Raw genomic sequence first — 55,387 nt, forward strand, 5'->3', positions numbered from 1 at the left:
AGGTGCCGGGCGTACTCCAGGCTGGCCTGGAGGGGCTGTGTATCCACGGGCCGCAGCAGGCCGTCTTCGCCCAGTTCGACATTCCCGGCCCGTAACTGCTGAGCCAGTTCGAAACGGGCGTCGTTTTCACCACCGTCAGCGGCGCGGTGCAGATACCTGAAGCGTTGCCGTGGCTCCAGATTGAACTGCCGCTGGAATTCCGGGAACTGCTGGTACACGTGCCAGCTCATTTCTCCGCTGAGCAGGTCGGCCGCCTTGAGGATGTCTGCTCGCCGCTGCTCGACTGGCGCGGAGGTGTGTTCGCTGAGGTAGGCGAGTGTTTCAGCCGCTGCCGTATGACCCTGGTCGCGGGCGATTTCCAGAACGGCGCGGGCACTCTGCGTGCCCCACGCGGGATGGACCAACTGCATGTGGCCAAGCAGGACTGCCGAATCGGCGTCTCCGTCCTGCGCCGCACTGGCCAGCAGGGCCGTGATGCGTGGTAACTCGGGCTTGATCCAGTCTTCAGCATTGAGCACAGCCCAGCCAAAATTACCGGACGGCACGGTGTTCTCCTGCTGCGCGGCTGAAAGGTAACGGTGCAGGGCGTCCAGACGCTCGGACGGGCTGGCGTTCGCTCCCGTCAGGGCGATGAGTAACTGCTCGGACTGGAGCGGGTGCAGTTCGGCGGCGATGCGTGCGCGTTCCACGGCCAGTGCGTGGTCCTGCGCGAAATGCTGCGCGTGGTGCGCCACGTGTCTGTGGAATTCGGCCCAGAGGCGCTGCATGTCGGTCTGGCCGAGTTGTCCGGCGTCCTGCTGCTGGCGGACGAAGGTCAGCATGTGTTCCTCGCTGCCGCCCCACTCGGTGCGCAGGTGCAGCAGCATGATGCGGCGCAGGGCGAGGGTGCCCGGGTTGTCCTGAACGGCGCGCGTGAACCAGTCCGGGTACTGCTGCGTCTGCACGTCGTGCAGGCTCAGCTGGCAGCCGCGCGTGTTGCTGGTCAGTCCGATGACGTTCCAGGCGGCCAGGGGGTTGTCGGTGAGGGTGGCGGCGTGGCGGGCGTAGCCGTCCGTCTGGGTCAGGAAGTGGTCCAGGGAACGCCAGCCCTGGTCACTGACGCGGTTGGAGGTATGGCCGCCGCGCGCTTCCCAGCCGCGTCCCAGGAACCAGTTCGCCAGAGCGACGTGCGGGGCGTAGGCGCCGGGGTGCGTTTCGGTCCATTTCTGGAAGCCGTCGCCCAGGGTCAGGTCGGACGTCTGGAAGGGCTGGAAGGCGCGCAGCAGGTCGCGTTCATGCAGTTTCCCAGCCTCAAACTGCGCCTGCAGGTTGCTCAGGTGGGTGTGCAGGGGGTTGATGTCGCCGCTGCGCAGCAGGTTCAGGAGGTCCGGGCCGTTCATGCAGCGTTCATGTTAGGGCTCGCCCCCTGGTCTGCCAAGCGAATCTGCCCGCACCACCGGCGGGGTGAGCGGGCAGGAACGGCGCCGGGCAGAGGCGCGCAATGGGGCGGGCTACCCGGCGATGAATTTCAGGGTCTGCTCGGGGGTGTCGTCGTCGCGGGTCAGGGTGGGGACGATGGTGCTGGTGCTGAGGCCAGCGGCGTAGCGGACGTCCTCGCCCAGGCCCAGGCGGCTGAGGTGCTGGCCGTGGCCGCTGCTGCCCAGCGCCTCGAGGGGGTTGCCGCCGTTGCGGCGCACGGTCAGGGCGATGCGCGCGCCGTCGTCGATGCTGAATTCACCCATGGCGAGCAGGTACTCGGCGAGCACGCCGGCGGCGTACACGTCTTCCAGACCGACGTGGTTGTCGGTGCCGGCGCAGACGATGGCGATCTCCTCGGTGGCGGCGGCGCGGGCGCGGCGGGCGGCGGCGTGCGCGTTCGTCAGGGACGCCAGGAACACGTGCTTGCCGCTCTGCGCGGCGGTGTGGGCGGCGCCGGTGCCGTTGGTGGTGTTCATGACGACCGTCTTGCCGGTGAAGTTCTGCCCGGCGGCCTCGGCGGGGCTGTTGCCGAAGTCGAAGCCGGGGATGGGCAGGCCGCCGCGTTCCCCGCCGAGCAGGTAGGGGGTGCTTTCTCCTTCGGGGCGCAGGGCGAGGGCCACTTCGGGGGTGGCGGTCAGCAGCAGGGCCTCGGCGCTGCGTTCGAGGTACGCGACGGCGGTGGTGGTGGCGCGCAGCACGTCGATGATGATGACAACATCCGGGTAGTTGCCGTGTGGGAGAAGGTCGACGCGGAGCCGCATGTTATTTCAGGGCCTCGCGCAGGCGTTCCAGTCCGGCCTGGGCGCCGTCCTTGCCGAACACGGCGCTTCCGGCGACGAGGTTGCTGGCCCCGGCGTTCACGACGGCGCGGGCGTTGGTGGGGCCCACGCCGCCGTCGACCTGCAACTCGGCGGCGCTGCCGGTCTCGTCGAGCCAGCGGCGGACGGTGCGGATGCGCTCGAGGCTGTGCGGGATGAATTTCTGGCCGCCGAAGCCGGGGTTGACGCTCATGATCAGGATCAGGTCCACGTCGTGCAGCAGGGGTTGCAGTGTTTCGAGGGGCGTGCCGGGGTTGAGGGTCACGCCGGCTTTCTTGCCGAGTTCTCGGATCTGCTGCACGGCGCGGTGGATGTGAGGGGTGCTTTCCACGTGGACGGTCAGTCCGTCGGCTCCGGCGTCCGCGAAGTCTTTCAGGTAGCGTTCCGGGCGGTCGATCATCAGGTGAACGTCCATGAACAGGCTGCTGGCGGCGCGGGCGGCGGCGAGGATGGGCAGGCCAAAGGAGATGTTCGGCACGAACTGGCCGTCCATGACGTCCACGTGTGCCCAGTCGGCTCCGGCGATGGCGTTCAGTTCCTCGCCGAGGCGGCTGAAGTCGCTGGCGAGGATGCTCGGCGCGAGTTTCACGCGTCTGGAGGAATCGGATTCGGCAGTCACGCCCGGCAGTCTAACATTGCTCACGTTACGCCAGGAACAGATGACCGATTCGCCATTACAGGTGATACGGACTCCGGCTGAATGGTGTGCGACACCCGTTCAACCCGGGCGGAGGCGAGAGGAAGAAAAACGGGTTCCGGGCATGGAGTGAACAGCCGGTGCCCTGTCCGGGTGGTCAACGAAACAGACGGAATGAGATGAACCCCCGGGTGAATCATGGCCCCGGCAAATGTCCACAACAGAGCGCACAGGCAGCGTGCCCGGGCGCTCCGTTCACGCAGAATCAGCGGCCGTAGTAGGCGGTCAGGCTGGTCTTGGCCAACACCTGACCGTTCATCATGAAGCCCAGCACGGCGGGGGTGGTACCGGCCGGGAGATCCAGCTTGCCGCTCAGGGCGTACAGCGTGAACACGTAGCGGTGGGCCTTGTCGCCCACGGGCGGGCAGGCTCCCACGAAGCCGGGCTGGCCGCCCTCGTTGTTCAGTTGCTGCGCGCCGGCAGGCAGGGTGCCGCCGGGGTTCCCGGCGCCCTCGGCCAGTCCGGTGGCCGTGGCCGGGATGTTGAACACGGACCAGTGCCAGAAGCCGCTGCCGGTGGGGGCGTCCGGATCGTACTTGGTCAGGACCAGCGACTGCGTGCCGGTGGGCACGCCGGACCAGTTCAGGGGGGGGCTGACGTTCGGGCCGCTGCAGCCGAACCCATTGGCAACCTGCGCGGCCGGGTACGCGCCGCCGCCAGCGAAGGTGGGACTGGTCAGGCTCAGGCCCATGCTGGTGGCGGTGGGGGCGGGCTGCGCGACGGTCAGGCGCTGGGCGGGGTTCAGGCCCGCATTGCCGGGGTTCGCGCCGCCGATCATGGCGGTGGGGGCGCAGGAGGCGAGGCTGAGGGCGGCGGCGATCACGGCGGCGGTCTTGATGGGCTGGAGCTTGATGGGCTGGGGCATGTGGGTTCCTCCGGAAGGGGGTTGGGCTGTGGCTGATCTCAAGTGGGCGATCTGAAGTGGTGGGCTGCTGACTGGCCGCGCGGGGGGGGGACAGATTGCTTTGAAGTTAAACGAGTTTTCACTGTGGGCAGCCGGCGAAGCACACAATCTGAAGATCCGCTGAGGCTGGAATGCGGGTCTGCCCGGTACGCACCCCTGTCACGCACACGGGAACGCCACGCCCCGCGGACCTAACGTGCGTTTGAGTGCGTGGCATGATGGGCGCATCAAGTTGTCTCACTTCCGGAGTGCGTGGCCCGCGCCCCTCACTCCGCCTCTCCTGACCCGCCGGAGGTCCACCGCATGACCCAACCTATCCCCCCCCAGGCTGCCGACCTGAATGCCTGGAAAACCCTGGCCCGCAAGGACCTGCGCGGCGCGGAACCCGACACGCTGAACCGCGTGACGCCCGAGGGCCTGACCCTGAAGGCCCTCTACACCCGCGCCGACACGGACGGCCTGGACGCCGACACCGTGCCGGGCCTGCCACCGTTCACGCGCGGCCCCAGGGCCACCATGTACGCCGCGCGCCCCTGGACCATCCGGCAGTACGCGGGCTTCAGCACCGCCGAGGCCAGTAACGCCTTCTACCGCCGGAACCTCGCGGCCGGGCAGAAGGGCCTGTCGGTGGCCTTCGATCTCGCCACGCACCGCGGGTACGACAGCGACCACCCGCGCGTCGTGGGGGATGTGGGCAAGGCCGGGGTCGCCATCGACAGTGTCGAGGACATGAAGGTGCTGTTCGACGGCATCCCCCTGTCAGAGATGTCGGTGTCCATGACCATGAACGGCGCGGTCCTGCCGATCCTGGCGGGGTACATCGTGGCCGGGCTGGAGCAGGGCGCCACGCTGGATCAGCTGTCGGGCACCATCCAGAACGACATCCTCAAAGAGTTCATGGTGCGCAACACGTACATCTACCCGCCGGCGCCCAGCATGCGGATCATCGCGGACATCATCGAGTTCACGGCGCAGCAGATGCCGCGCTTCAACTCCATCTCCATCAGCGGGTACCACATTCAGGAGGCCGGAGCGAACGCCGCGCTGGAACTCGCCTACACCCTCGCGGACGGGTTGGAGTACGTGAAGGCCGCGCTGGGCAAGGGCCTGCACATCGACGAGTTCGCGCCGCGCCTGAGTTTCTTCTTCGGGATCGGCATGAACTTCTACACCGAGGTCGCCAAACTCCGCGCCGCCAGGATGCTCTGGAGCGAACTGATGGCTCCTTTTGAGCCGGTCAACCCCATGAGCCGCGCGCTGCGTACCCACTGCCAGACGAGCGGCTGGAGCCTGACCGAGCAGGACCCTTACAACAACGTCATCCGCACGACCGTCGAGGCGATGGCGGCCGTGTTCGGCGGCACGCAGAGCCTCCACACGAACTCGTTCGACGAGGCCATCGGCCTGCCCACCGACTTTTCAGCCCGCATCGCCCGCAACACGCAACTGGTCATTCAGGAGGAGACGGGCATCCCGGACGTGATCGACCCGTGGGGCGGCAGTTACCTGATGGAACGCCTCACGCACGACCTCGCGCAGAAGGCGCGGGAACTGATGCGCGAGGTCGAGGAACTGGGCGGCATGGCGAAGGCCATCGAGAGCGGCGTGCCCAAACTGCGGATCGAGGAGTCGGCCGCGCGCAAGCAGGCCCGCATCGACCGGGGCGAGGACGTGATCGTCGGCGTGAACAAGTACCGCCCGGCGGAGGCGACCAGCGTGGACGTGCTGGACATCGACAACGCCGCCGTGCGCGACTCGCAGATCGCCCGCCTGAATCACGTGCGCGCCAATCGTGACGCGACCGCCGTGAAGGATGCGCTGGACGCCCTGGAACACGCCGCCCGCAGCGGGTCAGGCAACCTGCTGGCCCTGGCCGTGACCGCCATGCAGGCCCGCTGCACGGTCGGCGAGGTCAGCGACGCCCTGGAACGCGCCTGGGGCCGCCACTCCGCCGAGATCCGCACCCTGAGCGGCGTGTACGCCGCCGGCTACGAGGGCGATGAGGGCTTCGCGTCCCTCCAGGGTGAGATCGAGGAATTCGCCGGGGCCGAGGGCCGCCGCCCCCGCATCCTGGTCGTGAAGATGGGCCAGGACGGACACGACCGCGGCGCGAAAGTCATCGCCACCGGATTCGCCGACCTGGGCTTCGACGTGGACGTGGGCCCCCTATTCCAGACGCCCGAGGAGGCCGCGCGGCAGGCCATCGAGAACGACGTGCACGTGGTGGGCGTCAGCAGTCAGGCCGCCGGGCACAAGACGCTGGTACCGCAGCTGATCGCCGCGCTCAGAGCCAAGGGCGCGGGCGACATTCTGGTCGTCGTGGGCGGCGTCATCCCGCAGCAGGACTACGCGGCGCTGCGCGAGGCGGGCGCGGCCGGCATCTTCGGCCCCGGCACGCCCATCCTGAACAGCGCCCGCGAAGTGCTGCGGCTCCTGCGAGACCGCCAGACCGCGTGAGCGATCCCCAGCGCGCCCCGACGTCTGCGCCCCCGCGCGATCACCCGGCCCGGACGTGGCGGGCGGCAGGCTGCGGCGGCATGGCGCTGGGGATGCTGGGGTTCACCGTGGGCGTCCTGCTGGTCCTGCCTTCACTGGGCACGGGGTTCGTGCTGATCCTTGCGGGCGGCGGCCCGGACGCGACCGACACGCTGCCGGACATCCGCTTCGGCAGCGCACTGGCGTACGGGTCGGGCGTGCTGTTCGTGGTCGGTCTGGTGGCCTTTGCCCTGTCCTGCTGGTTCCGACCGGCCGGTCGTCCGTGAGCCGTCCCGTCTGCAACCCGCGCCGCGCTGGCCGCGTACCTGCCGTCATGAAGCCCTGCACACAGTCCCGCATGATGCCCCGAGTGCTGGCCGTCCTGACCCTAGCTGTCCTGAGTACCTGCGGCGCGGCGGGCCTTCCGCCCGTGCCTTACAGGAACTCGGCGTCCTCTGCTCCGGCGTCTGCGGGGGGCCTGCGGGCCTGCGTGATCGGTGAGACGCTCTACCTGCTGGACAGTGCGGGGCGGGTGCGGAGCCTGTCGTACGCGCGCCTGGTTCCGGACAACACGTTACGGGTGCGGCAGAGTTACGACCGCAACGGGAAGTTGACGGGTGCGTCGGTGCTGTGGTCGGGCTTCGCGGGTCCCCTGCTGGACGTGCGCGGCGCGTTCGACGGGCGGGGGCGGCTGGTGAAGGAGACGGGATTCCGGGCGAAGGGGATGGGCACGCCTCTCCGGTCCTACCTGCGGGCCGTGCCGAAGGGCCTGAAGTGCTGAGGCCGGTGCTGGCGGCGCTCCTGCTGGGTGCGCCCATGGTGGTGCCAGGAGCGGGGGCAGTGGTGGGGGATGCCATGCTTGCCGGCGGGACGGTCAGGCCGGTCAGCCTCTCCCCTGCCGCGTCCGCGCGGGCGGTCGTGACTGGAAACGACGCGGCGCTGGGCGGGTGGCGGGCGGTCCAGGGGTCGTCCATGCCGTGCATCATGGACGCCCTCTTCGACGTGCAGACCTGGACGGACGCGCGGGGTACCGTTCGGCGGCTGGTGTTCCGCGCCTCGTCCGCCTGGAATCCGGACCGCACGGAGCAGCGCATCGACTGGGACGAGGCGGGCCGCCCCCGCGCGTACAGCTGGGCGCTGCGCCGCATGTCCGGTCAGGACACGGTGGCTGCGCGGATAGAACTGCTGATCGGCCCGGCCGGGCAGGTCGTGCAGTCCCGCGAGTGGGGGGCCGTGCAACCCGAGCACCGCATTCCGTGGCCCACCCTGGAGCGGGAACTGCGTCCCGCCGAGCTGATAGAGAGGTACACGTGCCCGCCGCTCCGCATCCCCTGACGCTGCCGCTCCTGTCGGGGAACCGGCGGGCGCTGGCGAAGGCGATCACGCTGTCGGAGTCCACGCGGCCCGAGCATGAGGCGCAGGCGCAATCACTGCTGTCGGAGGTGCTGCCCCGCGCCGGGCGGTCCATCCGGGTGGGCCTGACGGGCGTGCCGGGCGTGGGCAAGAGCACGTTCATCGAGGCGCTGGGGGTGCGGCTGGCCGACGCGGGGCACCGGGTGGCGGTGCTGGCGGTGGACCCCAGCAGCGCCCGCACGGGCGGCAGCATCATGGGTGACAAGACCCGCATGCCGCGCCTGACGGTTCACCCGAATGCGTTCATCCGCCCCAGCCCGAGTGGGGGCACGCTGGGCGGCGTGGCGCGCCGCACGCGGGAGGCGGTGACGCTGTGCGAGGCGGCCGGGTACGACGTGATCCTGGTCGAGACGGTGGGCGTGGGGCAGAGTGAGACGCAGGTGGCGGCCATGACGGACCTGTTCGTGCTGCTGACCCTCCCGAACGCGGGGGATGAGTTGCAGGGCATCAAGCGCGGGATCATGGAACTCGCGGATATCTGCGTGGTGAACAAGGCCGATACGAACCCGCAGGCGGCAGTCCGGGCGCAGACGGAACTGCGCACGGCGCTGACGCTCCTGACGCCGCACGACGCGCCGTGGCGTCCAGTGGCACTGCGGGCCTCCGCGCTGACGGGCGAGGGGCTGGGCGCCGTGTGGGAGACGGCCGAGCGGTACGCGCAGGAGGTTGATCTGGGGGTGCGGCGGCAGGCACAGGCGGCGCAGTGGTTCGACGAACTGCTGCGCGAGGCAGCGTGGCGGGCGTTCCGGGCGGGCGTGGACGGCGCGCAGTTGCAGGCGCTGCGGGCGGACGTGGCGGCGGGGCGGTTGACGGCGGTGCAGGGCGTGTCGGCGCTGCTGGGCGGCCACTCCTCTACCCCTCAGCGTTGACGGTCAGGTCCATGCTGGGCGTGGCGGGCGACACCCAGGGGTTCCCGCGAATGGTGAAGCGCCAGGGGAGGTTGCGCCCTTCGCGGATGCCGATGCGGGCCGTGACCTGCACCTGTTCGTCGGGCAGGGGCGCGGCGGGCGGCAGCAGGTGCAGTTCGGGGCTGTTCACGGGCTGCCCGGTGATGCGGGCGGGGTCCAGGCCCAGCGCGTAGACGAGTTTGGCGGGGCCGTTGCTGAGGTCGCGTTCGCGGGTGACGGGCCGGAAGTTCAGCATGTGGCTCAGGCCGTGGGTGGGTTGCAGGGCGCGGATCAGGACGCTGGCGGCCACGCCCTCTTCACGGCACGCCACCTGAAGCAGCGGGTGGCCGTGCGCAGTCCAGAACAGCCACTGCCCCGGCGGGACAGCCATGTCGGCGCTGCGGGCGGCGTGAAAGCGTCCGGCGGTGCAGGCGGGGTCGCGGGGGCAGTCGTAGGCTTCGAGTTCCACGATGATTCCCATGAGGCTCTCATGGCCCGGCAGGCTACGGACCAGGGTGCCGCCCAGCAGGTCCCGGGCGATCCGCACGGGATTCCCGGCGAAATGGGCGGGCGGGAGCGGCGCGGTCATGCGGCGAGCCTACCGCGCCCGCAGCGGCCAGCGCCTTCAGGCAACCGCCTCAGGGCGCTCATGAGGGGCGGTTAAGGTGACGGGCCGCCCCCGGTGACCACCGGTCCACATGGGGTTCACCCGTCCGTCCGTACGGCGCGGCACTTCGCCGGCCCAGCGCACCCGCTGGCCGCGCCGCCCGCCACCTCAGGCGGACTTCCTTTTATCGCGCCGCGCAGCGGCACCCGGACCCTCGGCCCTGCCGTGTTCCCGGCGTCCCGACTGACGCGACCCCCAACCCTGGAGGTTGACCCGTGGTTCTGTACATTTCCATGGCCATCATTGCCATCTGCGTGCTGTGGGGCCTGCTGAATCCCGACGGATTCGGCGCGGCCACCACCGCCGCCATGAACTTCACCACCGAGAGCTTCGGCTGGTACTACCTGCTGGCCGTGCTGGCCTTCCTGATCTTCTGCGTGTACCTGGCGTTCAGCCGGCACGGGAGCGTGAAACTGGGCCGGGACGACGAGGAACCCGAGTTCAGCCGCACCTCCTGGTTCGCCATGCTGTTCAGCGCCGGCATGGGCATCGGGCTGGTGTTCTGGGGCGTGGCCGAGCCCGTCTCGCACTACCTGACCCCGCCCGGCAACGTGGAAGCCCAGACGGCCGACGCGGCCCGCACGGCCCTGAAGTACTCGTTCTTCCACTGGGGTCTGCACCCCTGGGCGATCTACAGCGTGGTCGCCCTGAGCATCGCTTACTTCTCGTTCCGGCGCGGCGAGAAGGCCCTGATCAGCCGCACCTTCCGGCCCCTGCTGGGCGACCGGGTCGAGGGCCCCATCGGGAAACTGATCGACGTGCTGGCGATCATCGCGACCGTGTTCGGTGTGGCGGCCTCGCTGGGTTTCGGGGCAGTGCAGATCAATAGTGGCCTGAACAGCGCGTTCGGTCTCAGCGTGGGCGTTCCCACGCAACTGGCGATCATCGGGGCGGTCACGATCCTGTATCTGATCAGCGCCTCAAGTGGCCTGACCAGAGGCATTCAGATGCTCTCGAACACCAACATGGTGCTGGCCGCGCTGCTGATGCTGGCCGTGTTCGTGCTGGGCCCCACGCGCTTCCTGCTGGAGACCTTCACCACCAGCGTCGGCGGGTACGCGCAGGACCTCATCAGCATGAGTACCCGCCTGACCCCGTTCAGCGGGAACACCTGGGTGGGCGGCTGGACACTGTTCTACTGGGCGTGGTGGATCGCCTGGGCTCCGTTCGTGGGGCTGTTCATCGCGCGCATCTCGCGCGGGCGGACCATCAAGGAATTCGTGACCGGCGTGCTGCTGGTCCCCAGCCTCGTGAGTTTCGCGTGGTTCAGCGTGTTCGGCGGCAGCGCCCTGCAGAAATCCCTGACTGGCGACAGCGCGGTCATGGACGCCACGAAAGCCGACGTGTCCACCGCGCTGTTCGCGCTGCTGGGGCACTTCCCCCTGAGCGGCGTGCTGGTCGTCCTGGCGACGCTGCTGATCGCGTCGTTCTTCATTACCAGCGCCGACTCGGCCACGTACGTGCTGGGCAGCCTGTCCAGCGAGGGCAGCGAGAATCCCAGTGGGCGCATCAAGTTCGGCTGGGGCGTGCTGCAGAGCCTGATCGCGGTGGCCCTGCTGCTCAGCGGCGGCCTGGGCGGCCTGCAGAACGCCAGTATCGTGGCGGCCCTGCCGTTCAGCGTGATCATGCTGGGCATGTGCGTGTCGCTGATGCGCGCCCTGCAGAGCGAGAACCGCACGCCCCGCCCCGCCAAAGCGGTCCCCTCCCCCACCGATCCCGCCCAACCGGTCACCCCACCCACCCCCTGAGCCGGGAACGATCAAGCGGGGTCACCTCCATCCACCGGAGGCGGCCCCGCTTCGTTGCCTGTCCACTCACTACTGCCTACTTCCGGATCATCCGGAAGCGCCGCGACAGGCGGTCCTCGCGGGTGGCGACCTCCTGAAGCTGCGCGGTGGTGACTTCCTCGACCGTGATGAACGCCCTGGGGTACGTGCCCTCGATGACGCGCAGCGCGGCGCGGAGTTTCTTGCGGGCGATCACGCTGAACATCACGCGGACCTCGCCGTCGCGGCCGCTGGCGTTCACGGTGGTCACGAAAAACCCGGCCTGCCGCAGCGCCTCCTGCACGTCCGGGGCACTGACGGGCACGATCACGCGCAGCACGACCTTCCCGACCGCCAGCCAGCGTTCGATGTTCGCGCCCAGCATGGTGCCGGTGGCGTACCCGCCGGCGTACGCGACGAACTGCAGTGGGCTTTCCAGTTTGCCGAGCACCTGCGCGGCCGCCGCGAGCCAGATGATGGACTCGAAGAAACTCAGGACGCCTGCCATGCGGCGTTTCCCGCGGACCAGCATGCCGATCCGCAGGGTGCCCAGCAACACGTCTGCGATTCTGAGAGCGAAGATGAGCAGTGCGCCCATCAGCATGTCCAGGGTCAGGCCTTCCACGCCCGCAGCCTAGGTAAGGCCCGCATGAGAAGGGTCAGCGGCGCGACACCAGCAGGGTCAGCCCGTAGGCGGCCGTGCTCAGCCCCAGCGCACTCCACTGGACAGGAGACAGAGGCTGTCCCAGGACCAGTTGCAGCGTACTGTGCGACACCGACACGGTCCACAGGGTCAGCATGACCGGCCACGCCGGCCACGCGCCGGGAATCGCGCGCGTGCGCCACACGTTCACGGCGGTCCAGATCAGCCCGGCGACCGGCAGCGCCGCGAGGGCCAGCCGCGCGGCCCGGTCGTCCGGGATGATCAGCAGGGACATGGTGTTCGCCGCCACGGCGAAGGTCAAGATCACCAGGAACAGGGCGCCCGTGCTCACGCTGGGGGCCGGGCCGGAGTGTCCGGAATCAGTCATGCGGTCAGCGTACCCCGGCGTGCAGCAGGTCCTGCTCGTAGATGCGGCGGATAGTGGTGTCGATGTCGGGTTCGCGGACGGTGAGGTCGCGGATGGGCGCGTGCGCGGTGATCAGCGCGACGGGCGCGGCGGCCGGGCCGTGGAAGGCGTACACGGCGCGCACGCCGCCTGCGCTCAGCAGGTCCAGGCCCGGAATGCGCGGGTCAGCGGGCGGGATTTCGAAGTCCACCTGCACCTCGCGCGCGCCGCCGTAACGGGCTTGCAGGTCGTTCAGCTGCCCGTCGAACAGCAGTTGCCCGTGGTCGATGATCATGACGCGCCCGGCGAGGCGCTGCACGTCGGTCAGGTCGTGCGTGGTGAGCAGCACGGTCACGCCGCGTTCCCGCGCGATGTGCGCCACGAACTCGCGCACGCGTTCCCGGGCGACCACGTCCAGGCCGACGGTCGGTTCATCCAGGAACAGCAGTTCCGGGTCGTGCAGCAGCGCGGCGGCCAGGTCGGCGCGCATGCGCTGGCCCAGGCTCAGGGAGCGGGCGGGCGTGTTCAGGAATGGGCCGAGGTCCAGCAGGTCCGTGAACAGCGCGAGGTTCTCGCGGAAGCGGCCCTGCGGCACGCGGTACACGTGGCGCAGCAGTTCCAGGCTCTCGCGGACGGGCAGGTCCCACCACAGCGTGGTGCGTTGCCCGAACACCGCGCCCAGCCGCGCGACGTGCTCGCGGCGGTGCTTCCAGGGGGTCAGGCCGCCGACCGTGACCTCGCCGCTGTCGGGGACGAGCAGGCCGGTCAGGACCTTGATGGTGGTGCTTTTGCCCGCGCCGTTCGGGCCGAGGTACCCGACGATCTCGCCGCGCCCGACGCTGAAACTGATGTCCCGGACGGCGGTCATGATGCCGATGCTGGGTGACAGCAGGCCGCCCTGCCGGACCCTGAAGGATTTACTGAGGTGCTGAACTTCGATCATGCTTGAACTCCTGCTCTGAACGCCCGTTCTGAAGGCGCGCCCTGCATTCCTGCTGTGGGGTGCGGGGCGTTCAGGGTAGCGCGGGGTGGGTGGTGAGGAACGCCGGTCACGTGCCCGTGCCCTGGTAGTGGCGCACGCCGAACCGGAAGAAACTCAGTGCGGCGCTCAGGGCCAGCAGGCCCACCGGGAGCGGCAGCAGCGCGGCCCAGTCGGGCAGGCCGTCCGGGAGGGGGCGGCCCAGGACGCGCAGCACCGGGAAGTACGACAGGAACGCCGCCGGAATGATGAACGTGAAGGTGCGGCGCAGCGCGCGGCCGTAGATGTCCATGGGGTAACTGATCAGCGTGCGGCCCCCGTACGTCAGGACGTTCATGGCTTCCACGCTGTCCACCGTCCAGAAGGTCAGGGTGCCGCCCACCACGAACAGCGCGCCGAAGAAGGCGATCATGCCCAGCACGGACGACAGCAGCAGCAGCGCCGTTTCTGCGTTCAGGGACAGGCCGGCGTGAGTCAGACCGTACCCGGCGATGGCGGCGGCCAGGACGACGCGGGCCACGCGGCGCAGCGCGAAGTCCGAGGCAAACACCTGCAGGGGCAGCGGGCCCGGGCGAAGCAGGAAGGTGCTGAAACTGCCGCTGCGAACGTGCCCGGACAGGTTCGGGGCGTCGAAGCCGCCGAAGAGGATGTCCATCAGCACGAACGCGAGTTCCGCCAGGCCGTACAGCAGGCACACCTCACCCAGCGTCCAACCGCTGAGACTGCCGAAGCGGGGCAGGACCAGGGCCAGCGCGGCGAACTCGGCGGCCGTGATCAGCAGGGTGCCCAGCGAATCCAGCAGGAACGACGTGCGGTACGCGCCCTGCGAGCGGACCTGCGCGCCCAGCAGCCGGAAGTACAGGCGGGTGTGGTGGCGCAGGGAGTCCAGTGATCCGCCTGACCGGCGACCTTCCGTGTGGCCGCTAGCCACCGGCGACCTCCAGCCGCCGCAGTCCGCGCCGCAGTGTGAAGGCAGTCAGGGCCAGCAGCGCGGCCGTCCAGGCCAGTTGCGTGCCCAGGGCCACCCAGGCGCCGGGACCACTCCTGAGGCCCAGCCAGAGTTCCACGGTGGTGTTCAGCATGGACGGAAAGGGCGTGCAGGCCAGCGCCGCCTGCGCCCACGCCGGGAAGAACGCCAGCGGCATCAGGAACCCGCAGCCCAGGCCCAGCAGCGCCCACGCGAACCGGCCGAACCCGGCGGCGTCCGGGGACCAGAACGCCGCGCAGTTCACCAGGAAGCGGAACAGGAACCCGCACGCCCAGGCCAGCGCGGCGCTCAGGATCGTCTGAGTCCACGCGAGCGGCCCGGCTGGCCAGTGCAGGCCGCCGCCCGTGAACGCCGCGCCCACTTGAAAGATCAGCAGCATCGGCAGGCCGCGCAGCACGAACTGCGCCGCCGCCCGCCCGGCGTCCTGCGCGGCCCAGAAGCCCAGCAGGTTCATGGGGCGCAGCAGGTCCGTGCCGACCTCGCCCCGGTGAATGGTGCGCATGAAGTCCGTCCAGCCGAACAGGGCCAGCGCCACGATGAACGCCTGCGTCAGCGCGGTGTACGTGACGGCGTCGGTCACGCTGTACCCGGCCACCTGCGGGCGCACCCCGAACAGCGCGGCCAGGACCGACACCCGCAGCAGCCCGAAAAAGGCGTTGGTGACGACTCCCCACAGGGCCGCCTGCGGGTACGCGAAGGGCCGCCGGAAGCCCAGCCGCGCCACGGCGGCGTACAGCGCCGCGCCGGAACCGGCCGCGCCCGCGTGACGCTGCGGAACGGGCGGTAAGTGAATGGTCATGAGTGCTCCCCCTCTCCAGAGACCGGGCCCTGCGCGCAGGCTTCCCGGTTGCCGAACTGGAAGCGGTCAGCCTACCCGAGCGGCCCCGCAGGCGAAATACGCCGCATGGCAGAGGAGGCGTGACAGAGCGAGCCCGCCGGGTGGAAGCGGCTGTGTGGACGTGGATGTGGGGGAGTGGCCGGGTGATACGGATTCCGTCTGTTTCGTTAACAACCCGGAAGAACACCGGGTTGCCAACTCCACGCCCGGAATCCGCTTGTCTCCCACTCGCTCCGCTCGGATTGAACGGTTTTGCAAACCATTCAATCGGAGTCCGTATGAGTGGGCCTCCCGGTACCCCCACCCACTCCCCCACCGGGGAGATCCGCGCGCACCGGGGGCCGGGTGGGCCGCAGGGGGTACGCTGGGGGCTACAGCGGTTCCGTCTGACCGGGGATGCGTGCCTGGGCAGGTCCTGCGGGGCCGCTGGCTTCCCCACCACGCACTGGGAGTACAGTTCCTTCAACCCCCAGTTCCACTGCATTCCCAGCTCCACTGCATTCGCGGTTCCACTCCCTACCGTCCCCTCACCTACCCGCACGGACCACCGGCCACACGCGCCGGAACAGGAGGCACATCATGATGGACATCTTCAACATGCTCGGAGGAATGGGACAGGCCCAGCAGACCGTCGCGCAGAACACCGGCGCGAACGCCGGCCAGTCGCAGGCCGCCATCGAGGCCGCGCTGCCCCTGCTGCTGGGCGCCCTGACCCGCAACGCCACGCAACCCGGCGGCCTGGACGCCCTGAGCGGCGCGCTGAGCCGACACGACGGCAGCGCCCTGGACGCCTTCACGCAGGGGCAGACGCCCGACACGCAGGACGGACAGAAGATCCTGGGGCACGTGTTCGGCGGTCAGCAGCAGCAGGCGGCGCAGGCGGTCAGCAAACGCGCCGGGATCGACCCGCAGATGGCCATGCAGATTCTCAGCATGCTGGCCCCACTGGTCCTCGGCTACCTCAGCCGCCAGAAGCAGGGTCAGGGCGGCCAGGGCGGCGGCGCGGACCTGGGCAGCGTGCTGGGCGGCCTGCTGGGTGGCGGCGCGGCCGGAGGGCTGGGCGGCCTGCTCGGCGGAATGCTGGGCGGCGCACCCGCGCAGCAGAACAGCGGCATGGGCGGCGCGGTGAACAGCGGAGCGGGCGGCACCGACCTGGGCGGCCTGCTCGGCAGCGTCCTGGGCGGCGGCAGCGGTCAGGCGCCGCACGCACCCGCGCAGCAGGGCGGCCTGCTGGGCACCCTGAACAGCGCCCTGGACAGTGACAAGGACGGCAACGCGCTGGACGACCTGATCGGCATGTTCGGTGGCGCGCGCCGCTGAGGCGGGACCGCACACACTCCTGAACAGCAAGGAGGCGAGCCGCGATGCTCGCCTCCTTGCTGGATTACAGACGCCGTCGGGTTGAAAGCTTTTGCAAACCTTTCGACCGAAGTCCGTATCAGTTATCCGTGCGTTCGCGTGAGCGGGGCTGGTAACCGGGCGGGGTGTCGCTGCCGCCCGCGAAGAGGCTGGTGGTCAGGTAGCGGGCGCCGGTATCGCAGGCGATGGTCGCCACGCGCTTTCCGGGGCCGAGGCGGCGGGCGACCTCCAGCGCAGCCCAGGCCATCGCGCCGCTGCTCATGCCCACGAAGATGCCTTCTTCCTGCGCCAGCCGGCGGGCCAGCGGGTAGGCGTCTTCCTCCCAGACCTGCACCACGCCGTCCAGAATGCTGCGGTCCAGGTTCTGCGGGATGAAGCCGGGCCCCATGCCCTGAAAGCCGTGTTCGCCGCGTTCCCCGCCGCTCAGGACGTTGCTGCGTGCGGGTTCGCAGGCGATGATCTGCACGTCCGGGTTCATGCGTTTCAGGTAACGGCCCACGCCGCTGATGGTGCCGCCGGTACCGCTGCCGTACACGAACGCGTCAATGCGGCCCTCCATCTGCTCCCACAGTTCAGGGCCGGTGGTGGCTTCGTGCACGGCGGGGTTGGCGGGGTTGGTGAACTGGCCCATCATGACCGCGCCGGTGCGTTCCGCGATGGCCTCGGCTTCCTCGATGGCGGCCAGCATGCGGCGCTGCGGGTCGGTCAGGATCAGTTCCGCGCCGTAGGCGGCCAGCGTGCGCTTGCGTTCCTCGCTCATCTGGGCTGGCATGCACAGGATCAGACGGTAGCCCTTGGCGGCCGCCACCTGCGCCAGCCCGATGCCCGTGTTGCCGCTGGTGGGTTCCACGATGGTCCCACCGGGTTTCAGCAGGCCGCGCCGTTCGGCGTCCTCGACGAGGCCCAGCGCGGTGCGGTCCTTGATACTCCCGCCGGGATTCTGACCTTCCAGTTTCACGAACACGTCGGCCATGTCGGGGCCGGTCACGCGTTTCAGTTGCAGCAGGGGCGTGTGGCCGATGAGCGACTCGATCATGCCGCCCAGGATAGGCCCTGCGCGGCGCGGGAATCGGGGGGAAGCAGACAGGGGCGCCCCACAACACAGGGAGCCGCGCGCCCATCACGGCGCGCGGCTCCCTGCATATCCTCTGGTGCTTAGCGGGGGGGCTGGCTGTCCGGGGCGTCCTGTTCGGGCAGAGCGGCCTCGCCGGTCGCGTCGGGGCGGCTGGCCAGCGGGTCGATGTGCGGGGTTTCCTTGCTGACGCTGCTGACCAGGATGTCCAGCACGTTGCCGTCGCGGGCGGCCTGCACGGCGCGGTTGGTGACGATCTCACCGATGTTCAGGATGATCGAGTCGTCGGGTGCGAGGATCACGCGGGTCACGGGGCGGCCCAGGGCGTCGCGGACCTTCTGCTCCTCGGCTTCCTGCTGGCGCTGGTCGATAACCTCGCCGGCCTGCTCGCGCTTGTCGCCCAGCCAGTTCTTGGCGCGGTCCAGCAGGTTGCCGGCGCCCTCGCTGACGCTGGCCAGTCCGCCCGCGACGGCGGCCCCGGCAGCGGGTCCGGACGTGTCGGCGGCGCCGCCGGTCGTGGCGTCGATCAGAGCCTGCTGCACGCCCAGGTGGCGGGCGCGGTCGGCGATGGCCTGCGTCACGATCTGGCCCTGCGCGGCCACGAGGCTCCCGCCGGGCGCGCGGACATCGGTGCGGACGCGGCGGCCCACCGTGGCTTCCAGTGTGTTGGGATCAAGTTTGGTGCGTTCGCGCAGGGTCTGCACGCCGCCGCTGATGGCTCCGCCGGTGGCGGCGGCGGTCAGGGCGGCCAGTTTCCCGGTCTGCTCGGCGCGGTCCGCCTGGAAGGTGGTGATGGTCGCGCCGGCGGGCACGATGACCTCGCCGGTGTCGGTGCGGATCTCGCTGCTGGCGGTCTTGCCGGTCACGTAGGCTTTCTGGCGTTCGGCGGTGGCGTCTTTCACGTCGGCGTAGGATTCCTGCACGCGATCACGGGCATTGCCGTACGCTCCGGCGATCACTCCGCCGGTCGCGGCGGCGCTCAGCGCGGCGAGTTTACCGGCCGTTTCGGCCTCGTCGGCGTGCGCGGCGGTGATGGTTTCGCCCTGCGCGACGATCAGGTGGCCGTCGGCGGCGGTGATGTCACTGCCGGCGGTCTTGCCGGTCACGTAGGCTTTCTGGCGTTCGGCGGTGGCGTCCTTCACGTCCTCGTAGGATTCCTGCACGCGGTCGCGGGCGCTGCCGTACGCGTCGGCGATCACTCCGCCGGTGGCGGCGGTGGCCAGCGCGGCGAGTTTCCCGGCGGTTTCGGCCTCGTCGGCCTGGGCGGCGGTGATGGTTTCGCCCCTGGAGACGATCACGCGGCCGTCCTCGGCGGTGATGTCACCTCCGGCGGTCTTGCCGACCACGTACTCTTTCTGGCGTTCACGGGTGGCTTCCGCGATGTTCCCGTACGCACCTTTGACGCTGTCGGCGGCGTCGTAGTACACGCCGGCCACGCTCTGACCGGCGCTCTGCAGCGCACCTTTCAGGCCGCCGTCTTCCTGCTCCTGCATGGCGTTGGCCACCTCGACCGGCACGATGGCGGTGTCCTGGCCGATCTGCACGCTTTCGGGAACGGGCACGAAGGTGCGTCCGCTGCTCATGTCGGCGAACAGGCCGCCGGTCGCCTCGTACCCTTCCACGCGGCCGGTGTGCTCGTCGAAGAACACGTCGGCGATCTTGCCGAGGTTCTGGCCGTCGGTGGTCATCAGGGTCAGGCCGATCAGGCTGCTCTTGCTTTCCAGCGCTTCTTTCAGGCGGCCGTCCTCGCGGGTGGTGGTGACGGCGTCGGCGTCGGCGACCATGATGGCGTCCTCACCGATCGAGCGGATCTGACCGAACGGGACGGCCTTGGCGGCGCTGAACCAGCCACCCTCGTCGACGAGCAGGCCCAGGACCTGATTGGCCTGATGATCGAAGATGACGTCATGCACGCTGTCGATCTTCTCTCCGGTGCTGATGGCGATGATGGAACGGCCCAGAATCTCTTTACCTTTAATCATGCGGGGAACTCCGGTGAACAGCGTCCGCCGGGCCTCATCTGAAGGCAACGCGGGCGGAGCGGAGAAGGGCGGGGCCGTACGGGCAACCGTGAATGTCACGGGGGCCGAAACAGCGCGACAGATCAGGTTTGGCGCTCAGATCTGACGGGCGGCAGGCCTGGCAGTGATCAGGCCTGGCCGCGTTCAGAAGCCGAGATTCAGCAGGCCCTGGGGCTTGAGGTACAGGAAATAAGCCAGCAGGAACAGAACGATCAGAACGATCAGGATAATCAGAATTTTGCCGCCATTACCGCCGGAATTGCCTTTGAGTCGGGTCATGATGCCTCCAGCAGCAAGTGTAGAAATTCCCCGTCATGATCTGACCCGCCGGAGATAATGGCGACTTGACTGAACCTTGACCCTGCCTTTACGAGTGGGGGGCGCTACCCTCGGGGCATGTCGAGTGAGTTGCCGTTCCTGCGTGCCGACGCCGCGCCCACCGCCCCGCACGAGCGGCGGCTTTCCCAGCTGCCGCTGACGGTGCTGGTCGGCGTGACCGGCGTGGGTAAAAGCACGGCCCTGGCCGCCCTGACCGGGGCCGACGCGGGCGTGCGGGTCCTGCCGGACCGGCGGGAGGTGACGGACGCCGTGATGATCCTGCCGCTGGCGGGCGCGCCCGTGCGGGACCGTGAGGAACGCTTCCGGCTGACCGCGCAGTACCGGCAGACCCATCCGGGCGGCATGGCGCAGGCGCTGGGGTCGCTGCTGGCCGACACGGGTCACTGGGGCGTGGCACCGGTGTTCGACGGGCTGCGGGGGCTGGACGAGGTCAGCTACGCGGCGCAGTCGTTCCCGGCGTGGCGCTTCGTGGCACTGGGCGCGCCGGACGCGGTGCGGGTGCGGCGACTGCTGGGCCGCGCGGACGCCTTCGATCAGGTGGGCGGTGGCCAGGGAGGGAGCGAGGCGACGCTGCGGGAGTCGCTGGCCGACCTGAAGGGCGCGGCGGAGGTCTTCGCGCCGGAGGAACTGGACGCCCTGGCTGACCTGCCGGCCCAGGGCTTCGCGCCGGGCGACGTGCTGGCGAAGGTGAAGATCGTGGTGTCCGAGCGGCGCAACTACGACCCGGCGGCGGCCGAGGCGTTCCTGCGGACCCTGCCGCCCGAGCGGGCGCTGGTGCTGGATACCGTGGCGCTGGACCCGGCAGCCGTGGCGCAGGCCGTGCGCGCCTGGGCCGGGGGGTCGGCGTGAGCGCGCCCACCGTCGCGCGGGTCGAGGGGCTGGTGTACCGCCTGCCGCTGACCTCGGCGCTGGCGTGGGGGGCGCACTCGGCCCTGAGTGCTGCCGAGCACGTGCTGGTGCGCGTCACCCTCTCGGACGGCACGGTAGGCGTGGCCGAGGCGACGCCGCGCCCCACCATCTACGGCGAGACGCCCGCCAGCGTGCTGGGCATCCTGGCGCACCTGCAGGGCGCCCTGGTGGGCCTGAGCATCACGGACGAGGCGGGCCTGAACCGCGCGCGTGGCAGCGTGACGAACAACCACACGGCACGCGGCGCGCTGGACATGGCCCTGCACGACGCCCGCGCCCGCGCCACCGGAAGCAGCCTGTTCGGCACGCTGATGGGGCCGAACACGCGCGTCCGCGTGAGCTTCATCCTGGGTATCGCCAGCCCGGACGACATGCTGGACGAGGCGCGGCGCGTGGTGCAGGCCGGGGTGCGCTGCCTGAAGGTGAAAGTGGGCCGCGAGCACGAACGCGACCTGCGCGTGATCCGGGCGCTGCGGGCCGAGTTCGGGGAGGACGTGCTGCTGTACGCCGACAGCAACGAGACGCTGAGCCCCGAATCGGCCCCGGCGGCGCTGGACGCCATGCGGGAGGCGGGCCTGATGTATGTGGAAGAGCCGCTCCCGGCGCGGCAGTTGCGGGCGCGGGCCGCGCTGCACGCGCAGGGGCGACTGCCGATCGTGGCGGACGACTCGTGCTTCACCCCGGCCGATCTGGACCGCGAACTGGATTTCGATACCTTCGACGTACTGAACGTGAAAACAGCCCGCAACGGCTTCACGGACGGCCTGAACATGCTGCGCGCGGCCGCCGCACACGGGAAGCGGGGCATGGTGGGGTCGCAGGCCAGCACGGGCCTGGGCACGCTGCACGCGGCGCTGCTGTCCACGCAGGCAGAGGTGACTGAACCCTGCGAACTGAGTTTCGTCCTGAAATTGCAGGATGACCTGCTGAACGCGCCCATCGAGTTCCGGGACGGCTGGCTGGACGTGGCGGCCCTGAACGGCCACGCGCTTGATCCGGCGAAAGTGGCCCGTTACCGCGTCGGGTAAAAGCGCGCGGCCCTGTTCCGCCGCCGGGAACGCGAATGAAGGCTGGGGTGGGTCAGACAGGACAGATGCCTGTGACAGACCGCGCAGAATAATGAGGTATGGATCAAGAAATGCTTAACGCATTGCTCCTGCCTCTGATGTTCAGCATGGCGGGCGGCACCTACGTCTACCTGCAACTGCCCGACCGGCGTGCCCAGGGCCTGCTGATTCTCACGCTGTTCCAGTTGATCGGCGCGGTCGGCTACGTCATGGAACCCACCGTGAACCTGTTCACGCTGCTGTCCATCCACGCCAGCGTGGTGCTGGTCCTGCTGGTGCGCCACCTTCAGGCCCCCGCAGCGGCCGCCCAGACCGGAGAAGGCAACCAGTAAGACGGCCTCCGATTGAATGGCTTGCAAAGCCGTTCAATCCGAGCGGAGCGAGTAGGAGCCGAAGCGGGTTCCGGACGTGGAGTTAACAGATCGGTGGTATTCCGATCTGTTAACGAAACAAACGGAATCCGTATAAGCCCACAGCATTCCCAGTCCCGAGCAGCGACCCGAAGTGCCCGGCGGAGGAAGGAGCAGGCAGGCCTCTGCTGCTCTGGCCCGCCCCGGCTGCCACTCCCGCCGGGGTTTGAATGGGTTGCGTCAACCGTTCAAGCCGGGTCCGCTTCAGTGGTCGCGCATCAGGGTCTGAATCTGGCGTTGCATGGCGTCCAGGACGGGGCGGCTGCGCAGGCAGTCCACGAGGGCGCGGGTCGCCTGGTGTTCGCTGCCGCGCAGCGCGCCGCGCAGGTGTTCCTGAACGGCGGGGTGCAGGTGCCCGCGCAGGAACAGCAGGTCGCGCAGCAGGTCGTCCACGCCCACGCTGGGGCCAGTCTCGCCGTCTGGACTGGCTGTCTGGATCAGTGGGCGGGCACGCTCGTCGAGGACCAGGGCGGCGTGCAGGGCGTGGCCGGCGCGGCGGGTCACGTGCTCCAGGGTGGGCATGAAGGCGTTGACGAGGTTCAGGGCGAGGCTGCGGCCCAGGAAGGTCAGGCGGGGCTGGTCGTGCAGGGTGGCGTGCAGCGTCTGGGTCAGGTGGCGGGCCAGCCGGTCGCCCTCGTCCATCAGCGCGGCCTGCGGGTCGGTGGGGGGCGGGCCTTCGGCGGGCGGGAGGGTCACGCCGCCCATCCTGACATGTCGGCCCCGGCCACGCCGGGTGCAGGCCCGGCGGGCGGCACCCCCCGGCAGCTGTCTAAACAGGCGGATCTTTTGTGCGTGCTGCACGCCGGGAGGCCTCTTAGGTAGGCGGGAAGCCCTTAGTGTAAGCTCATCTGGTATGAACGTCATTGGGAAGGTCACGGTGCTGCCTCAGCTCCCCGACAGCGTGGCAAGGCTGTCCGAACTCGCTTATAACCTGTACTGGTCGTGGACTCCGCACGCTCAGGCGCTGTATCAGGAACTGGACTACGGTATTTGGGAGCGCTTCCAGCACAACCCGGTGCGGACCCTGCTGGAAGTCCCGCAGTCGCGCCTGAAAGAAGTCGCGGCCGATCCCGCCTACCTGAAACGCTACGCGCAGGTCATGGCTGACTTCGACGCCTACATGGGCAAGAAAGACACCTGGGCCGCCAGAAACGTTCCCGACATGAAACCCGTGGCTTACTTCAGCATGGAATACGCGTACCACGAGTCCCTGCCCATCTACTCGGGCGGCCTGGGCGTACTGGCAGGCGACCACTGCAAGAGCGCCTCGGACCTGGGGATTCCCTTCACGGCGGTCGGCATGCTGTTCCACCAGGGGTACTTCACGCAGCTGTTCGACAAGGACGGCTGGCAGAACGAAACCTACGACGAACTTGACCTGACCACCCTGCCCATTACCCCCGCCCTGACGCAGAGCGGCGAGGAAGCCCGCGTGAGCGTGGTCATCGGGAACCGCACCGTGCACTCGCGCATCTGGAACCTGAACGTGGGCCGCATCAAGGTGCTGCTGCTGGACACCAACGTCCCGCAGAACAGCCCCGAGGACCGCAAACTGACCGCCCGCCTGTACGGCGGCAACCAGGAACTGCGCGTGCAGCAGTACGTGCTGCTGGGCGTGGCCGGCATCCGCGCGCTGAGGCTGCTGGGCATCCCCGGCGACGTGTACCACATGAACGAGGGGCACGCCGCGCTGCTGGGCCTGGAACGCACCCGCGAGTACGTGGAGGCAGGCCTGGATTTCCGGACCGCCGTGGAAACCGTGGCCAGCAGCACGCTGTTCACCACGCACACACCCGTCCCCGCCGGGAACGACGCGTTCGGGTACGACCTGATGGACCGTTACATCGGTTCGTGGCCCGCCCAGCTGGCCGCCAGCCGCGACGACCTGTACGCCCTGGCCGAGCACGAGCAGATGTGGGACGGCCACCCGGTCCCGACGTTCTCCATGACGGTGTTCGCGCTGAACATGAGCCGCGCCGCGAACGGCGTGTCCGAACTGCACGGCGAGGTCAGCCGCGACATGTGGAAGTTCCTGTATCCCGGCGCCGAGACCGAGGAAGTGCCGATCGGGCACGTCACGAACGGCGCGCACAACCTGACCTTCACGTCTCAGGCCATGCGCGACCTGCTGGGCACCGTGCTGCCCGCCGACTGGACCGAACGCCTGGAAGACGAGGCGATGTGGCAGGCCGTCGAGAACCTCACGGACGCGCAGCTCAGCGACGTGCAGCTGGTCATGAAACGCGACATGATCACCTTCGTGCGCGGCCGCATGCGCGAGCAGAAGGTCCGTAACGGCGCCAGCGCCGCCGACGTGGCCGCCACCGACACGCTGCTCAGCGAGAACGCCCTGACCATCGGCTTCGCGCGCCGGTTCGCGACGTACAAGCGCGCCACGCTGCTGTTCCGTGACCGTGAACGCCTCAGCCGCATCGTGAACCACCCGGACCGCCCGGTGCAGTTCGTGTTCGCCGGTAAGGCCCACCCAGCCGACAACCCCGGCAAGGCCTTCATTCAGGAAATCTACAAGGTCTCGCAGGAACCCGAGTTCCGCGGCAAGATCGTCATCCTGGAAAACTACGACATGCACGTCGCCCGTCACCTCGTGCAGGGCGTGGACATCTGGCTGAACAACCCCCGCCGCCCCCTGGAAGCCTCCGGTACCAGCGGCATGAAGGCCAGCTTCAACGGCAGCCCCAACTTCAGCGTGCTGGACGGCTGGTGGCGCGAAGGGTACGACACCACCAACGGCTGGCCCATCGGCGAGGAACGCGAGTACGCCGACCTGAACGTGCAGGACGACGCCGACGCCTACAGCCTGTACCACATCCTGGAAAACGACATCGTGCCCCGCTACTACGGGCAGGCCACCGGGGACGCCTCGTGGGCGCACACCGTTCGCCGCGCCATCGAGACGTGCAGCCCGCGCTTCTCGATGCAGCGTCAGGTGATCGATTACGTGCAGAAGTACTACGTGCCCATCGCCGCGCGCGGCGCGCAACTGGCCGCCAGCGACAGCGCCCGCGCCCGCGAGATCGCCAGCTGGAAAGGCTGGGTGCGCCAGCAGTGGCCGCACACCACCCTCAGCGCCCAGGCAGCCCTGCCCGCCACCAGCCAGCCCGGCCAGACCGTGCCCGTCACGGCCACCGTGAACCCCGCCGGTATCAACCTGACCGAACTGCGCGTGGAAGCCGTCCTGAACCGCGCGGGCCAGCTGACCCACGTGCCCCTGACCAGCCGCGGCGACGGAACCTTCAGCGCCGACGTGCCCCTGAACGAGAGCGGCCTGTACTCGGTCGGCGTGCGCATGCTGCCCGTCGTAGACGGCCTGAGCAACGACCTGGAAGCCCGACTGATCAAGTGGGCCTGATCAAGTAGACCTGATCAGACTGACCTGAGCCTCCGCTGACCCAGCGACACGCAACCCCCCGCCCAGTCCGGCGGGGGGTTGCCGTTGTGTACGCTCCGCCGCTGCTCCTCTCTGCCCTGCACGGGGTGACAGCTCCGCCGCACCCGGAGTGCCATCCCAGCGGGTAGCGTGGGGCATGAGCGACCAGACAGACGGCAGCGAACACCCCACCCCGAGCAACGGCGGCCGGACTCCCGACAGCCCGACTCCCGACAGCGACATGCTGAAGCTCGGCAAGCAGAAGCGGGCGCAGATCATGGGGCAGGGCTTCGTGGACCGGGCCTTCGCGGGCGACCCGGAGGCCTTCGGCGCGGACTACCAGCGGTTCCTGACCGAGTACGCCTGGGGGGCCGTGTGGGGGCGCGGCGGCCTGACGGACCGCGAGCGGCACATGGTCACGCTGGGCATCCTGGCCGCGCTGGGCCGCGACCGCGAACTGGAGGGGCACGTGCGCGCCACCGCCAACAGCGGCGTCAGCGAACGCGACCTGAGCGACGTGCTGCATCAGGTGGCCATCTACGCCGGGGTGCCTGCCGGACTGAACGGATTTAACATCGCCGGGCGCGTCCTGGCCGAACGGCACGCCGCGCAGGAGCAGACGGAGCCGGGGCAGGACTGAGACGGAATCCGACTGACGCGCGTCCTGGCAGCGCATGTGTCCTGACAGCTCATGCGTCCTGGCAACACAGACGCGCCCAGGGCGACTTCTAGCGCCCGCCACCGGACCGCAGCGGGGCAGGTGGTCTAATGCCCGGCATGACTGCCGCCCGCCCCTCTGCCCGCACCCGACCGGGCCTGCCGCCCATTCCGGCCCTGCTGCTGGCCATGGTCAGCATTCAGGGCGGCGCGGCGTTCGCCAAGACGCTGTTCCCCACGCTGGGCGCGGCCGGGACGACCACGCTGCGCGTGACGCTGGCCGCCGCGCTGCTGACGCTGGTGCTGCGGCCCCGGCTGCGGCAGCTGACGCGGGCCGACTGGGCGGCCATCGTGCCGTACGGCGCGGCGCTGGGCCTGATGAACCTCGCGTTCTACGAGGCGCTGCGGACCCTGCCGCTGGGGCTGGCCGTCACGCTGGAATTCATCGGGCCACTGACGCTGGCGCTGATCCTGTCGCGCCGCGCCATCGACGTGGCCTGGGTGCTGCTGGCCGCGCTGGGCATCGCGCTGATCTCACCGCTGGGAGAACTGCTGACCGGCGGCGGGGCGCACACGCCGGTCTCCCCTGCCGGCGTGGGGCTGGCGCTGCTGGCCGGGGCGTTCTGGGCGCTGTACATCCTGGCGGGCGGCGCGGTGGGGCGGCGGGTGCCCGGCACGACCGGCGTGGTGGGCGGCATGATCGTGGCGGCGCTCATCACCCTGCCGTTCGGGGTGGCCGAGGCAGGGCCGCTGCTGCTGGCTCCGGGCACGCTGCTGCTGGGGCTGGGCGTGGCCGTGCTGTCCAGCGCGCTGCCGTACACGCTGGAGATGCGCGCCCTGCGGGCCATTCCCGCCCGCATTTTCGGCGTGATGATGAGCGCCGAGCCGGCCATCGCCGCGCTCAGCGGCCTGCTGTTCCTGGGAGAGCGTCTGAATGCCGCGCAGTGGGCCGCGCTTGTGTGCGTCATTGCTGCCAGCGCCGGCATCAACCTGACCAGCCCCGCCGCTGCCGCCGCGCACACTGAACCGGACCCCGTGAACTGAGGGGGAAAGCAGGAAGTGGGCAGTGGCCCGGCGGCCTGCCTCCGTCCCACTGCCCACTCCCCTCCTACCCTGTTACTCCTGCCAGCTGACCTGGGTGTTGATGGCCTCGCCGCTGCCAGTCATCAGGAGGCCCAGCTGCGTTTCGGTGGCTCCGGCAGCGTCGACTTCGCCCACGATGTTGCCCTCGTACATGACCAGGATGCGGTCACTGAGGTTCATGACCTCGCCCAGGTCGGCGCTGATCAGCAGCACGGCGAGGCCCTGGTCGCGCGCCTCGACGATGCGGGCGTGAATGAATTCGATGGCGCCGATGTCCACGCCGCGCGTGGGCTGGCTGGCGACCAGTATTCTGGGGCCCTTGCGCATCTCGCGGGCCACGATGAGTTTCTGGGCGTTGCCGCCCGAGTAGCGTCCGGCCTGGAGGCTGGTGCTGCGGGGGCGCACGTCGTACTTCTCGCTGAGGTCGCGGGCGTTCTGTTCGATCACGTCGCGGTTCAGGAGGCCGCCGGGGCCGACGAAGGGGGCGCGGTCGTGTTCGCCCAGGATGTAGTTCTCGGCGGTGGTCATGTCGAGCACCAGCCCGCGTTCGTTGCGGTCCTCAGGCACGTGTGACAGGCCCGAGGCTTCGACTTCCCGCACGCCGCGCGCGACCTTCCCGAGGTACGTGATCTGCCCCTGGTACGTCTGGAGGCCGGTGATGGCCTCGACCAGTTCGCTCTGACCGTTACCCTCGACGCCCGCGATGCCCACGATCTCTCCGGCGCGCACCTGGAAGCTCACGCCATTCACGGCGTTGCCGTGCTCGCCTTTCACGGTGACGTTCTGCACATTCAGGGCGACCTCGCCGGGCTGGGCAGGGGCCTTGCTGACTTTCAGGCTCACGTCGCGGCCCACCATCATGCGGGCCAGGATCTCGGTCGTGGCGCCCCTGGCGGGGATGGTGCCGATCATCTTGCCGTCACGGATGACGCTGATGGTGTCACTGATGTGCAGCACCTCGTGCAGCTTGTGGCTGATGAAGATCACGGCGTTGCCGCTGGCGGCGTACTGGTTTTTCAGGAAGTCGAACAGTTCCTCGGTTTCGCTGGGCGTCAGGACGGCGGTGGGTTCGTCCAGGATCAGGATGCGTGCGCCGCGGTACAGGGTCTTGAGAATCTCGACCTTCTGTTGCAGGCCCACGGGCAGCTCACCGACGATGGCGTCGGGGTTCAGGTCGAAGTTGAACTGCCGGATCAGGTCGGCCACGCGCTTGCGTGCGCCGGCGTAGTCGATGGCGCCGCCACGGGTGGGTTCCATGCCCAGGATGACGTTCTCGGTGACGGTCAGCGTCTCGACGAGCATGAAGTGCTGGAAGACCATGCCGATGCCGCGTTTGATGGCCTCGCTGGGGTCAGTCAGGTCGACGCTCTCGCCGTCCACGACGATCTGCCCGCTGGTGGGGGGCTGGATGCCGTACACGATCTTCATCAGGGTGCTCTTGCCGGCGCCGTTCTCGCCGCACAGGGCGTGAACGCTGCCCCAGCGGACTTCCATGGAGATGTTGTCGTTGGCGAGAACCAGCGGGAATCGTTTGGTGACGCCGCGCAACTCCAGCGCGTTCGGGGAGTTGTGCTGCACCTCGCGCAGCACGTCGGCAGTGGGAACGGTCATACCCCTCAGTTTACTGTCCAGACAGGCCCGCGCGCATCCTCTGGCCCCCGACCCGCCCGGCCGGGTGTACCCGCGCGCGCGGGTTGGGTCAGAATACCGGCATCATGGAACCTTTCTGGCTGGCCGTCACGAACCTGGGACGCGACGAGATTTTCATCGTGGCACTCGCGCTGTACACCTGGCTGGTCAGTCCGCGCGGCGGCCGGAACCTGGGCACGGCGTTCGCGCTGAGTTACCTGGTGAACGCCGCGCTGAAGTACGGGCTGAACCTGCCGCGCCCGTTCACGAACGACCCGGCGGCGGCCTCGGAGGCGGCGCGGGCCACGGCGGGCGGGCCGGGCCTGCCGAGCGGGCACTCGCAGATGGCCGCGACCCTGTGGGGCGGCGTGGCGCTGCAACTGCGCCGCCCGTGGGTGACTTGGGCGGCCGCCGCGCTGGTCGCGTTGATCGCCGGGTCGCGGCTGGTCCTGAACGTGCACTACCCCAGTGACGTGATCGTGGGCCTGACGCTGGGCGTGCTGTTCGCGCTGGTGGCGGCGCGCGTGACCTTCCCGCAGGGCGGCGCGCTGCGCTGGGGGCCGCCGCTGGGCGCGTTGATCGTGGCGGCGCTGATGCCGGCAGGCGCGCCCCGTGAGTTCGCGGCGGGGCTGGGCATGGCCGCCGGGTTCTGGTTCGTGCAGCCGCGCTTCACGCCGCCCACGACGGTGTCCGGCCGCCTGATCGTGGCGGTGGCCGGGCTGGCCGTGGTGTTCGCGGTGTACTTCGGTCTGGGGGCGCTGCCGGCCGGGATCAAGGAGGTCGGGCTGGTGCGGGCGCTGCGGTACGCGCTGCTGGTGCTGGTGGCGGCCGAGGGGGTGCCGTTGCTGCTGCGCCGCTGGCTGCCCGTGGGACCGGCACAGGCAACCGTGACGGGCGAGCGGGTCGTGCACTGAGTCTAATTGGACTTGGGGGCAGGTTCGCGCCGCGCTGAACCGTGAGAAGGAGTACACTATCTATACGTTTCAACAAGCAATTCGTTTCGAGGGTCATTCGTGCAGTTAGGACGCGGCGGCAGACGGGCAGCAGGCAGGGTGACGCACCCGGAGTTCTTCTCAGAGTGGAGGTCAGGCACATGCAGATCAGATCCGAACGGTTCTCACGGTTCCTTCTTCCCGGCCTGCTGGCCCTCGGCGCCCCGCTGGTCCTGGCGCAGACCGCCGGTTCCGGCGCGGCGCCCGCCACCACCGACAGCGCCCTGGCCAGCCTGACCCCCAGCGCCACGCGCGGCGAGACCCTCAGCGGCGGCTGCGCCGGCTGCCACGCCCCCACCGGGCGCGCCCCGGTCCTGAAGGGCCAGCCGGCCCCGCAGATCCGCACGGCGCTGCTGGCGTTCCGCGCGAAAACCCGGCCGAACGGCACCATGCAGAACGTCGCGTCCCGCCTGAGCGACCAGGACATCGTGGACATCGCCGCGTTCTACTCCGGCGACAGCAGCGCGCCGGCGGCTGCTCCGGCCCCCACGCCGGTCCCGGCGACCCCACCGCCCGCCACGCCTGCTCCACCCGCCACGGCGCCAGCGACTCCGCCAGCAACGGGGGCCACCCCTACCGGTGAGACGCTGTACCAGGCGGGCGTGGGCGCGCGCGGCATCATTGCCTGCGCCATCTGCCACGGCGAGACCGGCGAGGGCGCCGAGAACCTCGGCATTCCTGCCATCAGGGGCCGAGCCGCCGCGTCCGTGCTGGGGGAACTGCGCGCCTACAAGAGCAGTCCCGTGACGGGCATTCCCTACCCCGACGCCATGCACATTGCCCTGACCCCCATGACCGACGCCGACCTGAACGCCGTCGCCGCGTATGTCGCCACCCTGAAGTGATCCGGCCGGGCGTGGATGGCCAGCCGCCCCCATCCTGAGCACAGTGGCCCGCCCTGCACCGCAGCGGCGGGCCACTTGCTGGTAGGCCGTATCAGCGCACGCGGACGCTCTTGCTGGCGGGTTGCGTGCGCAGCCAGCGCACGAAGCGCTGCACGTCCGGGTGGGCGCGCAGGACGCCGATATCCTGGTAGTCGCGGGCCAGTTCGGCGTTGCTGAAGGTGCGGTGCAGGAAACTGTGGCAGGGGCGGCACAGCAGAGTGGTGGGCAGGTCGGCCACGCGCATGCCCTGACGGCGACCCTGTGAGCGGGGCAGCAGGTGGTGTTCGGTCAGGTGCGGCACGGCCCGCTGACACAGGGCGCAGGCGGGGTCCGGTCTGGGCGGCGGGGGCCAGGTGCTGGGAGGGTGCCGGCGGGCCATGCGTGAAGATACGGGCGCACGTGAAGGCCGGACTGTCTGACGCTGAACAGTCCGGCCGGGCAGATGGGTTGGAGGCGGCCGTTACAGGCGGGTGAGGTTGGGGTACTTCTGGATGGCCTCGTCCTCGCTGAGGAATTCGCCCTCTGCGTCGGGGCTCCAGACGACCTCGGCGCGGATCAGGTCGCCGGGCGCGACGGCGCTGATGGCGCTCAGGGCGGCGCGGGCCTCGGCGGCGTTGGTGACTCCGGCGGGCGGCAGGGCGGCCAGGGTGTGCGCGGCGACGGCCAGGGTCACGGCGAGGTACTGGTCGGCGGCGTCGTGCTTGAAGGTGTAGTCGTCGCGGCGGGCGTAGCCGCTGTTGGGGTCCCTGTTCTGGTAGTTGCTGGTGGTCTGCTCGGTGAAGGCGGCGCGAGCTTCGGTGGCCCACGCGCCCACCTGACTGTCGGCGGTCGCGGCGGACCCCTGGGCGCGCTGCACGGTGCCGTACACCCAGCGTTCCGGGTGGCGCAGCGCGACGAGCGCCGCTTCCTGCATCATGCGGGCCAGCCCCTCGTTGGTGTCGGGGTCGCCGTTCTGCGCGACGCGTTGCAGGGCGCGTTTGACCTCGTCCCCCTCGGCCAGCAGGAGTTGCACGCTGACGGCCTGCGCGGTGCCGCTGAGCCCGGCGAGACCCTTGCCGCCACCGCCGAGGCTGCGGCGCATGGCGCTGATCACCACGAAGATCACGATGCCGAAGATGATCAGGGTGATCAGGCCGCCGCTTCCGCCGCTGCTGTACCCGTACCCGCCGCCGCCGTTGATGATAATCGGGCCGCTGTACCCACCTCCGCTATAGCCGCCGCCGCTGTACCCGCCGCCCCGGCTGGAGCTGCCGCCGCTGTACCCACCTCCGGAGCTGCTGGAACCGCCGGAACTGCGGGAACTGCCGCCGAAACCCCCACCGGACTGCGCGTGCGCAGGAGTGAGCAGCAGGACCGTCAGGGCCAGCAGCGTCAGCAGCAGGGCGCTCAGAAGGAGGGGGCGACGGGTGCGGACGCCGGAACTGCGGGGGGCGGGCTGCATATGCGCAGTGTACGGGTCGGCACGCTGCGGCGTTCCGCTGCGGGCTCTTCATGCGGCCTTGTGGGGTGGGGCCCGGGGCCGGGCAGGCCGGGCGGGTACACTGCGCGCGTGAGTGACGAGCGACGCGACGTGATTACCCTGAGTGCCGGGCAGTGGGACGCCCTTCTGGAAAGCCTGTTCGAGCGGGACGACCGCCTGGACCTGCGCCGGGACGGCGAAACGTACCGCCGCGACGAGGTCGTGGACGCGTACGTGATGAGCGGGCACGCCGAGGCGCTGCGCAGCGCCGACGTGGACGGCGACGTGTGGGGCACCCTGGAGGACATCGAGGAAACGGCGGACACCGAGGAGGAAGCCTGGGAGAAGATCGTGGCGTTCTACCTGGGCCGCGAGTGCGTGCTGGTGCGGGTGGAAGACACCGAGGAACCCGAGGAGTGGGTGCTGGGGCAGGAACTGGCGCGCCGCCTGGGCCTGCTGAAGTAACGCCCATGAAAGGCAGCCGGCGCGGCCCGGTCAGCCTGCGTACCGGGGCCTGTCCCGGAACTGCCGGGGCGGGCGGCGCGGCCTGCTGGGCGTGAACTGCCCGTGAATCGCGGCTCATCCTGCACAGATGAGCGGGGCGTAGGCTGACTCTCATGAAAAGTGATCGTCATTTTCCCGTGAAACGCCTGCTGGTCCTGGGTGCCCTGGTGGGCGCCGGGGCGTACTACTTCAGCCGTGAGCAGAACCGCCGCGCCCTGGATTCCAAACTGGCTGACCTGGGCCTCAAGGACGCCGCGCAGGACGTGGGCCAGAGCGTCACGAAAGGCTGGGAGAAGACCAAGGACGCCGCCAAGGACGCCGGGGCCGTCATTGCCGACAAGGCCAGCGAGGTCAAGGAGGCCGCCGCTGACGGTGCGCACGCCGCTGCCGACAAGGTCAAGGAAGTGGCCGGTGACGTGAAGGACGCCGTGGCCGACGCCTCTGGTAAGGCTGCCGACGCCGCCAAGGACGCCGCCGCGACCGCCAGCGACAAGGCCGCCGACGTGGCCGACAAGGCCAGGGACGCCGCCGCCGACGCGAAGAACGCCGCTGCCGACAAGGCCGCCGAGGTCAAGGCCGACGCGCAGGCCAAGGTGGCTGACGTGAAGGCCGACGCCACCAAGGCCGCCAACGACGTCAAGGGTGCCGCCCGCGACGCCAAGAAAGCCTGATCCATTCCTGTCAGCGCCGCGCCCCCTCCCCCACGGAGGGGGCGCGGCCTCTCGATCTACTGCCTGCCAGTCTGCTTCCTGCCTCCCACCCCGCTGGACCGTGACGCTGGCTCCGGCAGGGGTGGGCGGGGGCCGCTACACTCGGCGGCATGACACGCCGGGACCTTGACTCTGGAACTCAGACGCTGGAGCGCACGCGAACGCAGCGGCCCCGGCTGTTCCGGGTACTGCTACTGAACGACGATTACACCCCGATGGAGTTCGTGGTGGAGGTGCTGCGCCGCTTCTTCCGCAAATCCGAGCAGGAGGCCGAGCTGATCATGCTGGCCGTGCATCACAAGGGGCAGGGCGTGGCGGGCGTGTACTCGCGGGACGTGGCCGAGACGAAGGTGGCGCAGGTGATGGCGGCCGCGCAGCAGGAGGGGTTCCCGCTGCGCGTGGTGGCCGAACCGGAGGCGGGCGAATGATCAGTGATCACTTACAGGTGACGATTGGCCGCGCGGCGGATTACGCGCGTGAGGCGAGGCATGAGCTGGTGACGCTGGAGCATCTGCTGCTGGCCCTGACGCACGACCCGGAGGGCCGCGAGGCGCTGCTGGCGGTGGGCGTGGACGTGGAGAGGTTGCGGGACGATCTTCAGGCGGTGCTGTCAGCGCTGGACGCCGTGCCGGACGCCGAGCCGGATTTCACACTGGGCGTTCACCGGGTGGTGGAGGGCGCGGTGCTTCAACTGCATGCCAGCGGGAAGGGCGGGCAGGAGGCGGACGGCGCGCGCGTGCTGGTGGAGCTGCTGGAGGAGGAGGACAGTCCGGCGCGCGCGGCCATCGAGGCGCAGGGAGCGTCGCGGCTGGACGTGCTGAACTTCGTGTCACACGGGTCGGCGAAGGTGACGGGCCGGGACCGCGAGCGGCGCGTGGCGGGCGTGGACGGCCCGGCCCCGGACGGAACGGGGGCCGAGGTGCCGGAGGTGGACCCGCTGGAGGCGTATGCGTCGGACCTGACGGAACTGGCGCGGGCGGGGCGCTTCGATCCGGTGATCGGCCGCGAGGCGGAGCTGGAGCGCACGGTGCATATTCTGGCGCGGCGCGGGAAGAACAATCCGGTGCTGGTCGGCGAGCCGGGCGTGGGCAAGACCGCGCTGGCCGAGGGGCTCGCGCAGCGGGTCGCGGATGGGCGGGCGCCGGGGTTCCTGCGGGACGCGTCGGTGTTCGCGCTGGACCTGGGGGCATTGCTGGCCGGCACGCGTTACCGGGGCGATTTCGAGGCGCGGCTGAAGGCGGTGCTGGCGGCGCTGGACGGGCGGAACGCGGTGCTGTTCATCGACGAGCTGCACACGCTGGTGGGGGCCGGGGCGACCGAGGGCGGGAACGTGGACGCCGCGAACCTCCTGAAACCGGCCCTGGCCCGCGGCAGTGCGCACGGGCACGGGCTGCGGGTGCTGGGCGCGACCACGCCCGCCGAGTTGCGGTTCCTGGAGAAGGACCGGGCGCTGTGGCGGCGCTTCCAGACGGTCGAGGTGCCCGAGCCGTCCGAGGAGGACGCCCTGAAGATCGTGCAGGGGCTCTCGGGGCGCTACGAGGCGCATCACGGGGTGACGTTCACGCCGGGGGCGCTGGAGGCGGCGGTGCGGCTCTCCGTGCGGTACCTGCGGGACCGGTTCCTGCCGGACAAGGCCATCGACGTGCTCGACGAGTCGGGCGCGGCGCGCTCCAGCGCCGGGAAGGGCGGCGTGATCGACGTGCCGGACATCGAGGGCACGGTGGCCCGCATGGCGCGCGTGCCGCTGGGCGCGGTGCGGGCCGAGGAGGTCACTTCGCTGGCCACGCTGGGCGCGGACCTGCGGGCGCGGGTGTTCGGGCAGGACGCGGCCGTGGACGCCGTGGCGAGCGCCGTGAAACTGGCCCGCGCGGGCCTGCGCGACCCGCAGAAACCGCAGGGGGCGTTCCTGTTCGCCGGGCCGACCGGGGTGGGTAAGACCGAACTAGCCCGCGCGCTGGCCGACCGGCTGGGCATTCACCTGGCGCGCTTCGACATGAGCGAGTACCAAGAGGCGCACACGGTCGCGCGCCTGATCGGAGCGCCCCCCGGCTACGTGGGCTTCGATCAGGGGGGCCTGCTGACGGACGCCGTGGCGAAGCACCCGCACGCGGTGGTGCTGCTCGACGAGATCGAGAAGGCGCACCCGGACGTGTACAACGTCTTCCTGCAACTGATGGATCACGGCACCCTGACCGACCACACCGGCAAGAAGGTGGACGGGCGCGGAGTGATCCTGATCTTCACCACGAACGCCGGGGCGGCCGACGCCGCGCGGCCCGCGCTGGGCTTCGGGCGGGTGGGCCGCGCGGGCGAGGAGGCCGAGGCCGTGAAACGGACGTTCACGCCGGAATTCCGCAACCGCCTGGACGCCGTGCTGCACTTCTCGCCGCTGTCGCCGGCCGTCATGGGCGGCGTGGTGGACAAGTTCATCCGGGAGTTGCAGGCCCAGCTGGCCGAGCGGGGCGTGACGGTCACGGTCAGCCCGGCGGCGCGCGCGCGACTGGCTGAACTGGGGTATGACCCGGCCATGGGGGCCCGCCCGCTGGCCCGCGTGATCGAGACGCGCGTCAAACGCCCGCTGGCCGACGAGTTGCTGTTCGGCCGTCTGAAAGACGGTGGGGCGGTGAAAGTAGGCGTCCGGAACGGGGAATTCACGTTCAATTGACGGCCGGGTCGGGCGTTGCTCCCGCCGTGGGACGGCCTGCGCCGTAGCAGCTGGCGGGCGGTCAGAACGCGCAGATACGGCAGGCTGGCTTCATGACCGCTTCATGTTTCAGTCAGGAATTTTAACGTGCTGGACGTAAAGGTTCCCTACGATTCTCCTCATCTGGCGGCGCGGGCCAGCCGGGAAGATAGGGGCATGAAACCCACCCTGCTGGCTCTGCTGACCGCTGCTCTTCTCGCCTCCTGCGCTCCCAAGGAAGAAACCACCACCACGACCGACACGGGCGCCGTCTCCACCGAAACGAACGAGCCCGGCATCGACAACCCCATCGCTGAAGGCGAAGGCTCCAGCGACAACGCCGCCGATCCTGGCGTTGACAGCACCACCACCAACGCCGACGACGCCACCGTGGGCGAAGAGATCGACATGGCCGTGGGCGACGGCCTGGAAGGCACCGTGACCGACTTCGACGGCACCGCCAAGACCTTCACGCTGAACGAGAACGACGCCAACTACGCCGTCACCATCGACGACGCCACCGTGTTTGAAGGCGGCGCCACCACCGCCGACGAGTTCTTCGGCACTGACCGCGCCGACGCCAACATCGCCGTCGAGGGCGAGATCGACGAGGCCAGCAGCACCCTGAAAGCCAACAAGATCACCCTGAACTGATCCACCCGGATCAGGAATAGCCGGACTCCTGCGGGGGTCCGGTTTTTTCTGTGCCTTGCAGGAGGTGCGGCTGTGGCCCCGGCGCTATGCTGCCCGGCATGCCTGAACCCATCGTGATCCGCGCTGCCGTTCCCTTCGACGCGGCATTCGCCGTGCCCCTGGTGCAGCAGACCATCGGCAAGGTCGGACTGGCCCTGACCGGGGCCGATTCGGACACCGGGGCGGCGCGGGCCATGCTGGGCTTCTTCCCGCTACGCGACAACCGCCTGAGTTACCAGAACGTGCTGATCGCCGCGCGCGGCCCCGAACCGCTGGGGCTGCTGCTGGCCTACCCCGGCGCTCAGGCCCACGCGCTGGACGACCCCTTCCGCGAGCGGCTGGCGTCCCTGGGCCTGCCGGCGCAGGTGGAGTCCGAGGGAACGCCCGGCGAACTGTACGTGGACACGCTGGCCGTGACGGAAGCGGCGCGCGGGCAGGGCGTGGGGGCCACGCTGCTGGAAGCGGCGGCGGCGCAGGCGCGCACACTGGGCTTAAGCCGCGTGGGGCTGCTGGTCGAGGACGGCAACCGGGCCGCCACCCTGTACGCCCGCGTGGGCTTCCGCGCGGCGGGCACGCGCACCCTGGCCGGCGGGTCGTACACGCACCTGATCTGGACCCTACCGGGGTAGGGGCCGGGCGGCCGGCGTGGTTGGATGTCCAGCATGGTTGGGGTCATCCGTCCGGTTGATCCGCGCGCGGCGTGTGGGCGCTATGCTCGGCGGCGTGCGCCGCATTGTGTGGGTTCTTGTTGCGGCGGCGGGTCTGGCAGCGGTCGTTGCCCCTGCCGCTCCGTTTCTCTCGCGGTACGCGGCCATTCCGCGCAAAGCGGACGGCCCGTTGACGGTGCTGCTGGCCGGCGTGGACGTGGATTACGACGACAGCGCCGCCGTGTGGCCCTGGCCCGCGAAGGCCGAATCGTACGCGACCCGCACGGATACCATCATGCTCACGCAGGTGTGGCCGGACGGTCGGGTGAACGTGCTGGGCGTGCCCCGTGACTCGTGGGTGAACATGCCGGGCTACGGGTGGGGCAAGGTCAACGGCGCGAACGTGCATGGCGGCCCGGAGATGCTGATGCGGGCCGTGCAGGACCTGACGGGCGTGCCGGTAGACGCCTACGCGCTCGTCAGCCTGAACGCCATTCCGGCCATGACGGCGGCGGCGGGCGGCGTGACGGTCGATGTGGGGCAGGCCATGAAGTACGACGACAACGCCGGGAAGCTGCACATCGACCTGAAGCCCGGGCGTCAGCGCCTGAACGGCGAGCAGGCGGCCGGGTTCCTGCGCTTCCGGCATGACAACCTGGGTGATATCGGGCGGATCGCGCGGCAGCAGCAGTTCGTGTCTGCGCTGGGCGCGCAGGTCCGTAACCCGCTGAACGCATGGCGGCTGCCGATGATGGTGAGCGCCGTGGACCGCAACATGAAAACCAACCTGACGCGCGCACAGGTGGCGGCCCTGAGCGGCGCGGTGCTGGGGGGCCCGCAGGTGCAGACCTTCAGCGTGCCGGGCGATTTCGGGTACCGGGGCGCAGCGAGCGTGTGGGAGGTGGACCGCGTGGCCCTGAACGCCCTGATCCGCAAGGAGTTCCGTGATCCGGACGACGTGCGGTCGCTGGGCGTGGCGGTCGTGAACACCGACGCCCCGGACGGCAGCGCGGGCCGCCTGAAGGCGCGGCTGGAGGGGCTGGGGTACTCGAACGTCTGGATCGTCAGCGAGCCGCGCGGCCCGGCTAGGACGACTGCGTCGGGTGGGGCGGCGGCGCGGGTGCTGCGGGACGTGGGCTTCGGGACCGTCACCGACACGCCGGGCGCGGCGGGAGCGGACGTGACCATCCGGCTGGGATCGGATACGCCCGCGCCCTGAGGCTGGTACGCGGGATGCGAGGAGCAGTTCGAGGGGACAACAGCAGGCGCTGACCTTTCACCGCGCCCTGCTTCCCGCGTTTCGTACCCCCTTGATCTGAAACGATTCAGACCGTACTGTGCTGGGTATGACTTCTTCCCTGACCGGCGAACTGAAGTGGTGGCAGAGCGGCATCATCTACCAGATCTACCCGCGTTCCTTCCAGGACGACAGCGGCGACGGCGTGGGCGACCTGCGCGGCATCACGCGCCGCCTGCCGTACGTGGCGACCCTGGGCGTGCGGGCCGTGTGGCTCTCCCCCATCTTCAAAAGTCCCATGCGCGACTTCGGGTACGACGTGGCCGATTACTGCGACATCGACCCGCTGTTCGGGACGCTGGAGGACTTCGACGCGCTGGTCGCCGAGGCTCACCGCCTGGGCCTGAAGATCATGCTGGACTACGTGCCCAACCACTCCTCTTCCGATCACGCCTGGTTCCAGGAGGCGCTGACCGGCCCAGGCAGCGCGAAACGCGACTGGTACGTGTGGCGCGACCCCGCCCCGGATGGCGGCGCGCCCAACAACTGGAAGTCCTTCTTCGGCGGCCCCGCCTGGACGCTGGACGGGGCCAGCGGGCAGTACTACCTGCATCAGTTCCTGCCCAGCCAGCCGGACCTGAACTGGCGGAACCCGGCGGTGCGGGCGGCGATGTTCGACGCGCTGCGGTTCTGGATGCGCCGGGGCGTGGACGGGTTCCGCGTGGACGTGATCTGGCTGCTGGCCGAGGACAACCGGTACCTGGACGAACCCGAGAACCCCGACTGGCAGCCCGGCCAGCCGGAACACTGGAGTCTGCTGCACCCGTACACGCAGGACCAGCCCGAGACGCACGAGTACATCCGCGAGATGCGCGCCGTGCTGGACGAGTTCGATGACCGCATGATGGTCGGCGAGATCTACCTGCCAGTCGACCGGCTCCTGCCGTACTCGGGCACGGAGGACGCCCGCATGGTGCACCTGCCGTTCAACTTCCACCTGATCCTGCTGCCCTGGAACGCGGCCGAGGTGCGGCAGTTCGCGGACGGGTACGACGCGGCGTGCCTCGCGGCGGGCGCCTGGCCGAACTGGGTGCTGGGCAACCACGACCAGCACCGCTTCCGGTCCCGCGTGGGCGACGCGCAGTACCGCGTGGCGCAGACGCTGCTGCTGACGCTGCGCGGCACGCCCACCGTGTACTACGGCGACGAGATCGGCATGCGCGACGTGGCCATCCCGGCCGACCGCATCGTGGACCCGGCCGCGCTGCAACAGCCGGACAGCCCCGAGGCGGGCCGCGACCCGGAACGCACCCCCATGCAGTGGGACGCTACCGAGAACGCGGGCTTCAGCGCGGACGGCACGACGCCGTGGCTGCCGCTGGCGGACGATTTCGCAGACCTGAACGTGCAGGCGCAGGAGAACGATCCCACCAGCGACCTGAACTACTTCCGCGCCCTGACCCGCCTGCGCGAGGGGCATCCGGCCCTGATCGGCGGCACGTACCGCAGCGTGGACGCCCCGGAGGGCGTGTTCGCCTTCGTGCGCGAAGGTCACGGCGAGACCCTGACCGTCCTGCTGAACATGAACAGCCGGGAACACGACCTGGGTGAACTGGCGCGCGGCGAGACGCTCCTGAGCAGCCTGGGTGACCGGCCGGCCAGTGGCGCGGTCCTGCGCCCCGACGAGGCCCGCATCCTGCGCTGACCAGTGGCCCAGGGGGCGGGACGGGTGTCGTCAGTTCACCCGTCCCGCCCCCTGCTGTCCCTGCCTACCGCGCCTGCCTGCCGTTCAGTACGGCAGTTGCGCCAGCCGCAGCAGCTCCTGCCGGACGCGGCCCGCGTCGTTGGGTCGCTCGGCGCGGTGGGGCCGGATCAGGCTGGCATGCAGGGACCCCAGCGGGTCGCCGCTCGGGGCGTGAGGTTCGTCCGGGTCGGGCAGTGACCCGTGAATGCCCCAGCCGAGCAGGACGCCCACGCCGTACAGGTCACTTTCCGGCCCGAGCGGTTCGCCGCGCGCCGCTTCCGGGCTCTGGAAGGCGGCGGTGCCCATGCGCACGGGCGTGTCGAAAGTCTCGAAGGCCGGGCCGGACAGGTCGAAATCGACGAGTTTGGCGCTGCCGTCCTCGTCGACCATGATGTTCTCGGGTTTGATGTCGCGGTGCACCAGCCCGCGCCCGTGCAGGTACGCCAGGGCGTCGAGCAGGTGCACGATGGTCAGCAGGAACGCGCGGCGTTCGGTCAGCGCGGCGGGCCGCTGCGTGAACCGCTGGAACATCACCTCGCCGCGCGCCAGGGTGCCCACCAGCGCCGGCTGATCGTCCACGACGGCGCGGTGCAGCACCCGCACCAGCCGGGGGTGGTGCAGGTCGTGCGCGTGCTGGTACTCGCGGTCGGCGTAGCCGCTCAGGTGCGCGGGGAAGATCTTGACGGCGCAGGGCTGACCGTCACGGGCCACGGCGAAGTACACCAGGCTGTGGGAGCCGCGACCGACGGGACGGATGAGTCTCACTCCGTCACCCACGATCTGTCCTGCAAGAGGCATCTCACTCAAGCTACCGCGCCCGGCCGGCCAGGGGGTAGCCCCACCCGGCGGCCCCCCGAACGCGACCGCCGGGCAACACGGCAAAAAGCAGCGGCAGCCCGCACCTCACGCCCCCTAAATGAACCCGGTGCAGAACGTAGAATGAACGCATGAGCGCACGGGTGGGGTACGGACTGGTGCTGGGCGGCGGCGGCGCGCGCGGACTGGCGCACGTGGGCGCGTGGCAGGTGCTCGAAGAACACAGCCTGACGCCCGGCGTGATCGCCGGAACGAGCATGGGCGGCCTGATCGGGGCGTTCATTGCCGCCGGGTACAGCGCCCCGGAACTGGTCCGCATCTCGGAGTCCGTGTCGTGGCGGCGACTGCTGGACCTGCGGCCCGGCCCGGGCCTGATCCGCACGTCCAGCCTGAGCGCGTGGCTCTCGCATCACCTGCCGCCCACCTTCGAGGAGTTGAAGGTGCCGCTGGCGATCACCGCGACCGACATGCTCTCGGGGCGCGCCGTGTACCTGACGCGCGGGAACCTGCACGAGGCGCTGCGGGCCACGACGGCGTACCCCGGCGCGATCGAGCCCGTGGCGGTCGACGACATGCTGCTCTCGGACGGCGGGATTCTGAATCAGGTGCCGGTGGACGCCGCGCTGTTCCTGGGGGCGCGGCGCGTGCTGGCCGTCGACGTGACCGCGCCGGACCCGCTGGAACTGCACGAGCGGCGCGTGCTGCTGTGGAAACGCGAGGCGAACCTGGGGCCGGTGCGGGCGCTGCGGCGCTCGGTGGAGATCATGCAGGCGCAACTGACGGACGCCCGCGTCAGCCTGTACCGCCCGGACGTGCTGCTGCGCCCGCACCTGGGCGACATCGATCTGGTCAGTTTCAACCGGTCCGCGCAGGCCATCCGCGCCGGGCAGGACGCCGCCCTGGCCGAACTGCCGCGCCTGAGTGCCCTGTTCGGCTGACGGCGGAGTTCAGGTCGGGCCCGGGCGTTGTTCCCGAAACCGACCTGAACCGGACACAGCGGTATGGGGGCACGGGGTGTGGGGGCAGGGGCCATGCGGCCCGGCTTCATCCGGTATTCTGCGCGGTGCATGACCAGACCTGACAGACCTGCACCGTCCGCCCTTCAGAAACTGTGGAAGGAACTGCTTGAACCGATCGTGTTCGCGGTCGTCATCACGCAGTTCGTGGCGACACTGGTCGGCGTGGACGGCGTGAGCATGATGCCCAACCTGCGGGACCGGGAACGCGTGTTCGTTCCCAAGTACGAGACGTGGCTGCACAAGGCCGGCGTGGGCGAATTCAGCCGCGGCGACATCCTGATCTTCAAACCATCCCGCGCGGCCACCGAGAAGATCGCCAACCTGAACAAGAGCGCGTTCGGCCTGTGGAACTACCGGCCGTTCCTGATCAAACGCCTGATCGGCCTGCCGGGCGACCGGATCACCGTCAGTGGCGGCGAGGTCACCGTGAACGGCACGCCGCTGGATTCCAGCTGGACGACCGCGTACTGGCAGGAGCAGGGCTGCTGGGACACCCAGAGCGAACTGGCGAACTACGCCACGGCCTCCGTGAGTTACGGCGTGGTGCAGGACCAGCAGGAGTTCACGGTGCCGCAGGGCACGTACTACGTGATGGGCGACAACCGCACCGCGAACGGTTCGGAGGACTCCCGCATGATCGGCCCGGTCGAGCGCCGGGACGTGGCCGGGCGCGCCGCCGCCGTCGTGTGGCCCATCATGCGCAAGGCGAACGTGAAGTACGACTGTAACGCCGGAGCAGTGGCGGAATTCAGCGGCGAGAACGTCCTGAACTGGCGTCTGCTGAACCCACCTGCCGCCTTCGACACCCTGAAAGCTGCCCTGAACAAGTAATCACCAACCTCCCCCAATCGGGATGAAAGCGCCCCCTGACCAGAATCGGTTAAGGGGGCGCAGCAGTTTCAGGGGATGATGCTCAGGGACAAATCCAGTCGGGAACAGGGGCCGTCAGGAGTGCGTCTCGCCGTCTTCGCCGGGGTGCCCATCTGGGTCCTCGTCGGTGTCGTCCCCCAGCGCGGTGATCTCGGTGCGTTCGTCGGTCACGCGGTAGGGGCCTTCCTTGGCGATGTAGTCGGCGGCCATGCGCAGCGTTTCCTCGACCCAGCCGTAGTCGTTGCTGATGGTCGCCACGCCGATCACTTCCCAGTCATGGGCGTCCAGGCCGTCCAGGCGGGCGACGGTCAGCGGAAAGCGGACTTTCAGGCGTTCCACGACCGGGCGGACCAGCGCGCGCTTCTCTTTGAGGCTGGCGACCCAGGGCATCTCGACCCGGACGGTCAGGACGCCCACGTAGCCGAGGGCCACGCTAGAGCATGCCGGCCAGGAACCCCTGGGTGCGCACGGCGCGCACGAGGTCCATGACCGTCAGTTGCGAGGGATCGTAGTGCACTTCGATCTGGCCTTCGTCGGGCGTGGCGCGGCTCACGCCTGGCAGGGCGGTCAGGGCGGCGGCAACAGAGGTCCCGGCGTCGCGGGTCATGCCGCGCACGCCCAGCAGTACGCGGGTGGCGTTGGAGGTCATGCCTGTCATTATGCCCCCTGCTCCGGCGTGCCGGGCGCGGGTGTGGCTGGCACGCTGCGCAGGCGGGTGCCGGGGGCGGTGTCGGCGCGGGTGCCCAGGTGGCACACGGCGCTCTGGCCGGTCACGACGGCACTCTCGCTGGTGGCGGCGTCCAGCAGGTCGGGGGTCAGGGTGAAGTGAACCTCGTACACGGCGGTGTCGTAGGCGCTTTTCACGGCGGCGTGCAGCAGGCCCGTGCTGGTGCCTTCGGGCGCGCCGGGCAGGACGCTGACCGTCCGCACGAGCACCAGCGGGCGGTCGCCCTGCCAGACCGGCTGGGCCAGAATGAAGCCGGCCAGCGTGTCACCCTCCTCGGCCACGAAGGAGTGCTCGCTGCGCTCATAGAATTTCAGGGCGGGCTGGCTGGTGTGCAGGCGGCCGTCGCGTTCGCGTTCGGGCAGGCTGTCGAAGGCGGGGTCCTGGCGTTGCAGGGTCAGGTCCAGGGCCTGCATGGCCGGGTAGTCGGCCTCGGAGAAGGTGCGGTAGCGCATGGGCCAAGGCTAGTGCATGCGCGGCGCGCGGACCGTGAAGAGGCGCGCAGGCGCGGGTGGAACCGGGCGGGGAACAACGGGCGGGTGGGCCCCGTGTGCCCACCCGCCCGTTTTAACCGTTGACTTTACAGGTCCGCTGTCTCTCTGGGGTAGCGCCTGCGCCACAGCGCCCAGCCCTCGTCGGGGAAGGCGCGCCGGGCTTCCGGGGCGAACAGCAGCGCCCCCTGGTGTTCCAGTTCGGGGTCGGGGGTGGGTAGGACCTCGGTGGTCTGCATGGCGGGGTGGTCGGCCCAGGCGATCAGGCGACCCGAGCCACCCCAGGGGTCGTCCGTGACCCACACGACGCGGCCCACGCCGAGCAGGGCGCTGGCCCCGCCGCACATCAGACAGGGTTCCAGGCTGGTGTACAGCGTCAGGCTTTCCGGGTTCTCCAGTTTGCCCACGCCGAAGTACAGGTCCATCTCGGCGTGGGCGACGCTGGCGTCCCCGACGTGTTCGGGCGTCTGGGCCTCGCCCACGCGGTTGCGGCCGCGCGCGACCTCGTGGCCGCTGGCGTCGACCAGGACGGCTCCGACCGGGGAACTGCCGGCCTGCTGGGCCTCGCGGGCCAGGTCGAGGGCGAGTTGCAGCCAGCGGCGGTGTTCCGGGGCGGAGCGGTGGGGGGCAGACATGGCGGCAGTCTGACGCGGCGGGGGTGGAATTCCGTAGCTTCGGCTGGATTGTCGGGCCTGCGTGAAGGGGACCTTCAGGGGCCGGGCGGCTGGCCGGGCAGCCGTCAGGGGCCGGGCAGGCCGGGGTGCCCCCTAGAGGCCCCCGGCGTTCGTGGGCGGTCAGTTCTTGAAGCGCCGCCAAATTTGCTTATACTGAGTTCAACTTCGTACTGATCTGTTCCGATCCGGACCCGCCGGGGTCACGTGCTGGGCGCGCCCCAGCCACGCCGGGACAGGTTTCACCTTCTCCCCCATGTCCCTCAGACCTCAGCTGAGGGCGGGGCGCCCCCCAATTCCCGCAGGAGTGCCATGACCCACGCAACCCCCACCCGCCCCTGGCTCAGCAGCTACGAACCCGGCGTACCGCACACCTTCAAGCCCAGCGGCCTGACCCTGCCGGACCTGCTGCGCCGCACCGCCGAGAAGTACCCGGACCGCGTGGCGATGTCCTTCATCGGCGCGAACACCACCTACGGCCAGCTGTACAGGGACGCCCAGCGTTTCGCGGCCGCGCTGCAAAAGATGGGCGTGCGCCCCGGCGACCGCGTGTCCATCATGCTGCCGAACACCCCGCAGTTCGTGACCAGCTTCTATGGCACGCTGCTGGCCGGGGCGGTCGCCGTGAACACCAGCCCCATGTACACCCCGTCCGAGCTGGAACACCAGCTCAAGGACAGCGGCAGCGAGACGCTGGTCATCCTGGACACCTTCTACCCCCGCTACGAGGAAATCCGCGCCCGCGTGCCGGTCAAGCGGACCCTGGTGACCGGCGTGCAGGACGCCCTGCCGTTCCCGAAGAACCTGCTGTACCCGGTCAAGGCGCGCCGCGAGGGCACCTGGGTGAAGGTGCCGTTCGACGAGCGCGTGCTGCCGTACCCCAAAGTGCTGGCGTCGCAGGCCTCCGCCGCGCCCAGCGTGAGCATCAGCCCCGACGACGTGGCCCTGCTCCAGTACACCGGCGGCACCACCGGCGTGCCCAAGGGCGCGATGCTGACCCACGGGAACCTCGTGTCGAACTGCGAGCAGGCCCGCATGTGGATGAGTGACCTGCGCGACGGGCAGGAGGTCACGCTGGCCGCCATTCCGTTCTTCCACGTGTACGGCATGACGGTCGCCATGAACCTCAGCGTCCTGACCGGCGCGACCCTGGCCCTGGTGCCCAACCCGCGCGACATCAAGATGGTCCTGTCGCAGATCACGTCGTCCGGCGCCACGCTGTTCCCCGGCGTGCCCACGCTGTACAACGCCATCAACAACCACCCGGACACGCCCAAGCACGACCTGACCAGCATCCGCGCCTGCATCAGCGGCAGTGCGCCCCTGCTGCTCGAAACGTCCCGCCGTTTCAAGGAGATCACGGGCGGCGCGAACCTCGTCGAAGGGTACGGCCTGACCGAGGCGAGCCCCTGCACGCATACCAACCCCATCTTCGGCGAGCAGCGGGAAGGCAGCATCGGCGTGCCCTTCCCCGGCGTGGACTCCATCGTCGTGGATGACGACGGGCAGATCGTTGCGCCCGGCGAGGTCGGCGAACTGTGGATCGCCGGCCCGATGATCATGAAAGGCTACTGGCAGCGCCCCGACGAGACCGCCAAAACCCTGCGTGAGGCGCACGGCCGCACCTGGCTGATGACCGGCGACATGGCCACCATGGACGCCGACGGGTACTTCCGGATCGTGGACCGCAAGAAGGACCTGATTATCGCCGGGGGCTTCAACATCTACCCCCGCGAGGTCGAGGAAGCCCTGATGAGCCACCCGGCCGTGCTGGAAGCCGCCGCCGTCGGCGTACCCGACACGTACCGCGGCGAAAGCGTGCACGCCGTCGTGGCCCTGAAACCCGGCGCGGCCGCCACGGAGGCCGACATCATCGCCCACTGCAAGGGCCTGCTCAGCAATTACAAGGTGCCCCGCAGCGTCGAATTCCGCGCGGAACTGCCCAAGACGGCCGCCATGAAAATTCTGCGCCGCCAGCTGGCCCAGGAAGCCCGCGACGCCCAGAAAGCAAAGAGCGCCTGACCCGGGAGCAGTAGGGCAACACAGGAGCGGGGCGTGACCGTTGAACCGGCACGCCCCACTTTTATCTGTTCCCACTCCCCACTTCCTGCTCCCCGGTTACGCGTTCGCCAGCGGCGCGTAGGCGGTGGCGCCGCCGTCCAGTGGGCTGGCGGGCCGACCGGCGCGGATGGCGGCGGCCCCGGCCAGGGCGATCATGGCGCCGTTGTCGGTGTTCAGGCCCCGGCCGGGGAACACGACGTTCAGGTCTGTTGCGTTGAACGCTTCGCGCAGGGCGCTGTTCGCGGCGACGCCGCCGGAGACCACGACGGTGCCCCGGCCCTGGGCGTGCGCGGCGCGGGACGTGGTCTTCACGAGGACCTTCACGGCCGCCTGCTGGAAACTGGCGGCGAGGTCCTCGGGGGTCGCGCCGCCCCGGTGGGCGAGCAGCGCCGCCGTCTTCAGGCCGCTGAAACTGAAGTTGAAGGTCTTCTGCCCCTGCAACGGCTCCTTGAACGGCACGGCGTCCGGGTTGCCGCGCGTGGCGGCCTCGCTGATGGCCGGGCCGCCCGGGTAGCCCAGCCCGGCCAGCCGGGCGATCTTGTCGAAGGCCTCGCCCGCCGCGTCGTCCATGGTCGCGCCGACCAGCACGTACTCGCCGTCGCGCGGCACGTCGAACAGGTGCGTGTGCCCGCCGCTGACCACCAGTGCCAGGAACGGGGCGCGCAGGTCGCCCTCGCTGGCCGCCGCGAAGATATGCCCCTCCAGGTGGTGCGCCGCGTGGAACGGGACGTTCAGTGCCTGCGCCAGCCCCTTGCCGTACATCAGGCCGACCAGCAGCGCACCGACCAGTCCGGGGCCGGACGTGGCGGCCACCGCGTCAATGTCGCTCACGGTCAGGCCCGCCTCGCGCAGCGCGTCGCCCATGACCTCGTCGATGCGTTCCACGTGCTCACGGCTCGCGAGTTCCGGCATGACCCCACCGTAGCGGGCGTGCACCGTCTGCGACCACACGCGGTTCGCCAGGAGGTTCACGCGCCCGTCCGGCAGCAGTTCGACGATGCCGACGCCGGTATCGTCACATGACGTATCGATTCCCAGAACACGAACGGAACGCGGAACGGACGGGACGGAAGCGGCAGAAACACTCATCGGGACGGAGTGTAGCAGTCACGCCAGACACGAACGGTGACGGGTGCTGGTCAGGAACGTATGCGCGGCCCGGGCGACCACGGCCGCCCCGCCCACTCCCCACAACCCACTGCCTCCCACCCTCTCAGCGTTGCTGGTCGCGCACGGCGGCGAGGGTTTCCTCGAATGCGTCGAGGAATTCGTCCTCAAGAGCGCGGTCGCGGATCAGGGCGTCCTGTTCCGTGGTGGCCTGTTCACGGGTCCAGCGGACGCGGGCCTGCCGGGCGCTGCTGACGTTGCCTCTCCCGGCGATGAAGCGGGCAGCGTGGCGGACGGCAGCGTGCGGGTCGTCGGTGGGCGCGGTGACGCTGAGGTTACGCAGGCCGCCCTGGTCGTTGACGAGAGAGCAAGTGACTTCCACTCGCACGCCGTGCCGGGCGAGGAAGACCTGATCGACACGCCACATGCTGGTGGCGCGGATGGGGTCGGGGGCGGTGCGGGGGGCGCGGCGTCGGGGCATGTCAGGAGGCGTCGGGGGCGGGGGGGGTCCACTCGCGGGCCTGTTCGAGGCCCAGCAGGACGCGGCCGGCGCCCTCGGCCAGCGCTTCGAGTTCCAGTTCGCCGGGAATGACGAGCACCGGGGCAATCCACGCGACGCGCCGCTCGATGCGGTCCACGAGTTCGTCCCAGCGAGCAATACCACCCGTGATGACCAGCGCGTCCGGGCGGGCGCTGAGCGCGCCGGTCTGCTCGCCCAGGGCCTTGCAGACCTGATGAACGAACGCGGCGGCGACCGTCTGCACGTCCGTTTCGGACAGCAGGCGGGTTTCGAGGTCGCGCAGGTCCTTGCTGCCGGTCAGGGCCAGGAATCCGCCCTCGCTGCTCAGGCGGGTCAGGGCGGCGCTGTTGCCGAGCGTGTGGGCCAGGGCCAGCAGCGCGCGGGGCGGAACGGGGCCGCTCTGCATGGCGCCCATTGGGCCGCCGTCGGGTCCGGTGCCGGTGGTGTCGATGGCGCGGCCCCGGTCGAACGCAGTGACGCTGGTAGTGGCCCCCAGGTGCGCCACGACGATGCGGGCGTCCTGGAAGCGTTTGCCGACCTCGTGTGCGGCGCGGCGGGCGACGGCGCGGGCGTTCAGTGCGTGAAATTCCGCGGTGCGGTGAATGCCGCGCAGGCCGGTCACGCGCGCTTCGGGCAGCAGCTCATCGGCGCTCTGGGGGTCCACGATGAAGGCCGGCACGCCGCGCACCTGGGCGGCAGCGAGGGCCAGCGGGCCGCCCAGGTTGGGCGGGTAATGGCCACGTTCGCCCTGCGCGACGTACTCGGAGAGTTCCCGCGTGACGCGGTAGGTGCCGGTCGCGACCTTGCCGATCAGGCCGCCGCGTCCGACGAAGGCGTCCGGGGCGGGCCAGTCGGCGGTCAGGTCCAGGATGGCCTGCGTGATAGCGGGCACCTGCCCGGCGGTGGGCGGGCCGCTGAGGGGCAGTTCGGCGCGGGTGAGGGTCAGGCGAAGCTGTCCGGGAAGCGCCGGATTGTCGCTGGGGTCAATGCGCGCGCACGCGAGCTTGACGCCGCTGGTTCCTGGATTGATCACGTGGGCGATCACAACGCCGCAGCGTACCAGATTGACCGCCGCACCCGGCGGGACAAATGAGGGGATCTTCAACGCACTCTCATACGGACTCCGATCGAATGGCTTGCAAAGCCGTTCAATCCGAGCGGACGCGAGTAGGAGTAAAGAGGATTCCGGGCGTGGAGTTGGCAACCCGGTGTGGTTCCGGGTTGTTAACGAAACAGACGGCGGTCCGTATCATGCGCGGGCGGTGGGTGGTGTGGCGGGGGGCCGGTCCTGTAGCCAGCCGGGTCCACCCAGACAGGCGACGGCCCCGGCGTCAGGAACACCGGGGCCTTCATGGGTCTGTAGCTAAGCCTGTCTCTGGGTCTGCGCGTCGACCACCGGGCAGGGCTCAGGGGTTACACGCTGGGTTCGATCAGTCCGTAGTGCCCGTCCTTGCGGCGGTACACGACGCCGCAGGTGTTGGTCTGCATGTGCATGAACACGTAGAAGTCGTGTCCCAGCGCTTCCATCTGCGCCACGGCGTCCTCGGGGCTCATGGGGCGCATGTCGAAGCGTTTCATGCGGACGATCTCGGGGCTGAATTCGGTCACGTCGTCCAGTCCGGCGTTCACGGCGGCTTCGGCCGGGCCGGGCTCGGGCTGGGGGGTCAGGTCATGACGGCTTTTCAGGTAGCGGGTCTTGAATTTCCGCAGCTGCCGTTCGAGGACGTCGCTGGCCTTGTCGATGGCGGCGTACATATCCGCGTGGTGTTCCTCGGCGCGGATGATGCCGCTGGGCACGTTCAGCTGAACCTCGACGCGGTTTCGACGTCCAGAGTCCCGCACGTCACGGACGGTCAGGGTCACGCGGGCATCGGTGATCTGATCGCTGTAACGGTCCAGCCGCGTGAGTTTCTCCTGCACGTACTCACGCATGGGATCGGTGACTTCAACGTTCCGGCCTGACAGCTTGTAGATGTGCACGGCTTTCACCTCTTCCTTTTCCCGGAGGGTGGGATCGGCTCCGGTACCGTCACAATAGGCCCAAGGTCAGGGTGCTGTCAGGCGAACAGCTCACAGCGCCCGCCCCTGCTTTCGGGGTATGCTCCGGGACGGAGAACACACGGGTGGTCCTCACCCCGCTGTGACAGGCTCGCCGTGTGCCACACGTACTTTCGCCCGCTCAGCTCTGCGGGTGTTCACCGGCCGGGTGCGCCCCGTTCAGATGAAGGCCCGGTACAGTTGACAGGTCCCGGCGCGCTGTATTCTGGGGGCGTGAAGGTAGACCGCCAGGAACAGGATGACGCCCGGCGCGAGCGCATTGCCCGCGCGGCCTTCGAGTTGTTCGCGCGCAGTGGCCTGGACGCCATCAGCGCGCAGGACATCGCCCAGGCGGCGTTCGTGAGCCGCACCAACCTGTACCGTTACTACCCCAGCAAGATTCACATGCTGCTGGCGCACTTCGAGAAGGCCGTGCAGGCCAGCCGCGACGACGCCACCGAGCGCCTGCGGGCCGGGGCGAACCCGCAGCAGGTCTGGGACAAGGTCACGGCCCGCATGGCGGACCTGGGCGTGCGCTACCGGCATCTGGTGGGCGCGGTCGGTCAGGCGGTTCTGGGCGCGTCGCCCCTCGAGACGAAACCCGCGCCGCAGCGTGCACCCGGCATGCCCGGTGACGGCATGCGCACCGCGCTGACCCTGGCGGCCATGGTGGAACCCGTGCTGCTGGCCATGCAGAACCAGGGTCGCCTGCGCCCCGAGGCGAACATCAACATGCTGAGCGTGCTGCTGGTCGACGCGTTCATTCTGGCGCTGCTGCACGGCGGGCACCGTGATCAGCGGGAGGTGCTGCGTGACTGGCAGGACCGGTTCAGCCTGCTGATGCACGGCGCGCTGGCTCCCGGCATCAGCCTGCGCGACCCGGCGCACGGTGAGCGCGACGCTCTCTGATCCGGACTCCGGTTGAAGCTGGCCTGATATGGACTCCGATTGAATGGTTTGCAAAAACCATTCGATCCGAGCGGACGCGAGTGGGAGCGAAACGGGTTCCGGGCGTGGAGTTGACAACCCGGTGTCGTTCCGGGTTGTTAACGAAACAGACGGAATCCGTATGAGAACACGCTGACAGCAGAGCGCCCCGGTCACCAACGACCGGGGCGCTCTGCTGTGCGTGTTGCGGGTTCAGTCCTGGCGTGCGCGTCTCAGGCGGTTGAGCAGCGCGAAGACCTGACGCTGCTCCTCGGCCAGCAGGGCACGCCGGAGTGCCTCGGGAGAGATGGACGGCGCCGGCGCTTCGGCCGTGGGGCCGGCCGGGGGCGCCTGAATGCGGGACTCGTCACGCAGGTCCCGCAGGTAGGGTGTCCCCCACTGACTCCAGCTTGAATCGTTCGCGTCCCTCGCCTTCCTGGTCATAACCACAGCGTAGTGAGAAGGTTCGCACAATTCTCTGACTTTCGGCCGTATTGAGCGTCAGGTCAGGTGAAAGCCGCGTGACGGCCGGCCGGAAGGTCCGGTCCCGCGCCTTCCGTCGGCCTTCCCGGCCGGGCGGGGCATGAAGAACGGCGCATGGACAGGCGTACCGCGCTGGGCGGGGGCGGGGGTATGCTCGCAGGCGTTGAGGAGCGCGGGCCGCTCAAGTGGCCGCCGCGACTCCGGGAGGAATACCACATGGCACCAGAACAGACCTCATCCACGAACGCCCCCGCCACCGCGTCCCTGACGGGCCTGAGCAGTTACCGCGCTCTGGCCGCGCACGCCGACGCCACCCGTGACCTGCACCTGCGCGACCTGTTCACCGCCGACCCGCAGCGCGGCGAGCGCCTGAGCGCCGAGGGGGCCGGGCTGTACCTGGATTACAGCAAGAACCGCGTGACCGACGAGACCATGAGCCTGCTGCTGGCCCTGGCCCGCGAGACCGGCGTGGAAGCCCGTCGCGACGCCATGTTCGCCGGCGAAAAGATCAACGTGACCGAGGGGCGCGCCGTGCTGCACACCGCCCTGCGTGCCCCGGCAGGCGCGACTGTGATGGTGGACGGCCGTAACGTCGTACCCGACGTTCATGAGGTCCTTGACCGGATGGCGGCCTTCGCTGATCAGGTGCGCGCCGGAACGTGGCTGGGGCACACCGGGCGGCCCCTGAAGAACATCGTGAACATCGGCATCGGCGGCAGCGACCTGGGGCCAGTCATGGCTGCCGAGGCGCTGAAACACTACGCGCAGCGGGACCTGACGCTGCGGTTCGTGTCGAACGTGGACGGTACGGATCTGGTCGAGAAGACCCAGGGGCTCGACCCGGCCGAGACGCTGGTGATCGTGAGTTCCAAGACCTTCACCACGCAGGAGACCATGGCGAACGCGCAGAGTGCGCGCGCGTGGCTGCTCGCGGCGCTGGGTGACGACGCGGCGGTCGCGCGGCACTTCGTGGCCGTGTCCACGAACGCGGACGCCGTGCAGAAGTTCGGGATCGACACCGCGAACATGTTCGGCTTCTGGGACTGGGTGGGCGGGCGTTACTCCATGGACAGCGCCATCGGCCTGAGCCTGATGCTTGCCGTCGGCCCGGACGGTTTCCGCGAGATGCTGGCCGGCTTCCACGCCATGGACGAGCACTTCCGCACCGCGCCGCTGGAGAAGAACCTTCCGGTGCTGCTGGGCCTGCTGGGTATCCTCTACAACAACTTCCATGACGCGCAGAGCCACGCGGTGCTGCCGTACGACCAGTACCTCGCGTACTTCCCGGCTTACCTGCAACAGCTTGATATGGAAAGCAACGGCAAGCACGTCACGCTGGGCGGGCAGGAGGTGGACTACCAGACCGGCGCGGTCATCTGGGGTCAGCCCGGCACGAACGGCCAGCACGCCTTCTACCAGCTGATCCACCAGGGCACCAAGCTGATCCCGGCGGACTTCATCGGCTTCTGCCAGACCCTGAACCCGCTGCCGCTGGGTGACGGCGCGCCGCACCACGACCTGCTGATGGCGAACGTGTTCGCGCAGACCGAGGCGCTCGCCTTCGGGAAATCGCTGGCCGCCGTGCTGGCCGAGGGCGTGCAGCCTGACCTGGCCCCGCACCGCGTGTTCGACGGGAACCGCCCCACCAACACCATCCTCGCCGACCGCCTCACCCCGCACACGCTGGGCGCGCTGATCGCCCTGTACGAACACAAGGTCTTCGTGCAGGGCGCCGTGTGGGACATCAACTCCTTCGACCAGTGGGGCGTGGAACTCGGCAAGGTGCTGGCCGGGAAGATCGTGCCGGAACTGCACGCCGATTCCGAACCCGAGCTGAAGCACGACAGCTCCACGAATACCCTGATCCGCCGCTACCGCACGCGGCGCTGAAACGACACGGGGGCAGGGGCGCGGGGATCAGTTGCCGCCGCTGCTCCCGTCCCTGCGGCGCATCCACACGCCCCACGTGAGTGGGCCCGCCACCTCGTCGGCCAGCGGCAGTCCAGCTGCCTGTAGCGCCAGCTTGATCTGCCCGTGGTGGTAGCCCTCGTGCCAGATCAGGTGCTGAATGATACGGACTCCGTCCGTTTCGTTAACAACTCAGAAGGGCACCGAGTTGCCAACTCCACTCCCGAAGTCCGTTCTGCTCCTCCTCGCGTCCGCTCGGATTGAACGGCTTTGCAAGCCATTCAATCGGAGTCCGTATGAGCAGCAGGGGGTGGTCGTAGCGGTCGTCGTGCATCCGGCCACTCCCGGTCCGGCCGCGCACGGCCTCCCGGACGGCAGCGCCGCTGCCGTTCAGGTTCCGCGCGATGACGTCCGGGTCGGTTTCCGGCGCCCACTCCCGTTCGGGCACGGGGCGGGCGGCCTCCGGGGCGTTCTCCTGGACGAGGCTCAGGCGCACGGCCGCCATGTGGGTCAGCATCTGGGCGACCGTGGGATGACCGGGCAGCGCGCGAGCCTCCAGACCGCCGGACGGCAGGGCACCCAGCAGGTTCACGAGGACGCGGTTGTTGCGGTCCCACGAGTCGAGCAGGACGCCCAGCAGATCGGCGGTCACGCCGGCCGTTCTCCCCGGCGCAGGGTGTTCAGGATCCCGGCGGCGATTTCCTCGACGCTGGCGCTGGTGGTGTCACGCACGGGAATTCCGGCGCGCTGGAACATGCGTTCGGCGCGGCGGACCTCGTGTTCGCACTGTTCGAGGCTGGCGTAGCGGCTGCCGGCCTTGCGCTGCGTGCGGATGGCGTGCAGGCGGCGCGGGTCGATGGTCAGGCCGTGCAGTTTGTGGCGGTGCGCCTCCACGGGAATGGGCAGGCCGCTGCGGTCGAAGTCGTCCTCCGCCAGCGGGTAATTGCTGGCGCGCACGCCGTGCTGCAGGGCCAGGAAGAGGCTGGTGGGGGTCTTGCCGGCGCGGGAGACGCCCACCAGGATCACGTCGGACAGGCCGTACTGCTTGTCGCCCACGCCGTCGTCGGTGGCGAGCGCGAAGTCCAGGGCGTCCATGCGGGACAGGTAGGCGTCGGTGTCGTGCATGTCGTGGTGGCGGCCCACGGTGCGGGTGGCGCTCTGCTGGAATTCCTGTTCCAGGGCGCTCAGGCCGGGGCCGAGCAGGTCGAACACCTGCGCGGGACAGGTCTGGAGTTCGGTCAGGACCTCGGCGCGGGTGACGGTCGTGAACACCAGCGGGTGTTCGCCGCGCTCGGCGAGGGCGCGGACCTCGCGGGTGACGGCCTGC

57 protein-coding genes (2 of these 57 running past the window's edge) are annotated in these 55,387 nt (G+C 69.6%); 28 read left to right on the top strand and 29 right to left on the bottom strand.

Annotated features, from left to right (window positions below):
* The 4 genes from M8445_RS00285 to M8445_RS00300 all read right to left on the bottom strand — a co-directional run.
* On the bottom strand, nt 1–1,379 hold the 5' portion of the coding sequence (locus M8445_RS00285; protein ID WP_273988861.1) for a hypothetical protein. 379 nt of this gene lie to the left of the window's left edge; only the first 1,379 of its 1,758 coding nucleotides appear in the window; its start codon is at nt 1,377–1,379; the stop codon falls past the left edge of the window.
* A 111-nt stretch (nt 1,380–1,490) separates the two neighbouring features.
* Entirely contained in the window at nt 1,491–2,219 is a 729-nt protein-coding gene (locus M8445_RS00290) for a 2-phosphosulfolactate phosphatase (RefSeq protein WP_273988862.1), read from the bottom strand.
* Between the two features lies 1 nt (nt 2,220).
* Nucleotides 2,221–2,895: a ribulose-phosphate 3-epimerase gene (gene rpe, locus M8445_RS00295; protein ID WP_273988864.1), complete on the bottom strand. Its 675-nt coding sequence runs from the start codon at nt 2,893–2,895 to the stop codon at nt 2,221–2,223.
* Nucleotides 2,896–3,178: 283 nt separating this feature from the next.
* Complete coding sequence (locus M8445_RS00300; protein ID WP_273988867.1) at nt 3,179–3,838, bottom strand: YbhB/YbcL family Raf kinase inhibitor-like protein; 660 nt, start codon at nt 3,836–3,838, stop codon at nt 3,179–3,181.
* A 342-nt stretch (nt 3,839–4,180) separates the two neighbouring features.
* On the opposite strand from M8445_RS00300, the gene scpA reads away from it, so the two are divergent.
* From scpA to meaB, 5 genes are all read left to right on the top strand, one after another.
* Entirely contained in the window at nt 4,181–6,334 is a 2,154-nt protein-coding gene (gene scpA, locus M8445_RS00305; RefSeq protein ID WP_273988870.1) for a methylmalonyl-CoA mutase, read from the top strand.
* Nucleotides 6,331–6,639: a hypothetical protein gene (locus M8445_RS00310; RefSeq protein ID WP_273988871.1), complete on the top strand. Its 309-nt coding sequence runs from the start codon at nt 6,331–6,333 to the stop codon at nt 6,637–6,639. Before scpA ends, M8445_RS00310 begins: the two co-directional genes overlap by 4 nt.
* 71 nt (nt 6,640–6,710) lie before the next feature.
* On the top strand, nt 6,711–7,133 hold the full coding sequence (locus tag M8445_RS00315) for a hypothetical protein (protein ID WP_273988872.1): 423 nt from the start codon (nt 6,711–6,713) through the stop codon (nt 7,131–7,133).
* Complete coding sequence (locus M8445_RS00320; protein ID WP_273988873.1) at nt 7,127–7,687, top strand: hypothetical protein; 561 nt, start codon at nt 7,127–7,129, stop codon at nt 7,685–7,687. The genes M8445_RS00315 and M8445_RS00320 overlap by 7 nt, the downstream gene beginning before the upstream one ends.
* The gene (gene meaB / locus M8445_RS00325; protein ID WP_273988874.1) at nt 7,663–8,634 is read left to right on the top strand and encodes a methylmalonyl Co-A mutase-associated GTPase MeaB; all 972 of its coding nucleotides are present in this window, start codon (nt 7,663–7,665) and stop codon (nt 8,632–8,634) included. Before M8445_RS00320 ends, meaB begins: the two co-directional genes overlap by 25 nt.
* On the opposite strand, the gene M8445_RS00330 is transcribed toward meaB, so the two are convergent.
* Entirely contained in the window at nt 8,618–9,241 is a 624-nt protein-coding gene (locus M8445_RS00330; protein ID WP_273988875.1) for a DNA-3-methyladenine glycosylase, read from the bottom strand. The genes meaB and M8445_RS00330 overlap by 17 nt on opposite strands.
* A 293-nt stretch (nt 9,242–9,534) precedes the next feature.
* Between M8445_RS00330 and M8445_RS00335 the strand changes: the two genes are divergently transcribed.
* Nucleotides 9,535–11,067 carry a glycine betaine uptake BCCT transporter gene (locus tag M8445_RS00335; protein ID WP_273988876.1) on the top strand — a complete coding sequence of 511 codons (1,533 nt, stop codon included), beginning with the start codon at nt 9,535–9,537 and terminating at the stop codon, nt 11,065–11,067.
* A 76-nt stretch (nt 11,068–11,143) separates the two neighbouring features.
* Here the strand turns inward: M8445_RS00335 and M8445_RS00340 are convergent, their stop codons facing one another.
* From M8445_RS00340 to M8445_RS00360, 5 genes are all read right to left on the bottom strand, one after another.
* Nucleotides 11,144–11,710: a DUF2179 domain-containing protein gene (locus tag M8445_RS00340; RefSeq protein WP_273988878.1), complete on the bottom strand. Its 567-nt coding sequence runs from the start codon at nt 11,708–11,710 to the stop codon at nt 11,144–11,146.
* A 34-nt stretch (nt 11,711–11,744) separates the two neighbouring features.
* Nucleotides 11,745–12,116, bottom strand: coding sequence for a hypothetical protein (locus M8445_RS00345; RefSeq protein WP_273988879.1), 372 nt, complete (start codon nt 12,114–12,116; stop codon nt 11,745–11,747).
* Between the two features lie 4 nt (nt 12,117–12,120).
* The gene (locus M8445_RS00350) at nt 12,121–13,077 is read right to left on the bottom strand and encodes an ABC transporter ATP-binding protein (RefSeq protein WP_273988881.1); all 957 of its coding nucleotides are present in this window, start codon (nt 13,075–13,077) and stop codon (nt 12,121–12,123) included.
* Between the two features lie 106 nt (nt 13,078–13,183).
* Entirely contained in the window at nt 13,184–14,044 is an 861-nt protein-coding gene (locus M8445_RS00355; RefSeq protein ID WP_273988882.1) for an ABC transporter permease, read from the bottom strand.
* Nucleotides 14,037–14,900 (bottom strand): ABC transporter permease, encoded by an 864-nt coding sequence (locus tag M8445_RS00360; RefSeq protein ID WP_273988883.1) that lies wholly within the window; start codon nt 14,898–14,900, stop codon nt 14,037–14,039. The genes M8445_RS00355 and M8445_RS00360 overlap by 8 nt, the downstream gene beginning before the upstream one ends.
* A gap of 618 nt (nt 14,901–15,518) precedes the next feature.
* Between M8445_RS00360 and M8445_RS00365 the strand changes: the two genes are divergently transcribed.
* The gene (locus M8445_RS00365) at nt 15,519–16,259 is read left to right on the top strand and encodes a DUF937 domain-containing protein (protein ID WP_273988884.1); all 741 of its coding nucleotides are present in this window, start codon (nt 15,519–15,521) and stop codon (nt 16,257–16,259) included.
* 118 nt (nt 16,260–16,377) lie between these two features.
* On the opposite strand, the gene cysK is transcribed toward M8445_RS00365, so the two are convergent.
* The 3 genes from cysK to M8445_RS00380 all read right to left on the bottom strand — a co-directional run bounded on the left by cysK (nt 16,378) and on the right by M8445_RS00380 (nt 19,670).
* Nucleotides 16,378–17,334 (bottom strand): cysteine synthase A, encoded by a 957-nt coding sequence (cysK, locus tag M8445_RS00370; RefSeq protein WP_273988885.1) that lies wholly within the window; start codon nt 17,332–17,334, stop codon nt 16,378–16,380.
* A gap of 119 nt (nt 17,335–17,453) precedes the next feature.
* A complete protein-coding gene (locus M8445_RS00375) occupies nt 17,454–19,352 on the bottom strand; it encodes a PRC-barrel domain-containing protein (protein ID WP_273988886.1) in 1,899 nt (632 codons plus the stop codon).
* A gap of 183 nt (nt 19,353–19,535) precedes the next feature.
* Complete coding sequence (locus tag M8445_RS00380; protein ID WP_273988887.1) at nt 19,536–19,670, bottom strand: hypothetical protein; 135 nt, start codon at nt 19,668–19,670, stop codon at nt 19,536–19,538.
* 117 nt (nt 19,671–19,787) lie between these two features.
* Between M8445_RS00380 and M8445_RS00385 the strand changes: the two genes are divergently transcribed.
* The 3 genes from M8445_RS00385 (at nt 19,788) to M8445_RS00395 (ending at nt 22,038) form a co-directional block, all read left to right on the top strand.
* Nucleotides 19,788–20,579 (top strand): P-loop NTPase family protein, encoded by a 792-nt coding sequence (locus M8445_RS00385; RefSeq protein WP_273988889.1) that lies wholly within the window; start codon nt 19,788–19,790, stop codon nt 20,577–20,579.
* Nucleotides 20,576–21,667 (top strand): enolase C-terminal domain-like protein, encoded by a 1,092-nt coding sequence (locus tag M8445_RS00390; protein WP_273988890.1) that lies wholly within the window; start codon nt 20,576–20,578, stop codon nt 21,665–21,667. The genes M8445_RS00385 and M8445_RS00390 overlap by 4 nt, the downstream gene beginning before the upstream one ends.
* 110 nt (nt 21,668–21,777) lie before the next feature.
* Nucleotides 21,778–22,038, top strand: a complete 261-nt coding sequence (locus M8445_RS00395) for a hypothetical protein (protein WP_273988891.1) — start codon at nt 21,778–21,780, stop codon at nt 22,036–22,038.
* A 282-nt stretch (nt 22,039–22,320) separates the two neighbouring features.
* Here M8445_RS00395 and M8445_RS00400 read toward each other — a convergent pair whose 3' ends face one another.
* On the bottom strand, nt 22,321–22,812 hold the full coding sequence (locus M8445_RS00400) for a hypothetical protein (protein ID WP_273988892.1): 492 nt from the start codon (nt 22,810–22,812) through the stop codon (nt 22,321–22,323).
* A gap of 157 nt (nt 22,813–22,969) precedes the next feature.
* On the opposite strand from M8445_RS00400, the gene glgP reads away from it, so the two are divergent.
* From glgP to M8445_RS00415, 3 genes are all read left to right on the top strand, one after another.
* Complete coding sequence (gene glgP / locus M8445_RS00405) at nt 22,970–25,486, top strand: alpha-glucan family phosphorylase (RefSeq protein ID WP_273988893.1); 2,517 nt, start codon at nt 22,970–22,972, stop codon at nt 25,484–25,486.
* Nucleotides 25,487–25,661: 175 nt separating this feature from the next.
* A complete protein-coding gene (locus M8445_RS00410; protein ID WP_273988894.1) occupies nt 25,662–26,144 on the top strand; it encodes a carboxymuconolactone decarboxylase family protein in 483 nt (160 codons plus the stop codon).
* Nucleotides 26,145–26,281: 137 nt separating this feature from the next.
* A complete protein-coding gene (locus M8445_RS00415; RefSeq protein WP_273988895.1) occupies nt 26,282–27,205 on the top strand; it encodes an EamA family transporter in 924 nt (307 codons plus the stop codon).
* Nucleotides 27,206–27,277: 72 nt separating this feature from the next.
* Here M8445_RS00415 and M8445_RS00420 read toward each other — a convergent pair whose 3' ends face one another.
* The gene (locus M8445_RS00420) at nt 27,278–28,855 is read right to left on the bottom strand and encodes an ABC transporter ATP-binding protein (RefSeq protein ID WP_273988896.1); all 1,578 of its coding nucleotides are present in this window, start codon (nt 28,853–28,855) and stop codon (nt 27,278–27,280) included.
* A 104-nt stretch (nt 28,856–28,959) separates the two neighbouring features.
* Between M8445_RS00420 and M8445_RS00425 the strand changes: the two genes are divergently transcribed.
* Nucleotides 28,960–29,787: a phosphatase PAP2 family protein gene (locus M8445_RS00425; RefSeq protein WP_273988898.1), complete on the top strand. Its 828-nt coding sequence runs from the start codon at nt 28,960–28,962 to the stop codon at nt 29,785–29,787.
* 179 nt (nt 29,788–29,966) lie between these two features.
* Nucleotides 29,967–30,710: a c-type cytochrome gene (locus tag M8445_RS00430; protein ID WP_273988899.1), complete on the top strand. Its 744-nt coding sequence runs from the start codon at nt 29,967–29,969 to the stop codon at nt 30,708–30,710.
* 91 nt (nt 30,711–30,801) lie between these two features.
* On the opposite strand, the gene M8445_RS00435 is transcribed toward M8445_RS00430, so the two are convergent.
* On the bottom strand, nt 30,802–31,128 hold the full coding sequence (locus M8445_RS00435; RefSeq protein WP_273988901.1) for an HNH endonuclease: 327 nt from the start codon (nt 31,126–31,128) through the stop codon (nt 30,802–30,804).
* 81 nt (nt 31,129–31,209) lie between these two features.
* The gene (locus M8445_RS00440) at nt 31,210–32,190 is read right to left on the bottom strand and encodes a DUF1517 domain-containing protein (protein ID WP_273988903.1); all 981 of its coding nucleotides are present in this window, start codon (nt 32,188–32,190) and stop codon (nt 31,210–31,212) included.
* A gap of 108 nt (nt 32,191–32,298) precedes the next feature.
* Between M8445_RS00440 and M8445_RS00445 the strand changes: the two genes are divergently transcribed.
* From M8445_RS00445 to M8445_RS00480, 8 genes are all read left to right on the top strand, one after another.
* A complete protein-coding gene (locus M8445_RS00445; RefSeq protein ID WP_273988904.1) occupies nt 32,299–32,673 on the top strand; it encodes a hypothetical protein in 375 nt (124 codons plus the stop codon).
* Nucleotides 32,674–32,825: 152 nt separating this feature from the next.
* Entirely contained in the window at nt 32,826–33,383 is a 558-nt protein-coding gene (locus tag M8445_RS00450; RefSeq protein WP_273988906.1) for a desiccation-associated late embryogenesis abundant protein, read from the top strand.
* A gap of 149 nt (nt 33,384–33,532) precedes the next feature.
* On the top strand, nt 33,533–33,850 hold the full coding sequence (gene clpS, locus M8445_RS00455) for an ATP-dependent Clp protease adapter ClpS (RefSeq protein WP_273988907.1): 318 nt from the start codon (nt 33,533–33,535) through the stop codon (nt 33,848–33,850).
* The gene (locus M8445_RS00460; RefSeq protein ID WP_273988909.1) at nt 33,847–36,087 is read left to right on the top strand and encodes an AAA family ATPase; all 2,241 of its coding nucleotides are present in this window, start codon (nt 33,847–33,849) and stop codon (nt 36,085–36,087) included. The genes clpS and M8445_RS00460 overlap by 4 nt, the downstream gene beginning before the upstream one ends.
* 195 nt (nt 36,088–36,282) lie before the next feature.
* The gene (locus M8445_RS00465) at nt 36,283–36,759 is read left to right on the top strand and encodes a hypothetical protein (RefSeq protein WP_273988910.1); all 477 of its coding nucleotides are present in this window, start codon (nt 36,283–36,285) and stop codon (nt 36,757–36,759) included.
* A 98-nt stretch (nt 36,760–36,857) separates the two neighbouring features.
* A complete protein-coding gene (locus M8445_RS00470) occupies nt 36,858–37,427 on the top strand; it encodes a GNAT family N-acetyltransferase (protein ID WP_273988911.1) in 570 nt (189 codons plus the stop codon).
* 94 nt (nt 37,428–37,521) lie between these two features.
* Nucleotides 37,522–38,664 (top strand): LCP family protein, encoded by a 1,143-nt coding sequence (locus tag M8445_RS00475; protein WP_273988912.1) that lies wholly within the window; start codon nt 37,522–37,524, stop codon nt 38,662–38,664.
* Nucleotides 38,665–38,791: 127 nt separating this feature from the next.
* The gene (locus M8445_RS00480) at nt 38,792–40,387 is read left to right on the top strand and encodes an alpha-amylase family glycosyl hydrolase (RefSeq protein ID WP_273988914.1); all 1,596 of its coding nucleotides are present in this window, start codon (nt 38,792–38,794) and stop codon (nt 40,385–40,387) included.
* A gap of 84 nt (nt 40,388–40,471) precedes the next feature.
* Here M8445_RS00480 and M8445_RS00485 read toward each other — a convergent pair whose 3' ends face one another.
* Nucleotides 40,472–41,224: a serine/threonine-protein kinase gene (locus tag M8445_RS00485; protein ID WP_273988915.1), complete on the bottom strand. Its 753-nt coding sequence runs from the start codon at nt 41,222–41,224 to the stop codon at nt 40,472–40,474.
* 149 nt (nt 41,225–41,373) lie between these two features.
* On the opposite strand from M8445_RS00485, the gene M8445_RS00490 reads away from it, so the two are divergent.
* Together M8445_RS00490 and lepB are read left to right on the top strand one after the other, a co-directional pair.
* Nucleotides 41,374–42,180 carry a patatin-like phospholipase family protein gene (locus tag M8445_RS00490; protein ID WP_273988916.1) on the top strand — a complete coding sequence of 269 codons (807 nt, stop codon included), beginning with the start codon at nt 41,374–41,376 and terminating at the stop codon, nt 42,178–42,180.
* 129 nt (nt 42,181–42,309) lie between these two features.
* Nucleotides 42,310–43,092, top strand: coding sequence for a signal peptidase I (lepB, locus tag M8445_RS00495; protein ID WP_273988918.1), 783 nt, complete (start codon nt 42,310–42,312; stop codon nt 43,090–43,092).
* Between the two features lie 114 nt (nt 43,093–43,206).
* Here lepB and M8445_RS00500 read toward each other — a convergent pair whose 3' ends face one another.
* The 4 genes from M8445_RS00500 to M8445_RS00515 all read right to left on the bottom strand — a co-directional run bounded on the left by M8445_RS00500 (nt 43,207) and on the right by M8445_RS00515 (nt 44,981).
* Entirely contained in the window at nt 43,207–43,563 is a 357-nt protein-coding gene (locus M8445_RS00500) for a DUF503 domain-containing protein (protein ID WP_273988920.1), read from the bottom strand.
* Nucleotide 43,564: 1 nt separating this feature from the next.
* Entirely contained in the window at nt 43,565–43,789 is a 225-nt protein-coding gene (locus M8445_RS00505; protein WP_273988921.1) for a heavy-metal-associated domain-containing protein, read from the bottom strand.
* On the bottom strand, nt 43,789–44,310 hold the full coding sequence (locus M8445_RS00510) for a DUF1999 domain-containing protein (protein ID WP_273988922.1): 522 nt from the start codon (nt 44,308–44,310) through the stop codon (nt 43,789–43,791). Before M8445_RS00510 ends, M8445_RS00505 begins: the two co-directional genes overlap by 1 nt.
* A 125-nt stretch (nt 44,311–44,435) precedes the next feature.
* A complete protein-coding gene (locus tag M8445_RS00515; protein WP_273988923.1) occupies nt 44,436–44,981 on the bottom strand; it encodes a nucleoside deaminase in 546 nt (181 codons plus the stop codon).
* A gap of 348 nt (nt 44,982–45,329) precedes the next feature.
* Here M8445_RS00515 and M8445_RS00520 point away from each other — a divergent pair, with 348 nt between their 5' ends.
* Complete coding sequence (locus M8445_RS00520) at nt 45,330–47,039, top strand: long-chain-fatty-acid--CoA ligase (protein WP_273988925.1); 1,710 nt, start codon at nt 45,330–45,332, stop codon at nt 47,037–47,039.
* A gap of 96 nt (nt 47,040–47,135) precedes the next feature.
* Here the strand turns inward: M8445_RS00520 and tsaD are convergent, their stop codons facing one another.
* The 4 genes from tsaD to hpf form a co-directional block, all read right to left on the bottom strand.
* Nucleotides 47,136–48,167 carry a tRNA (adenosine(37)-N6)-threonylcarbamoyltransferase complex transferase subunit TsaD gene (tsaD, locus tag M8445_RS00525; RefSeq protein ID WP_273988926.1) on the bottom strand — a complete coding sequence of 344 codons (1,032 nt, stop codon included), beginning with the start codon at nt 48,165–48,167 and terminating at the stop codon, nt 47,136–47,138.
* A 124-nt stretch (nt 48,168–48,291) separates the two neighbouring features.
* Nucleotides 48,292–48,666, bottom strand: coding sequence for a hypothetical protein (locus M8445_RS00530; RefSeq protein ID WP_273988928.1), 375 nt, complete (start codon nt 48,664–48,666; stop codon nt 48,292–48,294).
* A 1-nt stretch (nt 48,667) separates the two neighbouring features.
* Nucleotides 48,668–49,750, bottom strand: a complete 1,083-nt coding sequence (locus M8445_RS00535; RefSeq protein WP_273988929.1) for a butyrate kinase — start codon at nt 49,748–49,750, stop codon at nt 48,668–48,670.
* Between the two features lie 368 nt (nt 49,751–50,118).
* Entirely contained in the window at nt 50,119–50,685 is a 567-nt protein-coding gene (gene hpf / locus M8445_RS00540; protein WP_273990948.1) for a ribosome hibernation-promoting factor, HPF/YfiA family, read from the bottom strand.
* Between the two features lie 291 nt (nt 50,686–50,976).
* Here hpf and M8445_RS00545 point away from each other — a divergent pair, with 291 nt between their 5' ends.
* Nucleotides 50,977–51,651, top strand: coding sequence for a TetR/AcrR family transcriptional regulator (locus tag M8445_RS00545; RefSeq protein ID WP_273988930.1), 675 nt, complete (start codon nt 50,977–50,979; stop codon nt 51,649–51,651).
* Nucleotides 51,652–51,882: 231 nt separating this feature from the next.
* Here M8445_RS00545 and M8445_RS00550 read toward each other — a convergent pair whose 3' ends face one another.
* Nucleotides 51,883–52,113: a hypothetical protein gene (locus tag M8445_RS00550; RefSeq protein ID WP_273988932.1), complete on the bottom strand. Its 231-nt coding sequence runs from the start codon at nt 52,111–52,113 to the stop codon at nt 51,883–51,885.
* A gap of 255 nt (nt 52,114–52,368) precedes the next feature.
* On the opposite strand from M8445_RS00550, the gene pgi reads away from it, so the two are divergent.
* On the top strand, nt 52,369–54,042 hold the full coding sequence (gene pgi / locus M8445_RS00555) for a glucose-6-phosphate isomerase (RefSeq protein WP_273988934.1): 1,674 nt from the start codon (nt 52,369–52,371) through the stop codon (nt 54,040–54,042).
* Between the two features lie 202 nt (nt 54,043–54,244).
* On the opposite strand, the gene M8445_RS00560 is transcribed toward pgi, so the two are convergent.
* A complete protein-coding gene (locus M8445_RS00560) occupies nt 54,245–54,712 on the bottom strand; it encodes a DinB family protein (protein ID WP_273988936.1) in 468 nt (155 codons plus the stop codon).
* Nucleotides 54,709–55,387, bottom strand: the 3' portion of a protein-coding gene (locus M8445_RS00565; RefSeq protein ID WP_273988938.1) for a pyruvate, water dikinase regulatory protein. It continues 173 nt past the right edge of the window; 679 of the gene's 852 nt are visible here — the last part of the coding sequence; its start codon lies off the right edge, out of view; the stop codon is at nt 54,709–54,711. The genes M8445_RS00560 and M8445_RS00565 overlap by 4 nt, the downstream gene beginning before the upstream one ends.

Origin of the sequence: Deinococcus aquaticus (genome assembly GCF_028622095.1) — a bacterium.
In the GTDB taxonomy this organism is placed as follows: Bacteria; Deinococcota; Deinococci; order Deinococcales; family Deinococcaceae; genus Deinococcus; species Deinococcus aquaticus.

What these genes read in the sequence shown, in the direction of transcription:
- M8445_RS00290 (WP_273988862.1), bottom strand. Translation starts at nt 2,219, where the DNA reads ATGCGGCTCCGCGTCGACCTTCTCCCACACGGCAACTACCCGGATGTT.
- M8445_RS00300 (WP_273988867.1), bottom strand. Translation starts at nt 3,838, where the DNA reads ATGCCCCAGCCCATCAAGCTCCAGCCCATCAAGACCGCCGCCGTGATC.
- scpA (WP_273988870.1), top strand. Translation starts at nt 4,181, where the DNA reads ATGACCCAACCTATCCCCCCCCAGGCTGCCGACCTGAATGCCTGGAAA.
- M8445_RS00315 (WP_273988872.1), top strand. Translation starts at nt 6,711, where the DNA reads ATGATGCCCCGAGTGCTGGCCGTCCTGACCCTAGCTGTCCTGAGTACC.
- M8445_RS00330 (WP_273988875.1), bottom strand. Translation starts at nt 9,241, where the DNA reads ATGACCGCGCCGCTCCCGCCCGCCCATTTCGCCGGGAATCCCGTGCGG.
- M8445_RS00345 (WP_273988879.1), bottom strand. Translation starts at nt 12,116, where the DNA reads ATGACTGATTCCGGACACTCCGGCCCGGCCCCCAGCGTGAGCACGGGC.
- M8445_RS00350 (WP_273988881.1), bottom strand. Translation starts at nt 13,077, where the DNA reads ATGATCGAAGTTCAGCACCTCAGTAAATCCTTCAGGGTCCGGCAGGGC.
- M8445_RS00360 (WP_273988883.1), bottom strand. Translation starts at nt 14,900, where the DNA reads ATGACCATTCACTTACCGCCCGTTCCGCAGCGTCACGCGGGCGCGGCC.
- M8445_RS00365 (WP_273988884.1), top strand. Translation starts at nt 15,519, where the DNA reads ATGATGGACATCTTCAACATGCTCGGAGGAATGGGACAGGCCCAGCAG.
- cysK (WP_273988885.1), bottom strand. Translation starts at nt 17,334, where the DNA reads ATGATCGAGTCGCTCATCGGCCACACGCCCCTGCTGCAACTGAAACGC.
- M8445_RS00375 (WP_273988886.1), bottom strand. Translation starts at nt 19,352, where the DNA reads ATGATTAAAGGTAAAGAGATTCTGGGCCGTTCCATCATCGCCATCAGC.
- M8445_RS00380 (WP_273988887.1), bottom strand. Translation starts at nt 19,670, where the DNA reads ATGACCCGACTCAAAGGCAATTCCGGCGGTAATGGCGGCAAAATTCTG.
- M8445_RS00385 (WP_273988889.1), top strand. Translation starts at nt 19,788, where the DNA reads ATGTCGAGTGAGTTGCCGTTCCTGCGTGCCGACGCCGCGCCCACCGCC.
- M8445_RS00395 (WP_273988891.1), top strand. Translation starts at nt 21,778, where the DNA reads ATGCTTAACGCATTGCTCCTGCCTCTGATGTTCAGCATGGCGGGCGGC.
- glgP (WP_273988893.1), top strand. Translation starts at nt 22,970, where the DNA reads ATGAACGTCATTGGGAAGGTCACGGTGCTGCCTCAGCTCCCCGACAGC.
- M8445_RS00410 (WP_273988894.1), top strand. Translation starts at nt 25,662, where the DNA reads ATGAGCGACCAGACAGACGGCAGCGAACACCCCACCCCGAGCAACGGC.
- M8445_RS00415 (WP_273988895.1), top strand. Translation starts at nt 26,282, where the DNA reads ATGACTGCCGCCCGCCCCTCTGCCCGCACCCGACCGGGCCTGCCGCCC.
- M8445_RS00420 (WP_273988896.1), bottom strand. Translation starts at nt 28,855, where the DNA reads ATGACCGTTCCCACTGCCGACGTGCTGCGCGAGGTGCAGCACAACTCC.
- M8445_RS00425 (WP_273988898.1), top strand. Translation starts at nt 28,960, where the DNA reads ATGGAACCTTTCTGGCTGGCCGTCACGAACCTGGGACGCGACGAGATT.
- M8445_RS00430 (WP_273988899.1), top strand. Translation starts at nt 29,967, where the DNA reads ATGCAGATCAGATCCGAACGGTTCTCACGGTTCCTTCTTCCCGGCCTG.
- M8445_RS00435 (WP_273988901.1), bottom strand. Translation starts at nt 31,128, where the DNA reads ATGGCCCGCCGGCACCCTCCCAGCACCTGGCCCCCGCCGCCCAGACCG.
- M8445_RS00440 (WP_273988903.1), bottom strand. Translation starts at nt 32,190, where the DNA reads ATGCAGCCCGCCCCCCGCAGTTCCGGCGTCCGCACCCGTCGCCCCCTC.
- M8445_RS00450 (WP_273988906.1), top strand. Translation starts at nt 32,826, where the DNA reads ATGAAAAGTGATCGTCATTTTCCCGTGAAACGCCTGCTGGTCCTGGGT.
- clpS (WP_273988907.1), top strand. Translation starts at nt 33,533, where the DNA reads ATGACACGCCGGGACCTTGACTCTGGAACTCAGACGCTGGAGCGCACG.
- M8445_RS00460 (WP_273988909.1), top strand. Translation starts at nt 33,847, where the DNA reads ATGATCAGTGATCACTTACAGGTGACGATTGGCCGCGCGGCGGATTAC.
- M8445_RS00465 (WP_273988910.1), top strand. Translation starts at nt 36,283, where the DNA reads ATGAAACCCACCCTGCTGGCTCTGCTGACCGCTGCTCTTCTCGCCTCC.
- M8445_RS00470 (WP_273988911.1), top strand. Translation starts at nt 36,858, where the DNA reads ATGCCTGAACCCATCGTGATCCGCGCTGCCGTTCCCTTCGACGCGGCA.
- M8445_RS00480 (WP_273988914.1), top strand. Translation starts at nt 38,792, where the DNA reads ATGACTTCTTCCCTGACCGGCGAACTGAAGTGGTGGCAGAGCGGCATC.
- M8445_RS00485 (WP_273988915.1), bottom strand. Translation starts at nt 41,224, where the DNA reads ATGCCTCTTGCAGGACAGATCGTGGGTGACGGAGTGAGACTCATCCGT.
- M8445_RS00490 (WP_273988916.1), top strand. Translation starts at nt 41,374, where the DNA reads ATGAGCGCACGGGTGGGGTACGGACTGGTGCTGGGCGGCGGCGGCGCG.
- lepB (WP_273988918.1), top strand. Translation starts at nt 42,310, where the DNA reads ATGACCAGACCTGACAGACCTGCACCGTCCGCCCTTCAGAAACTGTGG.
- M8445_RS00505 (WP_273988921.1), bottom strand. Translation starts at nt 43,789, where the DNA reads ATGACAGGCATGACCTCCAACGCCACCCGCGTACTGCTGGGCGTGCGC.
- M8445_RS00510 (WP_273988922.1), bottom strand. Translation starts at nt 44,310, where the DNA reads ATGCGCTACCGCACCTTCTCCGAGGCCGACTACCCGGCCATGCAGGCC.
- M8445_RS00515 (WP_273988923.1), bottom strand. Translation starts at nt 44,981, where the DNA reads ATGTCTGCCCCCCACCGCTCCGCCCCGGAACACCGCCGCTGGCTGCAA.
- M8445_RS00520 (WP_273988925.1), top strand. Translation starts at nt 45,330, where the DNA reads ATGACCCACGCAACCCCCACCCGCCCCTGGCTCAGCAGCTACGAACCC.
- tsaD (WP_273988926.1), bottom strand. Translation starts at nt 48,167, where the DNA reads ATGAGTGTTTCTGCCGCTTCCGTCCCGTCCGTTCCGCGTTCCGTTCGT.
- M8445_RS00530 (WP_273988928.1), bottom strand. Translation starts at nt 48,666, where the DNA reads ATGCCCCGACGCCGCGCCCCCCGCACCGCCCCCGACCCCATCCGCGCC.
- M8445_RS00550 (WP_273988932.1), bottom strand. Translation starts at nt 52,113, where the DNA reads ATGACCAGGAAGGCGAGGGACGCGAACGATTCAAGCTGGAGTCAGTGG.
- pgi (WP_273988934.1), top strand. Translation starts at nt 52,369, where the DNA reads ATGGCACCAGAACAGACCTCATCCACGAACGCCCCCGCCACCGCGTCC.